Below are 57191 nucleotides of genomic sequence, written 5' to 3'. Positions count from 1 at the left end.
CCCAAGCGGGTATAGAACATCATTAACGAAAGCTTTTAAATCATCTGCTGAAACTTTGCCAGTGTGTAGAAATAAAATATCTAGATCTGATCCAGGAGATAACTCGCCGCGGCCGTAACCTCCGACCGCGGCAAGTGCTATCTCCTTACCCAAGTTTTTCCGTCCTTCTGCGTGTGCAGCAGCGGCGAATAGTGCAGACAGAAATCGATCGCTCTCGTTGGATCGATCTCGTCTTTCCCGGGTACTCATAGAGGTGAGTCTAGATTGCGTCTACGCCGCGCTCTCCTGTTCGAACGCGAATAACTTGATCAACTGGTGTGGTCCATACCTTTCCATCACCAATTGATCCGGTAGACGCCGCCTTTACGATGACATCAACAACAGAGTCTGCATCCTTGTCATCGACAAGAACTTCTAGACGCACCTTGGGTACCAAGTCAACGGTGTATTCAGCACCGCGATATACCTCAGTGTGTCCACCCTGTCGACCGAAACCACTGGCTTCAGAAACAGTCATTCCTGTAATGCCCGCGCCTTGAAGTGCGTTCTTTACATCCTCTAACTTGAATGGCTTCAAGATTGCTGTAATGAGTTTCATTGTTAAGCCCCCTTCGAGATGCCAAAGACGCTGCCCTGGCTATTGTCTGATAGTTCGTACGCACGTTCTGCATGTACCGCAAGGTCAATTCCCGCGATCTCTTCATCATGCGTGATTCTGAAACCAATCGTCAGGTCGATGATCTTTCCGATTATCAATGTTGCAATGAATGAGTATGCAAGTACAGCTCCTGCGCCAATTACCTGCTTTATAAGCTGCTCAGTTCCGCCACCATTGAATAAGCCAACCTCTACTCCTACAAATCCGATCATCACAGTTCCAACGATTCCACCTACAAGGTGAACCGCTACAACGTCAAGAGAATCGTCATAACCGAGCTTGAACTTCAGACCTACAGAAAGTGCACACAACGCGCCTGCAACTGCTCCGATAATCAATGCACCACTTGCGTTAACAGCAGCACAGGCAGGGGTGATTGCAACAAGACCAGCAACTACACCGGAAGCTGCGCCAAGACTGGTTGCGTGACCATCACGAACTTTTTCTACTAACAACCAAGCCAGAACTGCTGCAGTAGTTGCACCGATTGTGTTTAGTAATGCAAGACCTGCGGTTCCATTTGATGCAACCGCTGAACCTGCGTTGAAACCAAACCAACCAAACCATAGAAGTGCTGCGCCAAGCATTACTAATGGCAAGCTGTGTGGGCGCATTGGAACTTTTCCAAAACCGACGCGCTTGCCCAAGATTATTGCCAGAGCTAAACCTGCTGCACCTGCATTGATGTGAACTGCGGTTCCACCAGCAAAGTCCAGTGCACCAAGATCATTTGCGATCCAACCACCAGTTTTGGCAACAAAGTCATCAAAAGCAAATACCCAGTGTGCGACTGGGAAGTAAACAAGTGTCGCCCAAATTCCGGCAAAGACCATCCATGCACCAAACTTCGCACGATCTGCAATCGAACCTGAAATCAGTGCAACGGTAATTGCAGCGAAGATTCCTTGGAAGGCAATGAACACTGCCGCAGGAATAGTTCCGATCAGAGCAGTTGAATTATCTAGACCATTCAAAAATGTGAACTGGCCGATGTCTCCTATGAGACCTCTGCCTCCAACTGAATCTCCAAAAACCATTGAAAAACCAAATGCAATCCATAGTACAAAAGCAATAGCCAATGCACCGAAAGACATCATCATCATGTTAAGAACACTCTTAACGCGAACCATGCCACCATAAAAAAGCGCAAGACCCGGAATCATAAGAACAACAAGACCTGTGCTTATCAACATCCACGCCGTATCGCCTGAATTAATTACAACTTCCTCCATGAGAGACCACCTAAGTAATTTCGAGAAAATTCTCGTCGTTGAGATGGCTGAACCCTCTCTCCGGGCAGTTACGAAGAAGGGATTGCTTGGTTTCAACTTGGTGACAAAACCAAGGGTTGTGTTAAATCTGGGTTACGCCAACAGCCCTGCGATATAGCTTTGAGCGTCGAACGGGGCAAAATCCGTCTCGGACTCCCCTGTCCCAATCCACTTAATAGGAATACCTAGTTCGGCCTCTATCGCAAGGGCTACCCCGCCCTTGGCGCTTCCATCAAGTTTGGTTAGAACGATACCTGTTACTTCAACGCTTTCCGTAAAAATTTTTGCCTGTTGCAAACCGTTTTGACCAGTGGTTGCATCAATTACAAGTAGAACTTCATTTATCGGTGAAACTTTTTCAACTACTCGCTTTACCTTTGCTAGCTCTGCCATCAGATCGCTTTTGTTGTGTAAACGCCCCGCAGTATCAATTATGAAAACATCACTTACTGCGTCCTTGGCTTTTTGTGCTCCATCAAAGGCGACCGATGCTGGGTCTCCATTTTCTTTTCCAGAAACAACTACAACACCAATGCGATCTCCCCAAGTTTTCAGTTGATCAACCGCTGCAGCTCTAAAGGTATCCCCTGCTGCCAAGACAACACTTTTTCCACTGCGCTTGTAATGCGAAGCTAGCTTTGCAACCGAAGTTGTTTTGCCTGTGCCATTAACTCCCACAACCATAATTGTTGTAGTTCCAGCAACGATAATTGGTTCGTGTGAGCTCTTGGATAAGTTTTGAGTCATTATCTCGATCAAGGCTTCTTCAGCATTATCGCTTTTAACTTTCTTGGCTGCCTCTAAAAACTCTGTAGTCAATCTAGGTCCAATATCTGAGGACAAAAGTTCTTGTTCAAGATCTGCCCAGTCAGCTGGTGAAAAGTCATTAGTGCCTTTTATCTTGGCGATGAATTTACTAAAAAGACCCATCGTAAAGCGCCTTAGCTTGCGTCAGATTCGCGCAAGCGTTGTGAAATAACTTCTGTCACACCGTCACCACGCATCGTTACGCCATACAAAGCATCTGCAATTTCCATTGTGCGCTTTTGGTGAGTAATGATGATCAACTGAGAACTCTCACGCAGCTCTTCGAGCACACCCAACAAGCGTCCAAGGTTTACATCATCCAGTGCGGCTTCAACTTCATCCAACACGTAGAACGGGCTTGGACGGGCTTTAAAGATTGCAACCAACATAGCCACCGCGGTCAATGACTTTTCTCCACCTGAAAGAAGAGAAAGGCGCTTTACGCGCTTTCCTGGCGGACGTGCTTCCACATCAACACCGGTTGTCAAAGGATTATCTGGATCAGTCAGAATCAAGCGGCCATCTCCACCTGGAAACAGGCGAGCGAAGATCTCTTCAAAGTGTTTTGCCGTTTCTTCGTAGGCTTCCATGAAAATTGACTGCACGCGATCATCAACCTCTTTGACGATATCCAAGAGATCCTTTTTAGTGTTCTTCAAATCTTCTAGCTGCTCAGCTAAGAACTTTAACCGCTCTTCAAGTGATGTGTACTCTTCCAGAGCTAGCGGATTAATCTTTCCTAGCAAATTCAGTGATCGTTCTGCTGATGCCAATCGCTTCTCTTGTTGATCACGACGATAAGGAACCATTTCAGTCGAAATGATTTCACCTTCATCGGTCTCATGGAATGTTGGAACATCTTTATCCGGACCATATTCATTAACCAAAGTTGCAGTATCAATACCAAACTCTTCAACTGTTTTAGCTTCTAGAGTTTCGATACGTAGACGCTGTTCTGCGCGCGCAATCTCATCCTTGTGAACGCTAGAAGTAAGTTGCTCTAATTGTGACGCCAACTCTCGGCCACGAGTTCGAACAGTGAGCGTTTCACCATCTCGAGACGCGCGAGACTCTTCAAGGCGTCCACGTTCCGTTGCAGCTTTGGCAATGGATCTTTCAATATGGATCAGAACTTCGTAAGCAGCTTCTGCAACCGCTTGTGAGATCACCGCTGCACGAGCGCGTGCACTGCGTCGAACGATTGCTCGTTCAGATGCATCACGTTCGGCTTGTGCAGATTGTTCTAGAGCTAAAGCACGTGCTGCGACCGAATCCACACGCTCTTCAATAGTACGAACTGCAAGACGGGCTTCAACTTCGGATGTGCGAACAACCGAAACTCGGTTACGAAGCTCTTCAGTGCGCGAATGATCAGGTTCTGCAACATCACCGCGTTGTTGAAGTTGGGACTGTGCAATTGTAATTTCACCTTCATCGCGAGATTTAGCGTTGGTGGCTTCATTGATTGAAGCATTGAGACGCTCGACTTCTGCCATTGCAGATTTCATGTTTTGACCAGATACGGCCAATTGTTCAGTGAGGGCTGCAATTCGTGCATCTGATTCGTTCAACTTCGACAGAGCTGCATCGAAATCTGCTTGACGTGAACCAACTTCAGTTGTCGCTGCAGAGATTTCAAACTTTAAGCGATCACAATTGTGAGTGATCTCTGAAAGTTTGGTTTCTAGGGCTTCAATCAAGGCCTTGATTTCAATCAGCGAAGAAGATGATTTAGAACCACCACGTGCGCGTCCACGAGAGACAATATCTCCATCACGAGTCACAACAGTCACAGATGGGTGAGATCTCAAAATTGCTTCAGCCGCATTTGCATTCTCGGCTACAACTGTGGATGCAAGAAGTGAGGCTAGTAAATCGGCAATTGAAGTTGAGCGAATATGCGCTGATAAAGGATTTAGTCCAGCAGGAATTGTTGAATTCGCACTTTGACCAGGTTCGTACACAAGAACATCGGCTTGCCCCAGATTTTCATTGCGAAGCGTTGTCAGAGCAGTAACGGCAGATGAAAGATCCTTAACAACTACGGCATCGGCAAGTGTTCCAAGGGCTGCAGCTGCAGCAGCTTCCCAACCATTATCAATCTCAATTAATCCAGCAATGCTTCCAAGAATTGCTACGCCACGAGAGTCACGCAAAAGCGCAGATGCGCCATCTCGACTCTGTGAAGTCAACTGCATCGCCTCTAGCTTGGATTCAACGGCATTTCTTTCACGATCTGCTGCGCGTTCTGCATCCACCAATTCGGTGTGCTTACCCTTAGCCGCATCCAACAGTGATTTAGCGTTTTCGTATTGAGAATCTAAACCAAGTTCACCTGAATCAGCGCTAGCGATTTCAAGCTCGTACGCCGAATACTGTTGCTTAGCTTGATCGACTCGATTTTGGGCATCATTGCGTGACTTAGTTAAACGCTCGATTTCTTCGGTGATCGCTTCAAGTCGTGCATTCAAAGACTTAATGTGGCCTTCTTGGCGTGCAGTACCTTCGCGCGCATCGGCAATTGCACGCATCGCCGCAGCAATCGTGTCTTCATCACTTTTCAGTGCAGATTCTGCCTGGGCAAGTGCGGTCGTTGCCTGCGCCAATTGTTGCTGAGCAGAAACAACATCTGCACGAAGCTGGGTTTCTTCTAAGCGAAGTGTTCGCGCTTCGGCATCCAAACTTTCCGGATCCCGACCCGAAGTACGTGCTTCTTCAGCTTCTTCATTGAGGAATCGTGAACGCTCTTGTGCCAAACTCTGAGTTCCGCGGAACTTCTCGCGCAAAGAGTTTAAGTTGTAAAAAGTTTCTTGTGCAGCAACTAGTAGCGGGCTTTCAACAGCTGCTTGCGCATCTAAAGCTTCTTCGCGACGTCTGACGGTGTCAAGATCGTTTTCAACGGCGGATCTACGTTCACGAAGTGCGTTCTCATCTGCGACTTCGAGTTCTAATGTTTTTGACATTGAAATAAAATCATCGGCTAACAAGCGAAGCTTTGCATCACGCAGATCGGCTTGAATCGTTGCAGCTTTCTTTGCAACCTCTGCCTGCTTACCCAATGGACGAAGTTGACGTCGAAGTTCCACCGTTAGATCTTGAACACGCGCAAGGTTGGCCTGCATCGAATCTAATTTACGAAGCGCTTTTTCTTTTCGCTTACGGTGCTTAAGCACACCAGCTGCTTCTTCAATAAAGCCTCTGCGATCTTCAGGTGTTGCCATCAAAATCGCATCTAGCTGACCCTGACCAACAATCACGTGCATTTCGCGACCAATTCCTGAATCGCTGAGCAGCTCTTGGATATCTAACAGACGTGAAGCTTCGCCATTAATTTGGTATTCACTTTGTCCATTGCGAAACAAAATTCTAGAAATAGTTACTTCTGTGTAATCAATTGGAAGTGCGCCATCGCTGTTATCAATTGTGAGCGAAACTTCGGCTCGACCAAGTGGAGCTCGACCGCTAGTACCGGCGAAGATGACATCTTCCATTTTCCCGCCGCGGAGTGACTTTGCGCCTTGCTCACCCATAACCCAGGTAAGGGCGTCTACAACATTTGATTTACCTGAACCATTAGGCCCCACCACGCAGGTGATGCCAGGCTCTAGTCGAAGAGTGGTTGCAGAAGCGAAGGACTTAAAGCCCTTGAGCGTCATACTCTTCAAATACACGCGGTAAACCTATCGCCTATTGAGCGTGATTTTGACGAATTCAGCCTTGCGGATTGGCGGTTTTTAAAGCCTCATAGGCGGCGCGGGCTGCAACTTGTTCAGCCTCTCGCTTACTCTTTCCGGTTCCCTCACTTAACGCTTCCCCGGCTAACATCGCAACGGCGGTGAAATTTTTATCGTGATCAGGACCATCTTCGCTGACAATGTATTCGGGGGTGCCCTTTCCTAACGCGGCTGCAAGCTCTTGTAACGCTGTCTTGCCATCAAGACCTGCTCCACGAGCCACGGCAGAATCCATCGTGGGAGTAATCAAGTCACGCACAATTTCTGTGCAACGCGCAAAACCAAACTGTAAATAAATTGCACCGATGAGCGCCTCTAGCGCATCTGCAAGCAATGAGTTTTTATCGCGACCATTTGTGACTTCTTCACCTTTTCCAAGGCGGATGTATTGACCGAGCTGTAAGCCTCGCGCGATGTCTGCTAAGGCGCGCATGTTTACAACACCAGAACGCAATGGCGATAAACGACTTTCATCAAAATCTGGATATCGTTTGTACAACTCTTCCGTGACAATTAAGCCAAGAACTGAATCGCCAAGAAATTCAAGGCGCTCATTAGTTTCTTTACTTCCCGATTCATATGCAAATGAACGGTGAGTAAAAGCCAAATCAAGCAAAGCTGGATCGAGTGTTACTCCCAGCTGCTCACTGAGCATGGAGCTCAGATCAGACCTCTAATACCTGACGACGGTTGTATGTACCGCAAGTTGGGCAAGCAGTGTGCTGCAACTTTGGTTGCTGGCACTGACCACATGTTGAAAGAGCTGCTGCAGTAGTTTTCCACTGGCTACGACGTGAACGCGTCTTTGAACGCGACATTTTTCGCTTTGGTACTGGCACTGTTCTAACCTCTTCTCAATCATTACAGCGGCAACGTGGCCGCAGAGGAGAAGTATCCCTCAAAAGGGCTAAATCTTGAAATCGGGGTCCTGAAGGTTGAGCCCGCCTAAGCCTGCCCATCGTGCATCAATGCTCTCGTGCGCGTGATCTTCTGGCAGTTCAGCCCACTTTCCACCGCACTCAGGGCATAAACCCGGGCAATCCTGGTCGCATAACGGGTTGATAGGCAGGGAGAGAACTACAGCATCGCGGATCGGAGTTTCAAGATTCATGATGTCCCCGTCCATCATGAGTTCATCCTCAATCTCTAAATCCTCAAGAGTTTCTTCTTGCTTCTTCTTTCTTTTCCCGCGCTCATTTGTTGGCTCATAGTTATAGAGCTCTTGAATTTTGCGATCGATCACAATTTCAACTGGATCTAGGCATCGAATGCATTCACCTTTTGCGACCGCATAGACATCTGCGCTGAGCAAAATGCCCTCAGTCACTGATTCCAGGCGTGCATCGACTTCAATCAATTCTCCAGCTGGGACCGCAATCAAATCAACGCCGAACTTTTCTTTTACTGGGATGTCGAGAACATACTCTTTCATCTCGCCGGCACGTCTAGGCAACTCGTATGTATTGAGCTGAAATGAATCTGGTTGTTTACTCATGAAAATCTTCTCAAATCAACTGTGTTCTGATTAATTTTCATCTGCAAGTTGAGACAAAACATCCTTATCGTTTGCACCAGCAAGTCGATCGCGTCCGCGCGAAACAGCATCCATGGTCTTGTTGAGAATTACTTCAAGGGTTGCAAGACGACCATCGATGTATTCTTCGACTTCGGCCTTTTCGATTTCAGCAGTCTCGCGCGCATCGTCAAGAATTTTGCGTGCTTCATCACGTGCAATCTGCACAATGGAAGTCTGTTCCACCATCTGGGCAACATCTTCACGAGCAATTGCGATCATTTGCTCAGCGCTAACACGTGCCTCTTCAATAATGGCATCTCTAGTTTCAATAATCTTTCTTGCTGATTCAAAATCGGTCGGCAATGATTCACGAGCATCATCTAGAACTTCAAGCATCTCGGCGCGATGTACAACACAACTTGCTGAAAGTGGGACACCACGGGCCTCTTCGACCATAGTGATCGCTGCAGTTAACTTTTCAACTGAATTCATAATTACTTCCCCGCTATTCGTTGCTTGAGCGCCTCGTTAATTGATGGCGGCACCATCGTTGAGACATCTCCGTTGTAATGAGCCAACTCTTTCACAAGAGAAGATGATAGAAATGAATGAGATGGAGCAGTTGCCATAAACATGGTCTCTACTCCAGATCCTTGTAAATTAACTTGCGCCATTTGAAGCTCATAATCAAAATCTGTAACCGCCCTAAGCCCCTTTACGATCGCTTGGATCGAGTTGCTCTTGCAGTAATCAACTAGTAGCCCACTCCATGAATCCACTGAGACATTTGCAAACTTGCTCGTGACTTCGGAGATCATTGAAATTCGCTCTTGCACGGTGAAAAGGCTGGATTTAGTTCTGTTCTCAAGTACTGCCACCACTACATGATCAAATTGCTGAGCTGCACGCTCGATGATGTCTAGATGTCCATATGTGATGGGATCAAAGGATCCTGGGCATACCGCGCGCTTCATGGCGTAAACGCTAGCAAGATGGCGCCCAGTTATCCATTCTTACGGCTGATAATTAGCGTAATAAATGGTCGCTTGCCCATAGTTTCGCTCGCGAGCGGGCGCATAAGCAGCAGGCCAAATGAATTGAGCCCCTCGTGCAGTTCGTTCAACAGCAATAAAGGCATCACTGCTTAAGAATTCTCCGTCATATAGTGCACTCAACACATCTTCGACTGCTTGATTGGTGAAATCATACGGAGGATCGATATATACCAAGTGATACTTTGTTTTTGGTAACTCTTTCAAAAAACGTTCAGCACTCATTCCAAACAGTTGGAGCTTTCCACTTGGATTAGATTTCTTAACTAGTTCATAGTTATTTTCAATTGTCTTTTGAGCTTCATCATCCTTTTCAACAACATGAACCAACGTTGCCCCACGAGATAGTGATTCCAGAGCAATAGCACCAGATCCACCGAAAAGATCAAGGATATGTAAACCTTCAAAACTTCCAAACTCTGAAGTTAACGAAGAAAAAAGTCCCTCTCGTGCTCGATCTGAAGTAGGTCTAGTTGCACCTGCTACAGAACCAAGAGTTCGACCGCGCGCAACGCCTGCAATGATTCTCAATGTACTAACCCTTATCCAAGTAATCGACGGCTTGATCTCGCTGTAATTGGGCAAGCTCTTTTCTAAGCAAAGGATAGTTGGTTAAATCATTATCTTTTGCAATCAGTTGCTCAGCATCCTCGCGTGCAAGCTCAATCAAGGATTCATCACGCAGAACACGTAGTAAGCGCAAATGTGACTGTGTTCCAGATTGGCTGGCACCTAGAACATCGCCCTCTCGTCTTTGCTCAAGATCGATTCTGGACAATTCAAAGCCATCAACTGTTGCAGCAACTGCGTTCAGTCGCTCTCGAGCAGGAGTTAAATCCTCACAGTGTGAGACTAAAAGACAAAGGCCTGCTGATGTACCACGTCCCACGCGACCTCTTAATTGGTGCAATTGAGATACGCCAAACCTATCGGCATCCATGATCACCATAATTGTTGCATTGGGAACATCCACACCAACTTCGATGACTGTGGTTGAAACCAAAACATCAATTTCACCCTTGGAAAAAGCTTGCATGGTGGCATCTTTTTCATCAGCAGATAAACGGCCGTGCAAAATGGCAATTTTGAGCCCCTGCAATGGGCCTGCGTGCAACATTGGGGCTAACTCTTCAACCGATGAAATTTCATCAGATTCTTCGCCAAAGAGAAAATCTAAATCCGCATCCGCCCCTGCATCTGGATCAGCTGAAATTCGAGGCGCAACTACGTATGCCTGATGTCCTTGTGTCACCTCTTCCCGAATTCGCTGCCACGCACGCTCCATGTAATTAGGTTTTTCTTTCACAGGCACCACATGAGTTGTGATTGGTTGGCGGCCTAAAGGAAGTTCGCGCAAGGTTGAGACATCTAAATCACCAAAAACGGTCATAGCTACAGTTCTAGGAATTGGCGTTGCTGTCATTACTAACAAGTGCGGCGGCAAAACTGCTTTTTCTTTCAGGGCATCTCGTTGCTCAACTCCAAATCTATGTTGTTCATCAACAACGATTAAACCAAGATCTTTGAAAACGACTGATTCACCCAATAACGCATGAGTACCAATCACAATTCCTGCAGTTCCATCAGCTGCCTTTGCAAGTGCTTCTCGCCTTGCTTGCACCGATTGTGAACCTGTAATCAGCGTTACTTGTGTTCCTGAATCTGAGCCGCCCAGCATTCCGCCTTGCGCCAGAGTTCCTAATTGCTTCTGAATAGTTCGAAGATGTTGAGCTGCCAAGACTTCGGTAGGTGCTAACAATGCAGCCTGTCCTCCGCTATCAACAACTGCCAACATGGCGCGCAAAGCCACAATAGTTTTACCTGAGCCAACTTCACCCTGAAGTAATCGATGCATGGGATGTGGCTGGGCTAAATCACTTTCAATCTCTTTACACACAGCAATTTGTCCTGCAGTTAATTCAAAAGGCAAAGCTCTATCAAAGGCATCAAGTAGCCCGCCAGATATTCGCTTTCTAGATGTTGAATTTAGCTTCTTCAATTGATTGCGTCGTAAAACTAAAAGTGCTTGCAGCAGAAAAGCCTCATCAAATGTAAGTCGTTCGCGTGCTTTCTCGGCATGATCAAGATCTGCAGGCTGATGCAGTTGAACCAAGGCTTGCTGCAGCGTTGGATAACTGTGCCTTTCACGAATACTTTCTGGCAAAAAGTCTTCAACTTCATCCAGTGCTCCGATAGCAAGTTGGGCACATTGAGAAATCTTCCACGATGGAAGCTTGGATGATGCTGGATAAACAGGCAGAAACTTTCCTGCAAAACCTTCCACTGCTGTGTCTACATCTGAACCATCAGGAATCAACTCGTAATCAGGGTGTGCTAATTGCTTCTTGTTATTAAAGACTCCAACTTTTCCGGCAAACAAACCTTGACGACCAACCTTTAAATCTTTTTCACGCCAAGCCTGATTGAAAAATGTCAGCGATAACTTGTCAGTTCCGTCGGTAACAACGACTTCAAGGATGCTCCCTTTGCGTCCACGTAAGGGGCGATTAGTTGTCGAATAAATCTGCGCCAAAATTGTGGTCTCATCCCCTTCGCGAAGTTGCGAGATATCGGATAATTCGCCGCGGACCATGTACCGGCGTGGGTAATGGCGCACCAGATCGCCAACCGTGGACATCCCGAAAACGGTATTGAGAACCTTGGCGGTACGGTCGCCAACAACGGCCGATACCTTGCTCTCTAATGTCGCCACGCGAGCATTCTCCCCCGCAATCAGGATTATCTGCCTTACCTGAGCATGAGAGTTGCTGCTATCCCGCTGAAATTGGCTTCCTCCCCCGCCTACGGGGTACCCTTACGCCCTGTTCCCATTGGAACGAGTTCAACAGAATAAATAAAAGGAGTACCGCTGTGGCATCAACATGCGATATCTGTGGCAAAGGCCCAAGCTTTGGAAACAATGTTTCTCACTCACAGGTCAAGACCCGTCGTCGTTGGAATCCAAACATCCAGCGCGTTCGCACCCTTGTTGGTGGAACTGCAAAGCGTCAAAACGTCTGTACTTCATGCCTAAAGGCTGGAAAAGTTACACGTTAATTTAAAGTTTAGTTATTGAAAGTGGCGCCAGGTATCTGGCGCTTTTTTCATTTCTACGCCACTTACACCGGTGCCTTGTTGTACTTCGCCAATACAAAACCCCCCTAAATCTCTTCCAGTTGCTAGAAACACATGATCTTCGCCGCCAGCAAGAATCCATTGCCACACATCTTCCCCAACCGATTCGGCTAACTCGCTTAAGGTCATGAATTCGGCATTGCTGCGGATTAATTCTTGATCAATTGCAAAGTGAACTCCGGATGCTTGAGCAACTTGATTTGCCTGAATAATCAGAGCATCGCTGATGTCACACATCGAAGTAACTTTTCCATTTGAAAATTGAACCGCTGCCGCATAATCAACTGTTGGCGCAGAAAATTCTGATACCGCGTGCAGAGCAATATCTCCATCTAAATCTTTGTCAATGATCGCAAGTCCTGCAGCAGACCACCCCGGCAAAGACGATATATAAATCGAATCACCAATTTGTGCACCGGTTCTAGTGATAGCGGTATCAACCTGTCCAATAGCTGTTATCGCAATAGATATACAAGGCCCTTTTGCTAGATCGCCCCCCACAACATATGCACCACAACCACTTGCCTCGTGCGCAATTCCTTCGGCAAGTTCCTCAATCCATTCCATAGACTCTTGACCGGTAAGAGTTACGGCAGCAACCAAATATCTAGGTGAACCACCCATTGCATACACATCTGCCAGATTTGCCGCGGTGATCTTTCGACCAATATCAAAGGCGCTGCTCCATGCAGTGTTGAAATGAGTTCCTTCAACGGCAACATCGGTTGTGATTGCAGTTCGCTCAGAAGTTTTTACTACCGCAGCATCATCGCCGATTCCGATCTCGACTCCTCGCCCCGATGTGCCAAAGATGCGTGCCAGTGCGGCAATTACCTCTGCCTCATCGAAGTTCATACCGCTTAGCCTATTGGACTACCTGGTCGGGCTCATCTGCGGTAACGTTGGGTCATCGACCAGAAGGGACTTCACATGTCAGTACAGGCTTTCATCTTGATTCAAACTGAAGTAGGCAAGGCAACTGGAGTTGCAGATGCTGTAGCAAAGATCCCTGGCGTAACTTTGTCTGAAGGTGTCACTGGTCCTTACGATGTAATCATGCGTGCAGAAGCTTCAAGCATGGAAGAGTTCGGTCGTTTAGTGCTCTCTAAAGTTCAAGGCGTTCCTGGAATTACTCGCACTTTGACTTGCCCAGTTACACACCTGAGCTAATTTTCTTGCCTACTTACTAAGGGCAGAGTCGATCAATCCAGTAATTAAGGCGCTATAGCTAACCCCGGTTGCATCCCATAATTTCGGGTAAACACTTGTGCCAGTAAATCCTGGCATCGTGTTGATTTCATTAACAATGATTTGGTTGTCGTGGGTATAAAAGAAATCACAACGAGCTAATCCAGCACACCCCAAGGCATCGAAAGCTTGCATGGCAGCGATCTGTATCAATTGCGCATCTTCTTCGGGAATTGCAGCCGGAATTTTTACTGTCGTTGCATCATCTAAATACTTTGCTTCAAAATCATAGAATTCAAATTGCGGATTTACCACTATTTCGCCCACAACAGATGCGTAGCTGGTTCCATCACGCTCAAGGACGGCGCACTCTATTTCACGACCTGCAATCGCATTTTCAATCAAAACTTTGTCATCGTATGAAAATGCATCATCAATCGCCGCGCCGAGTTGATCTGCTGATTTAACTTTATGAGTGCCACGGCTTGATCCGCCACTAGAAGGCTTTACAAAGACTGGATAGGAAATTGTCGTGGGGTCTGGGCGTGCATCACCCTTTTTTAGAACAATTCCTGGTGCAACCTTCATGCCTGCTGCAGTAAATAGCTCTTTGGCCCGCGCTTTATCCATCGCATCTGCAGATGCTTTGACGCCACTGCCTACATAAGCAATACCAACATTTTCTAGCAACTGCTGAATCTTTCCATCTTCGCCAAATTCGCCATGCAGTACCGGAAACACACAATCCACGTGGACAAATTTTCCATCGATTACTAGACCGCCCTGTGCCAGCTCAACCGAAGTTCCATTGTCCTGGATCGTAGGCATCACCTTGTTAACTATCGCTAACGGGTAATTGTTTTCAAGTGCAACCCATTTACCTGCTTTTGTAATGCCAATCAAAAGCGGTGTGAAAAGTTTGGTATCTAAGCCCTTTAAAACACCTCCTCCAGAAACACATGAGACTTCGTGCTCGCTGCTGGGTCCCCCACAAATAATCGCGACAGTTAATTGGCTCATCGGATGAAAATCTCCGCCTTGGTTGTAATTTCCATAAGTCGATCTATCGCTTGCTCAGGAGTCAAGGTTCCTGCAACCACATCTGCTACCGCTTCAATAACTGGAACTTCTATGCCCACGCGGTGTGCGATTTCAAGAACCGCGCTCGATGAAGCTACACCTTCAACGGTCTTGGCCACTTTAGTTCGCGCCACATCCATTGATCCGCTCTTTCCCAAGACTTCACCAAAGGTGCGGTTGCGAGAAAGCGCTGATCCACAACTGGCAACTAGATCTCCCATTCCAGCCAGCCCAGCTGCACTGAGAGGGTCAGCATTATGTGCTGCACATAAGCGTGCTACTTCATTGAGTCCACGAGTAATCAACATCGCTTGAGTGTTCTCGCCGTACCCCATACCAATGGACATTCCAACTGCCAGCGCAATAACGCTTTTGATGGCGCCAGCTAATTCACACCCCAAGACATCTACCGATGTGTACACCCGGTAATACGGTGTCGTAAAGAGTTGTTGAACTTTTTCAGCGATGGCAATTGTGGGGGCTGCAGCAACGGCGCCCGCAGGTTGGCGCAAAACCAGCTCATTAGCAAGATTTGGGCCGGTAATAATGGCAACGTTGTGAGTTTGAAGAACTTCAGAGACAATTTCAGTCATGCGAGACATTGTGCTGACTTCAATACCTTTTAATGAACTGATAATTAAGGCATTGGGCTGAAACAAAGGTTTCCAAGTATTTAGGTTTTCACGCAAAGTTTGTGCAGGAATTGCTAAGACATAAATATTGGAATACTCAAAGGCTTCAGTAAGTGAAGAGGTTGCTTTCAAGCCAACTGGCAAAATGCTCTCATCTAAATACTTGGAGTTAGTGTGCCTTTGATTTACTTCATCTACTAGTTCTTGGCTGCGTCCCCACATCAAAACATGGTTACCAGCATCGCAAAGAACTTGCGCCATCGTGGTCCCCCACTGACCTGCGCCAAGAACTACAACCTTGCTCACTTCTTTTTTGCCTTCTTAAAGTTTCCGGTTCTAGGCAGTGTTGAATTATGGGGGTCAAAAATCTCAACTGGGCGTTTTTCGCCACGCAGCTCTTCCAATAAATCAGTGAGTTCACGCATCACAAATGCAGTCGCTTCACGCAATGCATCTTGATCATTTTCTTTTCCGTACCAGGGAGAAAGATCAAGCGGTTTTCCAACTAAAATCTTGATGGGTGTTCGCGGAAAAAATTTAATTTTCTTTTCATACGTTGGCATCACGATCTGAGATCCCCATTGTGCAATTGGAACAATTGGTGTTTGCGTAGCAATTGCTAATCTGGCCAACCCTGTTTTTGCAACCATGGGCCAACCACCAGGATCACGAGTTAAGGTGCCTTCGGGGTAAACACCAACGCAATGACCACGTTCTAACAATTTAACGGCATGATCTAATGCTTTTGATGCATCCTTACTTTCTCTGGCAACTGGAACCATGCCTGCGGCCAGAATAATCTTTCCAATTACAGGGACTTTAAAAACACCCTCTTTGCCGATGTACCTGGGAGCTCGTCCATTTCTAAACAGGAAGTGAGTTAGGAATAAAACATCTAGGTATGAAACATGGTTACTGGCCACAATAATTTTGCCAGTCTTGGGAAGTTTCTCTCCGCCGCGCCAAACTTTCTTGCCGACTAGGTTCAGAAGTGGAATTACAACCTTGGTGCCAATTTTGAAAGCGAAATTTGTCCCAAGCGGTTTTCCCGTTGGAGGAGCGTATGAAACTTTGTACTCCGTCATGTGATTAATAGTAGTGCTGTACATGCAAAAACGGGGCCAGCGTTAGCCGACCCCGTCTTTAAAGTAAAAAGAATTACTTCTTCTTACCCTTCTTTACAACCTTCTTCGCTGCTGGCTTCTTCTTTGCAGGTGACTTCTTAGCCGCCTTCTTTGGAGCTGCCTTCTTAGCAGTCTTCTTTGCAGCCTTCTTTGGAGCTGCCTTCTTAGCTGCTGGCTTAGCAACAGCCTTTGGCTCTGGCTTTGGTGCTGGAGCTAGCTTGCGGTCTCCTGAGATAACTTCCTTAAGTGCCTTTGCAGGTAGGAAGCGAGCCTTCTTTGAAGCCTTGATCTTGATTGTCTCGCCAGTAAATGGGTTACGTCCCATACGTGCCTTGCGATCAACCTTCTTGAACTTACCGAAATCGTTGATCATTACATCTTCGCCCTTTGAAAGGTTACGAACGATTGTGTCAAAAACGATATCTACAGCGTGAGCTGCTTCCTTCTTGCTGTCGTTGAAGTGTGGTGCTAACGCAGCAATGAATTGGGCCTTATTCATTGAAATCCCCTTATTTACGCGTAAATGTTAAGCCACTGCCTAACGTGTTCATAAACTTACGCGCATACAAGGGGTGATGAGGTTATTGAAATGCGCGTGTCGCATTTTTTTATTTATTGAAAAAGCGCAAAAAATGCTTTTTTTATGCGTAGAAAACCCTAAATCAATGATTGAGAGTTTTACACAAGTGATCTCACCCTTAGAAAAAAACCTTAATTTACGCTTGTTTTGGCTAACTAAGAACGAATCGGCAAGGTTGCAGGTTTGTACGCTGGGCGATTTTTCTCAAAAGAGTCAATGAAATCAGTTTGTTTTAAGGTCAAACCGATGTCATCTAAACCTTCCATTAAACGCCAGCGCGTGTAGTCATCGATGGCAAATGGCAAGCTCTTGCCCGCGTAAGAAACTGCACGATTTTCAAGGTCTACAGTGATCTGGGTTGCTGGATCGGATTCAATCGCATCCCACATCGCTTCTACATCAGATTGATCAAGGATGATTGTTAGCAACCCACCCTTAAGCGAATTACCGCGGAAGATATCTGCAAAGCGGCTAGAAATAACAACTTTAAAGCCATAATTCTGAAGCGCCCACACTGCGTGTTCACGTGATGAACCTGTACCAAAATCGGCACCTGCTACCAGAACTGTTCCGCTCTTGTAAGCAGGTTGATTGAGCACGAACTCGGGATCATTGCGCCAGGCTGCAAATAAGCCGTCCTCGAAACCGCTTCTCGTTACGCGCTTCAGGTAAACAGCAGGAATGATCTGATCAGTATCTACATTGCTACGACGTAGTGGAACTCCAGTTCCAACATGAGTGATGAATTTTTCCATAATCAGATGCTCCTTACAGATCCGCAGGTGAAGAAAGAGTTCCGCGCAGCGCTGTTGCTGCTGCTACAAGTGGACTAACCAGGTGAGTTCTTCCGCCCTTACCTTGACGGCCTTCAAAGTTTCGGTTTGAAGTTGATGCAGAACGCTCGCCAACTGCAAGCTGATCTGGATTCATGCCGAGGCACATTGAACAACCAGCATTTCGCCATTCAGCTCCTGCCTCAAGAAAGACCTTATCCAGACCTTCAGCTTCTGCTTCTAGTCGAACTCGCGCAGAACCAGGAACGACCAACATGCGAAGAGTTGACGCAATCTTTTTGCCCTTCAAAACATCGGCAGCTGCGCGCAAATCTTCGATACGACCGTTGGTACAAGAGCCCAAGAAAACAGTGTCAATCGCTATCTTCTTGAGAGGAGTTCCAGCTTCTAGACCCATGTAAACAAGTGCACGCTCTGCAGCGGTTCGCGCTTCAGTATCGGCAAAATCTGCTGGGTTAGGCACAACACCATTGAGCGGTAAACCTTGGCCTGGGTTAGTTCCCCACGTTACAAATGGTTCAAGTTCATCGGCGTTCAGATTAACTTCGACATCAAATTGTGCATCTGAATCGGTAAACAAGGTCTTCCAATAAGACAACGCAGCATCAAAATCTTCAGGTGCGTGTGGCTTACCCTTGATGTAATCAAATGTTGTTTGATCTGGTGCGATTAAACCTGCACGTGCACCAGCTTCGATTGACATATTGCAAACCGTCATACGGGATTCCATCGATAAAGCACGAATTGCACTTCCGCGATATTCGATGACATAGCCTTGGCCGCCACCGGTTCCGATTTTCGCAATGATTGCCAAAATAATGTCCTTCGATGTAACCCCTGGCTTTAATGTGCCTTCGACATTTATTGCCATCGTCTTAGGGCGTAGCAATGGCAGAGTTTGTGTAGCCAAAACATGTTCTACCTCTGATGTTCCAATTCCAAAAGCGAGCGCACCAAAAGCACCATGAGTTGAAGTATGGGAATCTCCACACACAATAGTCATGCCTGGCTGAGTGATTCCAAGTTGCGGTCCAACGACGTGAACAACTCCTTGATCCTTATCTCCCAGCGAGTGAATTCGAACGCCAAATTCTTTACAGTTTGCGCGCAAGGTATCGACCTGCAGCTTTGACACTGGGTCGGCAATCGGCTTATCAATATCTATTGTCGGAACATTGTGGTCTTCGGTAGCAATTGTTAAGTCAGGGCGACGTACAGGGCGACCGGTAAGGCGCAAGCCATCAAATGCCTGTGGGCTTGTTACTTCATGGATTAGATGCAGATCAATGTAAACAAGATCTGGTTCACCTTGTGCTGAGCGAACAACATGCTCTGCCCAAATCTTCTCTGCTAACGTTTTACCCACGGCCCTGGTGCTCCTTTGTTTAGTGCTCAATTGCTTCTAGATTGATATTTCACATACTGAGATGCTAATATCACTCTGTGAACACAAAGAATAGCGGAGTTGGCGTATTAGACAAAGCGGTGTCAATTCTAAGCACATTAGAGGCTGGCCCGCATTCACTTGCAGAGCTGGTGGCCGCAACTGGCATAGCTCGCCCAACCGCCCACCGATTGGCTGTGGCCCTTGAGTTTCATCGCTTAGTCGCCCGAGATCTAACCGGACGTTTTATTTTAGGACCACGTTCCGGCGAACTAGGCGCAGCTGCAGGCGAAGATCGTTTGCTAGCTGCCGCAGCCCCTGCATTATCTGCCCTACGTGATGCAACAGGTGAAAGTGCTCAGTTGTATCGCCGCCAAGGTGATCTTCGCATTTGTGTTGCAGTGGCAGAGCGCCTTTCAGGACTTAGAGACTCTGTGCCTGTTGGTGCGGCCTTAACCATGCAGGCAGGTTCTGCGGCTCAAATTTTGTTGGCGTGGGAAGATTCAGAAAAGATTCACCGCGGTTTAACTAATGCGCGTTTTACCGCGGCGCAACTATCGGCAGATCGTCGTCGCGGTTGGGCGCAATCTGTTGGTGAACGTGAAGCTGGAGTTGCCTCAGTGTCTGCACCGGTGCGTGCGCCTAATGGCAAAGTTATCGCCGCCGTAAGCATTAGCGGCCCAATTGAACGTCTAGGACGTCAACCAGGCCGCATTCATGCTGCTGCAGTAGTTGCTACCACTGCTCGTCTGACTGAATACCTAACTCGCGAATAACTCTCGAAATAGTTGAAAAGGAAAAACCTTTTCGCTGCAAGAGAGATTGAATTCTGCGAATCTGAACCTCAGCTTCAAAACGACTCATGGTGCTGTACTTACGCATCGCCAAAGAAAAGGCGGTGCGATATTCAGACTCATCATCAATCTCATCCAAAGCCTCATCGATGCTTTGCTGATCTACTCCCCTAGTACGAAGTTCACCAGCAATGATTCTTTTAGATAATTTCTTAGAGGTATGGCGAGATTGAGTCCACGCCTTTGCAAATTCGGAATCGTTAATCAAGCCTTTTTCTTGAAGCCGAAAGATTGTTGCATGTGCAACATCATCTTCGACTCCACGCTTTTTTAGGTGAGCCAGAAGCTCACCCTTACTCTTGGCCCGCGCAACCAAAGCATTTAATGCGATGGTATTTGCAATTGAGTAAGGGTCAGCCTCGTGGTCAACTTTGGAGTACTCCAGCATTGGAGCTTAGAAATCCACCTCTGCGGCGGCCTCATCGATAGCAGCAACTAGTGCTGGATCGACCTCGACCGGAACAAAGTGTGCGCGGATCTTTGTCTCAATATCATTTGCTAGATCTGGGTTATCCAAGAGGAATGCACGAGCATTCTCCTTACCCTGTCCCAATTGATCAGCTTCGTAGGTGTACCAAGCTCCTGATTTCTTGACGATGCCAATATCTACACCCATGTCGATCAATGAACCTTCACGTGAAATTCCAGTTCCATAAATGATGTCGAATTCAGCTTGTTTAAATGGTGGAGCCATCTTGTTCTTAACAACCTTTACGCGGGTACGGTTACCGACAGATTCTTGGCCATCCTTAAGGGTTTCAATACGACGGATATCTAAACGAACAGAGGCGTAGAACTTCAGCGCCTTTCCACCTGTTGTAGTTTCAGGGGAACCAAAGAACACACCGATCTTGTCACGCAGCTGGTTGATAAAGATCGCTGTTGTCTTTGATTGGTGAAGTGCGCCAGTAATTTTACGAAGCGCCTGAGACATCAAACGAGCTTGTAGACCCATATGTGAGTCGCCCATCTCGCCTTCAATTTCAGCGCGAGGAACAAGTGCTGCAACTGAGTCAACTACAACTAGATCAAGTGCACCTGAGCGAATAAGCATGTCCATGATTTCTAGAGCTTGCTCACCAGTATCTGGCTGTGAAACAAGCAGCGCATCAATGTCAACGCCAAGCTTTTTTGCATACTCTGAATCAAATGCATGCTCTGCATCGATGAATGCACAGATACCGCCGGCCTTTTGCGCGTTAGCAATTGCATGCAAAGTAAGAGTTGTCTTACCTGAAGATTCTGGTCCGTAAATTTCAACAACACGACCGCGTGGAAGTCCACCAATACCAAGTGCGATATCGAGTGCGATTGAACCAGTTGGAATTACTTCGATCACTGTGTTCTGTCGCTCTGACATCTTCATTACTGAGCCTTTACCAAATTGACGTTCGATCTGGGCTAGGGCTGTGTCGAGCGCTTTTTGGCGTTCGCTGTTGGCTTTATCTTGTGCTGCATCGTTAGCTTTATTACTTTTTTCAGTAGCCACTTACATTCCTTTCGATAGAACGTCTTGCGTTATGCAAAAACGTTTTGGTCTGGCCCAGAAGGTACGGAGACCCAACGACGGACCGCTTGACCCCCACACAAGGTGTGGATCGCATGCGGGCGGAGGTTGGAACCGCTCTGGCTGGCATCACAATTTCTCATGATGTGACAAGTTTATCCGAACATCTGTTCGAAAGGTATCAGGGGCCACTGACAAGGCCACAGCGTGTCGCCACGGGCATACTGGGCCAGTGTTGATCCTGTTGCCACCTTCGGAGAAGAAATCCCCCACCCCAGGCCCGGCAATCCAGGTCTATACGGGGGTTCTCTACGCCGCTTTGGGGTGGGCTCACCTGAACAAGGCGCAGCAGAAGCTCGGTCAAGCTTCGATCGCCATTATTTCGGCCAAGTACGGGGTCGTGCGGCCCATGGATCCAATCCAGTCGTACAAAGAAAAAATCAATAACAAAAAGATGGCTGCTCAAGTTGCACAGGCATTAGATGGGGCTGAATCCGAATTAATCATCGACTGTCGTTCATCTACTTATCAAATTGTCTGGCAATCCCCCGTTGCCATTACCGTTGAGATCAAAGTTTTTACACATGTTGCTGGCGTTAAGAAGGTAATCACACACATGTCAAAAAAGACCCGTGGTGAAGTTACTCATGAAATTTTAAAGGCTTCGCAGATACCAATGAATCCCGAAGAATTACAAAAAATTGTTGCTCAGACATTTGAATGCCAGTTAATTAGTGGGGACAAAAAGAATCCACACGTGCTAGAGGTGTATTGCTAAGGCGTCCTTATGACGCCATCACTGCAGTCTTTTTGATCAGTTCAACGGTTAAAGTTGGATAGTTCCACATAATTACATGCGCGCAGTTGTCGACCACAATCCATCGCGAATGCTTAGGTGCAACACTTTTTTCCTGTGCGATCTCTTCTGGCAACATCAAATCGGCATCACCAAAAACCACTGAGAGCTTAACTTTTTCAGGCACCTGCGATTCAAACCTGCGTCCATTTGCACCATGCCACATCGGCGTGTATCCCTTTGATTTAGCCATTGCAATTACTGAATCGCGACAAGATTCAAAACTTAACTCTCGCCACAAATGTGTAATCTTTTTATATCCAATAGCTTTTAGTAATGGGATTCGATACGCAGTCTTCATGAAGTACTGCGAAATTTTCGCAAGGATTCGCGCATCAAGACTTGGTGGCAACTTTCGTGGTGGCTGTTCATACCACAAGCCTGCTGGCGCTAAAGCTGTAACACTTAAAACATTATCGGGAGCGACGGCGGCCATTTCTAAGGCAATCCACCCACCTAATGAATTTCCGGCAACGTGCATTTTTTCTATGCCTACCTGAGAAACCATGTAATCAACGATCGCCTGGGCAAGAGAGCGTGGATCCATTGCTTCATTCTCGGTCAGCGGTGCTTCGCCATGTCCGGGAAGGTCAATGGCATAGACCGTAAAACTTTCTATCAATTCTGGAACAAGGCTCTTCCAAATTGTTCCAGCAGAACCCAAACCATGCACTAGGACAAGTGCCGGGTTGTTTAGATCTTGCGTATATCGATGGGAGTTAATCGGCATTTTAGTATCTGTACTTTTCGGTCTCGTTTGGATGGGCCTTGCACACCGCTTTCCAAATAATATCTGGCTCAAACCCGGCAGCTAAAGCTTCATTGACACTCTTGCTACCTAATTCAGACAATGCGATATCTGAAGAAAAAGATGGCGCCCATGAATCACCAAAGGACAAAGTGATTCGCTCGCGTAGGTCAGAGATTCGCAATGCCAGCAATACCTTGTGCTTGAGAGCGCGATTGATCTGGGGATAGTGGAGACAGCGCTTGTCCCAGTAGCCAACGTACTACTAGTTCGCTCTTGTTCTGATCCCCCACGATGTGACTTATTGCTACCGAAAATGCTTTCCACAACAGATGATCTTGTGCAGCAAAAGCAAGCGTCAAAATTTCCGGATCATTGCGACGGATCGCAGCAAGTGCCACATCGTGCGAAATTTCTCGAGATATCAGCTCTAATGCTGTTGCTGCATCCCCTGATGATTGGGCAAGCGTAACTATGCGCGCCATTTCAGATTCACACAACGCCGACAAAACACTTTCTTTGTCACGGTAGTGGTTGTACAAAGTTGCGCGTGAAACTTGTGAAGCATCTGCGATTTCAATCATGGACATTTTTTTAAGGCCCGTAGTTGCAATTAAATCTTTAGTTGCTTGAAGAATTGCTGATTGTGTACGGCGATGAGTTGCTACTTGTGGCGCGTACTTGTTAAGCGGCATCGACAACAGTGAGAGTGACGCCCTCACGGCTCTTGAGCTCTGAAGCAACTTGTGAAAATACTCCGGAAAGTGTCAGACCTAGCGCTGTACAAATTGCGTTAAGCAGTTCAGAGGAGGCCTCTTTTTGACCACGTTCAACTTCAGATAAATATCCCAAAGAAACACGAGCATCGCGGGCAACATCTCGAAGTGTGCGGCCTTGCGAAGTGCGGGCAGCGCGAAGGGTCTGACCAACTGCTTCACGTACTAGAACCATTGTCATTCCCCTCTCTTGTGTCAAAGTTTCGACGAGTTCTTTATGCTCGATGTCTAAGGATACGGGCAAAGGTGGCTATCGCGCTTGATGTAGCTGCGTTTCGCACAGATTCACGTTCACCTGACAAAGATAGTTCGATGGTTTGGCTGATGGGTCCTTCGATCGCAACCCAGACCGCGCCAACTGGATGGCCATCTAGTGGGTTAGGTCCTGCCACACCGGTGGTGCCAATCGCCCACGTGGTGCCAAAGGATTTAATCGCTCCCTTGGCCATAGCAATGGCAACTTCTTCGCTGATCACTGAATATTTTTCAATTACTGCAGCATCGACTCCAAGATGTGAAACTTTGATTTCATCGCGATAAGCAGTCATGCCACCAACGAAAACATCCGATGCACCCGAGATTGTGACAAGTGCAGAACTTACAGCTCCTGCGGTTAAAGATTCTGCAGTGCTTATTGTTTCTCCGCGCTGGCGCAAGTGCTCAACGATCTCGGCGGCAAAGCCAAGAATCTCGTTTGGAAGCGCCATGGGTAATCTCTCTTCGTTTCTATTTCTTTGTTGTGAAGGCAGACTTTACATAGTAAGCGCCGGTAAAGATAGTGAGCGCGATGGCAATGTACATAAAACCATCACGGAACCAATAAAGACTCTCATCCAGAGGTAAAACGTAGAAGCCGACGCCAAAGCCTTGCATCATGGCTTTGATCTTTCCACCCCTGTTAGCTGGAATCACTCCGCGCTTGATAACAGCTAATCGAAAAATTGTAATTCCAATTTCGCGGGTCAAGATAACAATTGTGATCCACCAAGGCATTCGACCAAGAATTGATAGTGAAACCATGGCAGTACCGATCATGAACTTATCTGCGACTGGATCTAAAAACTTTCCAAACTCTGTAATCGTTCCACGGCTGCGAGCAAGCTTTCCATCTAGGACATCTGACATTCCCAAAGCAAAAAATACACACCATGAGATGTACTGCCACGTGGTGTCATCTCCCCCATTTTTGAACAAGGTGTAGGCGCCAACTGGAACAAATACCAGTCGCATGACAGTGATGAAATTAGGCGTTATAAACCCTGGCAACTTCATAGAGGTTTAGCCACCAAATCTGCACCCATTGAATCGATAACTACTGCATCGACATACTGGCCCACCGCAAAATCAGTTCCAATAAAAGTCGTTGTTCCATCTACTTCTGGACCTTGATGGGCAGCGCGGCCTTCTTGTAGCTCGGCATCCTCAATTAAAACTCTTACAGTTTCGCCAATTCGCGCTTGAGCACGTAAAGAAACCATCTCATCAGCCAAGGCGGACAAGGTTTCGACGCGTTGTGCGATTACATCGGCATCAACCTTGTCTGCTAAATCTAACGCTTCAGTTTTATCTTCATCTGAATAACCAAAGACACCCACTGCATCTAGTTTGGCTAGAGTAATAAAGTTTGCTAGATCATCGAAATCCTCTTGCGTTTCACCGGGAAACCCAACAATAAAGTTAGAGCGGATGCCAGCCTCTGGTGATAGAGCGCGAATTTGGCTGATTAAATGTAAAAACTTTTCAGTGTCACCAAAGCGGCGCATGCGGCGCAGAACTGTTGGGCTCGTGTGTTGGAAGGAAAGATCAAAGTACGGAGCGGTTTTATCAGTTGCAATCATCGCCTGCAGCAAGGTTGGGCGCATTTCTGCCGGTTGCAGATATGAAAGTCGAACGCGCTCCACACCTGGCAGCGCCGCGATTTCAGGAAGAATCTTCTCCATTAACTGAAGATCCCCTAGATCTTTACCGTAAGAGGTTGTGTTCTCGCTGACCAAAAACATTTCAGAGACGCCGTTTTCAGCAAGCCATCTGGCCTCAGAAATGATTTCAGTCGGACGGCGCGACACAAATGAACCGCGGAAATATGGAATTGCGCAGAAAGAGCAGCGACGGTCACAACCAGATGCAATCTTTAATGGCGCCCAAGGAGCGTTGCCTAGACGCTTTCGAGAAAACTCTTCTACTTCTCTGGCATCGGCCCGCTCAGCGGGTGCTATCGGAAGTAATGCACGACGATCACGAGGAACATGTGGCTTGTGTTTTTCGCCAGCAATAATTGATTGCAGTCGTGCAGAAATATCCTTGTAGTCATCAAAACCTAAAATTGCATCAGCTTCGGGAAGGGCTTCTGCTAGTTCATTTCCGTACCGCTCTGCCATACAACCAACGGCAACTACCGCACGAGTTGTTCCATGACCTTTAAGTGAATTAGCTTCTAGCAGCGCGTCAACTGAGTCTTTTTTGGCTGATTCGATAAAACCACATGTGTTTACCAAGGCAACTTCAGCTGATTCAACATCATCAACAAGGGTCCAGCCATCGGCTGCTAAACGACCAGCCAATTCTTCAGAATCAACTTCATTTCGTGCGCACCCTAAAGTGACAACTGCAACTGTGCGCTTCATTTGCACAATCTTACAGTGCAATAGGGAATTAGGAATCTACCCCGTACGACACGCTAACGACTTGGCCATCGGCTCCCACAGAATCGATCTTTTTGCCATTAACTGACAAATCCACTCCCCCTGCATTGCCAATTTTCAGATTTAATGTCAGATCTGAGGAAAAAGTTTTCGTGACACCTGTAGCGATCTGTCCGCTAAAAAGCACTCGGCCAGATGAATCTGACACAAAGAGCCAGCTCTTTGCACGAGTTGCAGCGACAATCACTTCGACACCTTGGCCAGTAGAAATTGTGGCTTCATCAGTTGGAAGTGTTTCTTCTGCAACTGTTGCATCTGGTGATGCAGAAGCGGTTGGTGACTCTTCAATTGCCACAGGAATATCTGGCGTTGAGTTGTTAGAAACAATAATTTGAGCAAGGCCGGCCACAAACAATGAAGCCACTGAAATTGTGACTAACACTTTCCAAGAAACTTTTCGGGCTTCTTTAGGTTCACGCATGACATTGTTTTCAACAAGTAAATCTTGCATGGTTCGATCTACATGCATCTGCTCATCTTCAAATGCGGTCAGAAAAATTTGCTGATCAACATTTAGCTTGATTGCTATATTTCTTAAATGGCCACGCGCGTAAGTTTCGCCACCACATTGAGAAAAATTGTTTGCTTCCATTTCGCGAAGTAAAGTTCCGCGGATATTTGTGGCTGCCGAAAGATCATCGATGCTAAGGCCAGCATCTTTACGCGCCTTAGAAATCATTGATCCAAGTGACATTAGACATCCTTAATACAGGACAGGGTGAGGTCTAAGTGTAAGTCGCTCGGGGTTAGGGTGACTAGGTGCAGGTGTGAACAGAAGGGGTGAAACTTTCTCAGTAACCCTCCATTAACTCAGAATTAATACTCCCGAAGCGTTGCTAGCACTGAATCAAGTTCATCTGGCTTCACCAAGACGGTGCGGGCCTTGGAACCTTCGGAAGGGCCGACAATTCCGCGAGACTCCATCAGGTCCATTAAGCGACCAGCTTTAGCAAAACCAACACGCAACTTTCGCTGAAGCATTGAAGTAGATCCAAATTGTGTTCCAACAACAAGTTCAACGGCTTGGCACAAGATATCTAAATCATCGCCGATTTCTTTATCAACCATCTTCATTTGATTGACTGGCGCTGTCACATCTTCGCGATAGCGCGGCTTAAGTTGCTTCTTCACATGACTTGTAACTGCTTCAATTTCACGTTCAGATACATAGGCGCCTTGAATTCGGATTGCTCTGCTTGCACCCATAGGAATAAAGAGACCGTCGCCTTGGCCCACGAGTTTTTCAGCACCAGGGCTATCTAAAATAACTCGACTATCTGCAAGCGAGCTTGTAGCAAAGGACAAACGTGAAGGAACATTTGCTTTGATCAAGCCCGTTACAACATCTACTGAAGGGCGCTGTGTTGCAAGAACCAAGTGAATTCCAGCTGATCTTGCAAGCTGAGTTATGCGCACAACTGATTCTTCAACCTCTTTGGCGGCAACCATCATCAAGTCTGCAAGTTCATCAATAATTACCAATAAATATGGATAAGGCTCAACAACTCGATCGCTGCCTTCGGGAACGATTACCTTGCCCGCGCGAACCGCCTTATTGAAATCATCGATGTGTCTAAAGCCAAAGGTTGAAAGATCTTCATAACGAAGATCCATCTCTCGAACCACCCAAGTCAAAGCATCGGCAGCCTTCTTGGGATTAGTAATGATTGGAGTTATTAAATGTGGAATACCTTCGTAGGCATTGAGCTCTACTCTCTTAGGGTCAATCAAAACTAAGCGAACATCATCTGGTGTAGAGCGCATCAAGATCGAGGTAATCATCGCATTAATCATGGATGACTTACCGGCACCCGTTGCACCTGCCACCAAAAGGTGCGGCATCTTGGCAAGGTTTGCGCAGACAAAATTGCCTTCAACATCTTTACCTAAGGCCACAAGCATTGGGTGTAAATCTTGACCCGCAACTGTTGAGCGTAAAACATCACCTAAAGCAACAATCTCTCGATCAGCATTTGGAATTTCAATTCCGACCGCAGATTTTCCAGGGATCGGGGAAAGAATTCGAACATCACTGCTGGCAACAGCATAGGAAATATTCTTAGACAGCGCTGTAATTCTTTCTACCTTTACCGCGTTTCCAAGTTCGACTTCATAGCGGGTCACAGTCGGGCCACGCATAAAACCAGTTACCTTGGCATCAATTTCGAACTGTAGGAACACTTCAGTCAGCGCAGCTACTACAACTTCATTTGCTTTGCTCTTAGCCTTAGCGGCAGGACCTGCTCGCAATAGATCTGGAGCAGGAAGTTCATACTTCACATCGGCGGTCAGCAACAATTGTTCAGGACGCTTCACCGCCACAGTGTTTTCATTTACTGGAGGAACCGTTGCAAATGGTTCCTCTACCGGAAACTCTTCATCAAAGCTCTCTTCATCCAGTTCTTCATCATCAGCAGGTGTGTTCCATTGCGCAACCACTGGTGATTCAAAGGGAGGCGTGTCGGTAATCTCAAAATCTACTTCAACCTTTTCAGAACGCTCTGGTCGTTTAGACCAAATCCAGCTGCTTGCGGAAGCAATTCTTGCAAAGACCTGACTTACTGGAGTTGCTGTAATCACCAAAATTCCGAAAATAAAAACAATGAATAACACTGGATATGCCAACACCGAAGTCATCAGAGTTACAAGTGGGGTTGAAACTGCATAACCAAGCCAGCCGCCACCTTCACGCATCGCAGTTGCCCCGGTGCCAATAGAGCCATTGAGCAAGTGGGCTAATCCAGTTGAGGAAAGCAGTAATGCCAAAGTTCCAATAATGATTCGACCAGTCGCCTTTGAATCCTCTGGAACTCTAAATAATCTAAAGGCAAAATACAGAAGCACAACTGGTGCAAAGAAACCTATTTGACCAAACCCGCCATAAATAACTGAATACAGCGCTCTGCCAACAATATTGTCTGAGTGAAACCAGGTACCTGCTGTCGCGACAAGAGCAGAGATTAAAATTAGAAAGGCAATTCCATCACGCTGATGAGCAGGATCTAAATCACGAGCACCTCGAGCTACAAGGCGAACGGCACTTCCCAAAGATTTAGCAATGAAACGCCAAATGGATGCAAGGCCACGACCAAGAGCTCCGCCTACGGCTCCAGTCTTACTTTTTGCTTTTTTTCTTTTGGCCACACGCCCGATCGTAAAGGGTGAACAATTGTGAACCTACTAGGCGCGCCGTTGCTTAAACTTCAATAACGACAGGCACAATCATCGGCTTTCGGCGATGTTCTCCGCCGACCCAGCCTCCAATAGTTTTTCGCACAATTTGCGACAGTTGATGGGTACCGTTGTTGCCATCTGCAACTGCTATTGCAAGTGCCTTTTCAATTCTCATTTTGACTTCATCAAACATTGCAGCATCTTCATTAAAGCCACGGGCGTGAATATCGGGTCCTGCAACTATTTTTCCGCTTTGCGAATCGATAACTACCACGCATGAAATAAAACCTTCTTCGCCGAGAATTCTTCGATCCTTTAGTGAACTTTCGGTGATGTCACCAATGCTCTGCCCATCAACAAAGACAAAACCGACTGGTACAGCACCGACAACTTCTGCCTCGTGATTGACTAAATCGATGACGACTCCATTATCAACAATGAAAGTGTTGCCGCGAGGAACACCCGATTGGATAGCAAGCTCTGCATTTGCTTTCATGTGTCGCCATTCACCATGGATTGGCATTACATATTTTGGCTTTACGATGTTGTAGCAGTACAGCAATTCACCGGCTGCTGCGTGACCCGAAACATGGACCATTGCATTTGCTTTATGAACAACTCTGGCACCAAAGCGAGTTAACTCATTAATGACTCTAAATACTGAATTCTCGTTTCCAGGAATCAACGAGGATGCCAGAATGACCGTATCGCCTTCACCCACACGAATCTGATGGTCACCATTTGCCATTCGAGAAAGTGCTGCCATTGGTTCGCCTTGAGACCCAGTACAAATCAAAACAACATTGTCATCGTACTGATCCAGATCTTTTGCATCAATAACAAGATCGGCTGGTACATGCAGGTAACCCATGTCTTCAGCAATTTTCATGTTTCGAACCATTGACCGACCGATAAAAACAACCTTGCGCCCATGTTGTGCGGCAATATCAATTACTTGTTGAACTCGGTGAACATGTGAAGAAAAAGATGCCACGATCACTCGGCGTTTAGTCGATGAGATCACCCGATTGAGCGCAGGCATGATTTCGCGTTCAGAAGGAGTAAAGCCTGGAATGTCAGCATTTGTTGAATCGACCATGAACAAATCAACGCCTTCTTCACCAAGTCGCGCAAAAGTCCTTAAATCTGTAATTCGACCATCTAATGGAAGTTGATCCATTTTGAAATCACCGGTTGCAAGTACTCGACCAGCATCGGTGTTAATAACTACCGCCAACGCATCTGGAATCGAGTGGTTGACCGCAACAAATTCGAGCGTAAAGGGACCGATGTCTTCAGTTCCGCCTTCACGCACTTCACGAGTCAATGGGGAAATTCTGTGTTCCTTCAACTTTGCAGTTATTAATGCCAGCGTCAAAGCTGAACCATAAATCGCGATATCACCACGCTCGCGCAATAGATATGGAACTGCGCCGATATGGTCCTCGTGGCCATGAGTTAAGAAGATTGCTACAACATCCTGAAGTCGATCTCTGATGTATGAAAAATCGGGCAAAATCAAATCAATTCCAGGCTGATTATCTTCTGGAAACAAGACACCACAATCAACAATAAGTAGCTTTGATTTGTATTCAAAAACGGTCATGTTGCGACCAATTTCAGTTAATCCACCAAGTGCGACAATTCGCAAACCGCCATCAACAAGTGCGGGCGGAGTACTTAAGTTTGGGTGTGGATGATTCATTAGTTAACTGCGACGCCACCAGCACGCAGATCTTCGCGCAACTGCGCAATCTGTGCATCTGTTGCATCGACGAGTGGAAGACGAGTGTGGCCGCCAGGTAGGCCCATAAGTGTGAGCGCAGCTTTAGTAAGAATTGCACCTTGAGTGCGGAATGTACCCGTGAATACAGGAAGAAGTTTTTGATGAATCTCTAGTGCGCGAGCTGCGTTTCCGGCAAACCATGCATCAAGTAGTTCGCGTAAATCCTTACCCACTGTATGTCCACACACTGAAACAAAACCAACAGCACCGACCGACAGCAATGGAAGGTTAAGAATGTCATCCCCTGAATACACGGGAATTCCACAACGCTTGATTACCCACGATGTAGATGCCACATCACCCTTTGCATCCTTTAGCGCAACAATGCGTGGGTGTTCAGAAAGTCGAACAAGAGTGTCAGGTTCAATTGGAACACCAGTACGACCTGGAATGTCGTACATCATCATTGGAAGATCGGTTGCATCAGCAACTGCACGGAAGTGAGCTTCGATTCCGGCTTGTGGTGGTTTGTTGTAGTACGGGGTTACAACCAGTAATCCATCAGCGCCAGCTTTTTCGGTGCGCTTTGCCTGGTTGATTGAATACTCAGTTTCATTATCACCAGCACCAGATAAAACTTTAATTGTGGGCCCAACCGTATTTCGAACAACGCGGATGATCTCTTCTTTCTCAGAAGATTTTGTGGTTGGAGCTTCACCCGTTGTTCCATTGACAACAATTCCATCATGCCCGTTTGCCACAAGATGAGCAGCAATTTTTTCAATACCGGCCCAATCAATCTCCCCTCCTTTTGTGAAGGGGGTAACCATTGCCGTCAGTAGTCGTCCAAATGGGGCAGCAGTTGTCATGCGCCGAACTCTACCCGTATTAAGGGGCGACTCGTCCAGACTTTTCAAAGGCTCCGTATGTAAGTGGCATTAATTTTGCAAATTCCACCTCCATTTTCTCTGCAACCATCTCAATTTCACGTTGAGGGTAGCTCGGAAAATGGGAGCCTTCGCGGCCAGTACGTAAAGAAAGAAAGTTCATGAGCGCTCGGGCGTTCATAGTTACATACATTGATGAATATGTGGCGACAGGCAACACGGCTCGTGCAACTTCACGTGCCACGCCGGCTTCAAGCATTTTTACGTAGCTCTCATATGCAACTACATATGCCGCTTTCATAGATTCAACAGTTAAATCAAACTGCTCTTTTGTTCCATCGACAAATGTGTACGCACCAGTTTTACCAACCTGAACGAGTTTGCGTTCAGCAGATGGAACATAGAAAACTGGCTTTAACTCGCGATAGCGGCCGCTCTCTTCATTGTATGAAGCGATGCGATGGCGCATAAATTCGCGGAAAACAAAAATTGGCGCAGAAATAAAGAAGGTCATCGATGTGTGTTCAAAAGGTGAACCATGACGTTCGCGTGCCAGGTAATTAATCAAACCCGCAGATCGCGCTGGATCTTCACCGATTTCATCCATTGATTGTTCACCAGCCGTTGACACGCGTGCGGCCCAAATTACATCGGCATCACTTGCACTAGATTTTACTAATTCAACGGTCACATCATCGCGATAAATAATCTCTTCACTCATGGTGGCACCCTATCCAGTAGCGGCTATGAGCTCATGGATTTATACGGCACAATAAGCGCGTGTCCAAAGTTGCCTCCGCCACTCTGCGGGATTCGCTGAGCGTTTCTTTGACTGTTGGAGCCTATGGTGTGGCCTTTGGCGCAGCGGCGGTAGCAAATGGTTTTTCAGTACTTCAAACTTGCCTGCTATCTCTACTGACTTTTTCTGGTGCATCACAATTTGCAGTTGTTGGTGTAATAGGTGCCGGTGGATCAGCTATCAGTGGAATTGCCACCGCATCATTGCTTGGTGTTCGAAACGCTTTATACGGAGTAATCATGGCTCCGCGTTTACAGGTAAAAGGTTGGAAGCGCGTTGTTGCAGCGCAAGTAACAATTGATGAATCAACCGGTGTTGCACTTGGTCAAGAACCACGTGGTGTCGATGCGATGCGTAAAGGCTTTTGGTACACCGGAATTGGTGTCTTTGTCTTTTGGAATTTCTTTACTTTGGCAGGAGCATTGGGTGCTCAAGCGATGGGTGATGTCCGAGCATTTGGTTTAGATTCCGCCGTTCCTGCCGCATTTTTGGGTCTTGTGTGGCCTCGATTGACGGGAAATTTTGAAAGAGCTCTCGCAGTTGGTTGTGCAATCTTTGCAATAGCAATGACCCCGATACTTCCAGCGGGTTTACCAATTATTGCCACCGCTTTTATCGCAATTGCAGTGGGGTTAAAGCGATGACTGCCCAAACTATGACAACACTGTGGATTGCAACTATCGGAACAAGTCTTATCGCTTTTCTTTTGAAATACTCTGGGCATTCGGTACCAGAGCGCTGGCTTTCACACCCAAAGATTCAAAGAATCAACGCGTTAATTCCAATCGCGTTACTAAGTGCTTTGGTTGCTGTGCAGAGTTTTTCTGAAAAATCCCAACTGATGTTCGATCAACGCTTGGTTGGTCTGGTTGTGGCAATTATCGCACTGATGCTCAAAGCACCATTTCCAATTGTTGTACTTTCCGCAGCGATTTCATCGGCTGCGGTATACAACTGGCTTTAGATAATTCCTAGGCTTTGAAGTTTTGCCTTTAGATCATTATCTGAAGGTTCAGTTAAGTATGTTCCATCTGAAAAAACAATTACCGGAATTGACTTAGCTCCACCATTAATTTCGATTACCTTGTCAGCAGCTGTTACATCTGCATCAGTATCAATTTTTGTGTATTCAACGTTGAGCTCTTTTAATAGTCGCTCTGATCTACGGCAATCTCCGCACCAATCGGCACCATACATAGTGATTTGATCTTTAGACATTTGATTGCTCCTTACATGAATTTATCAAGGCCATGGGTTAGGCCTGGTGTGTTAACAATCTTTCGTACGCCAAGAATAACTCCTGGCATAAATCCTGCACGATCAATTGAGTCGTGACGAATAGTTAAGGTCTCCCCTAGTCCACCAAACAAAACCTCTTGGTGGGCAACTAGTCCTCGAGCACGAACTGAGTGCACTGGAATTCCATTGACTGACGCACCGCGAGCACCTGGTAGCGAAGTTGTTGTTGCATCTGGCATTGCATCAAGCCCGGCATCCTTACGCGCAGATGCCATTAATTCAGCGGTGCGAGCTGCTGTGCCTGATGGCGCATCCACTTTGGCTGGGTGATGTAGTTCAATAATTTCTGCAGACTCGAAGTAGCGCGCTGCTTTCTCTGCAAACTCCATCATCAACACTGCGCCAATTGCAAAATTTGGTGCGATTAGAACGCCAACTGAAGGATTTTGGGTTAACCACCCTTTAACTGTTGCAAGCTTTGCGTCATCGAAACCAGTTGTGCCGACCACTACGTTAATTCCATTATTGATAAGAAATTCCAGATTACTCATCACGCTATCTGGTGTAGTGAAATCTACGACAACGTGAGCTGCAGATCCCTTCAGCTGTTCTAGAGAATCGCCTAGATCCAAGGCAGCTACCAAAGCTAAACCATCAGTAGCTTCAACAGCCTTAACAACTTCTGAGCCCATTCGACCACGAGCACCTAAGACGGCAACATTGATCATTTACTTAACACCTTCTCAAACTTTGACTCTGATTTGAATGGACCAACGAGAGCTAGCGTAGGCGTTTTAGTCAGAAACGCGCTAGCAATTTCCTTAATGTCTGTAGCGTTTACGCGTGCAATGGCCTTGAGGATTTCATCAAAGTCCATGACATGGCCATACACAATCTCATTTTTACCAATTCTGCTCATGCGTGAACCAGAGTCCTCTTGGCTCAGTACGAGGGAACCACGGACAGCACCCTTGGCGCGCTCGATTTCTTCATGCGACATTCCATTATCTGCAACATCGGCTAATACTTCACGAATAATTTCGACGACTTCAATTGCCTTTGATGGATTACACCCTGCATAAAAACCAATCTGGCCACTGCCAGCAAACTGTTGTGCGTAGGCATAGACAGAATATGCAAGGCCGCGTTTTTCGCGAATCTCTTGGAACAAGCGAGATGACATTCCCCCACCCAAAGCAGATGCCAAAATTCCCATCGCAAAACGACGATCATCGTGGCGAGCTACGCCTTCCATGCCATAAAACATGTGCGCCTGCTCTGTTGGCCGCGAAATCAGACCAACTGATTGTTGTGGGCTCTTTTTTACCGGAGTATTTGGACGAATAACTGGAGCACCAGTTACATCCAGAAAACCATCCTGTGAAAGTGCTGCTTCAACCATCGCTACAACTTTTTTGTGTTTGATGTTTCCGGCAACTGCAACAACTAAATCCTGTGGCAAGTAGCGCTTCTTGTAATAGTTAAACACAGAAGCACGGGACATATTGTTGATTGAATCAATTGTTCCCAAAATCGGGCGACCCAACGGCGTATCCCCGTAATAAGTTTCAGCGTATAAATCATGAACTAAGTCGCTGGGATCATCATCACGCATCGCGATTTCTTCTAGAACTACTTTGCGCTCTGCATCTACATCAAGGGCTGTGACAATAGAAGATGTAATCAAGTCTGAAACAACATCGATTGCCATGGGTAAATCAGTATCAATTACACGAGCATAGAAGCAGGTGTATTCCTTGCTGGTAAAGGCGTTCATCTCGCCACCGACTGATTCAATCGATGATGAAATTTCTAAAGCATTACGTCGTTTCGTTCCTTTAAAAAGTAAATGCTCTAGAAAGTGAGAAGCCCCAGCAACTGCCGGGGTTTCATCACGCGAACCAATATTTACCCAGATACCGATCGCGGCGCTGCGTACCGAAGGAACTTCTTCAGTAACGATACGCAGACCGCTAGGCAAAACTGAACGACGAACGCTCATTTATTCAGCAGAACCTGTAGTTCCATCTTCAAGCACGGGAACCAAAGACAACTTGCCCTTTGGATCAATCTCGCCGATTTCTACCTGAATCTTGTCGCCAACCTTCATGACCTCTTCTAGGTTTTCAATGCGCTTTCCACCATGCATCTTGCGAATCTGAGATACGTGGAGCAAGCCATCTTTACCTGGCATCAATGAAATGAATGCACCAAATGCGGCAAGCTTCACAACGGTACCTAGGTATCGCTCGCCAACTTCTGGCATCTGTGGGTTTGCAATTGCATTGATTTGTGCGCGAGCAGCTTCAGCTGATGGACCATCGGTTGCGCCGATGTAAATTGTTCCATCATCTTCAATTGAAATATCTGCGCCAGTTTCATCTTGGATTTGGTTGATGATCTTGCCCTTAGGCCCGATTACCGCACCAATCTGATCAACTGGAATCTTTACAGAGATGATTCGAGGAGCGTATTGGCTCATCTCATCTGGTGCATCGATTGCTTCATTCATGACATCTAGAATCGCAAGACGCGCTTCCTTAGCCTGTAAAAGTGCGCCAGCAAGAACTGATGCTGGAATTCCATCAAGCTTTGTATCTAACTGCAAAGCTGTAACGAAATCTTTAGTTCCGGCTACCTTAAAGTCCATGTCTCCGAATGCATCTTCTGCACCCAAGATATCTGTCAAAGCAACGTATTCAACCTTGCCATCAACATCATCTGAAATTAGACCCATTGCAATACCTGCAACTGGTGCGCGTAGTGGAACACCTGCGTTAAATAGTGCAAGCGTTGATGCACATACAGAACCCATAGATGTTGAACCATTTGAACCAAGCGCTTCAGAAACCTGACGGATTGCGTAAGGGAATTCTTCGCGGCTTGGAAGTACAGGAATCAATGCGCGCTCAGCTAATGCACCGTGACCGATCTCGCGGCGCTTTGGTGTACCAACACGACCTGTTTCACCAGTTGAATATGGTGGGAAGTTGTAGTTGTGCATGTAACGCTTGTGATTCTCTGGATTCAAAGTATCGAGCTGTTGCTCCATCTTAAGCATGTTAAGCGTTGTGATTCCAAGAATCTGAGTCTCTCCGCGCTCGAAGATTGCCGAACCGTGTACGCGAGGAATAACTTCTACCTCTGCAGAAAGCGCACGAATATCGCGAAGACCGCGACCATCGATACGAATCTTGTCGCGCAATACGCGCTGACGTACAAGCTTCTTGGTCAATGAACGGAACGCTGCAGGAACTTCCTTTTCACGTCCTTCAAATTGAGCACTTACAGATTCCTTAACTGAAACAGAGATCTCATCGATCTTTGTTTCGCGCTCTTGCTTTCCAACAATTGTTAGCGCCTTGGCAAGGTCATCCTTAGCTGCCTTTTCAACGGCTGCGAAGACATCATCCTGGTAATCCAAGAACACTGGGAACTCTGCAGTTGGCTTTGCGGCAACCTTTGCAAGCTTTGCCTGAGCATCACAAAGAATCTTGATGAATGGCTTTGCTGCATCTAGTCCTTGTGAAACAACTTCTTCAGTTGGAGTTGGTGCGCCACCCTTGATTAATTCAATAGTGCGCTCTGTAGCTTCTGCTTCAACCATCATGATTGCAACATCATCCTTAGTTACGCGACCTGCAACAACCATGTCAAAGACTGCGTTAGCAACCTGTGAGTGGTTAGGGAATGCAACCCACTGACCATCAATCAAAGCAACGCGAACGCCACCGATTGGACCAGAGAAAGGAAGTCCTGCAAGTTGAGTAGACATAGATGCTGCGTTGATTGCAATAACGTCATACATATGATCTGGATCTAGTGCCATTACTGTCACAACGATCTGAACTTCATTACGAAGTCCCTTAACAAATGATGGGCGTAGCGGACGATCGATCAAACGACAGGTAAGAATTGCATCCTCTGATGGACGACCTTCACGACGGAAGAATGATCCTGGGATACGACCAACTGCATACATCTTCTCTTCAACATCTACTGTCAAAGGGAAGAAATCAAATTGATCCTTAGGTGTCTTTGATGCAGTTGTTGCCGAGAAGATCATTGTTTGATCATCTAAGTAAACTGCTGCAGCTCCTGCTGCCTGGCGCGCTAGGCGACCTGTTTCAAAACGAATCTCTCGTTTTCCGAACTTTCCGTTATCAATTACTGCAACGGCTGACTGAACCTCTTGACCCTCCATGGGTCCTCCTCTTTTTAGATTGAAAAGCGCGACACATTTGTTGCACTTTGTAATCTGCCGAGAGAATGAATCTTCGATCGAAGTTCACGCGCACTATTTCTCTTTAGAGAAAGTTTGCGCGGAAACCACTACCGAGGACCATCGCTCTGCGGCAGATTGGTTTTACTTAATTAGCGGCGAATACCGAGCTTCTCGATAATTGCGCGGTAACGGTTGATATCTGTCTTCGCTAGGTATTGAAGGATGCGACGACGACGACCAACTAACAACAAAAGACCACGACGGTTGTGGTGATCATGTGGGTTAGCCTTCAAGTGATCAGTGATCTGATCAATTCTCTTTGAAAGTAGCGCTACCTGAGCTTCAGGTGATCCAGTGTCAGTAGGAGTAGAACCGTACTGAGCAATGATTTCCTTCTTTACTTCTGGTGTTAATGCCATTTCTTGTTCTCCTTATGTACTGAGCACGAGGGCTTCTCGGTTTGATTCACGAGAAACTCGCTAACTCGATTGAAGGGCAAGGGTAACAGTCAGGCTCGTTATCCATGAAATCGAGGTAAATCCCCCGCTTAGAGCTCGGTCAATCGACGGGCTTCGGCGCAATCCTTAGCCATTTGTTCTAGCAATGGTTCAAGGCCTTCAAATTTCAAGGTGTCACGTAATCGCCAGCCAAATTCAATGGTTGCTGATTTTGTATACAGATCTAAATCAACTTGATCCAATGCATAGGCTTCAACTTGTCGTCCACGAACGCCTTCAAAAGTTGGGTTTGTACCTATCGAAATTGCAGCAGGCCAGCGATCGATTCCGACAGTTAGCCAACCGGCATAAACACCATCTGAGGGAATCGTTTGGCCATCGATGTTGCCAAGGTTTGCCGTCGGATATCCGATTTCACGACCACGTTTTTCGCCGTGAACAACAATTCCATCAAGTCGGTGTGGACGAGTCAACATATCGCGCGCAGCTTCTACCTGGCCATCAACAATTGCTTTTCGGATTCGAGTCGATGAAATGTTTTCATCATTTTCTGCCTGCAAATCTAAAACAACCGTTTCAAACTCTGGGTGCTTTTTTAGTGATTCAACGTTGCCAGCAGCTTTAAAGCCATACGTGAAATTTGCTCCGACAATTACAGTCGATGCCTTCAGTTGCTCCACTAAAACCTTATTGACGAAATCTTCTGGAGCCATTGCTGCAAACTCTTTAGTGAACTTGATAACCGCAACCTGATCCGCGTTATGGATTTTGAGCAGTTCGATTTTGTCACTCAAAATAGTTAAAAGTGTGGGAGCTCTTTCAGGTGCAAAAATAGACACCGGATGTGGATCAAAAGTAAGTGCAATGATTTTCTCATCACCGGCAAGTACCTTTGCACGGTTGAGGATCTGCTGGTGTCCTTTATGGACTCCATCAAAATTTCCTATTACAACGATGCTCATCTGCTCATTATCTCAGAATCAATGCGCTGCCGCGAATACAGCAATCGGCTTTGCTTTGCCAGCTACATTATTGAGCAATGCAATTAACTCATTGGCCGTAGATATACCTGCATGAATGCCTTCTGTCGGGTTTGGCGAAAGATTTCTGCCAAATGAAAGCTCTAGCTTTTCATCTAGTGAGATATCTCGGACAGGAAAAGTAGCTCGCGCAACATCAGATAAATCCAAAGTAGAAAATTCACCAGCCTTTAATTCAGCAAGAGAAACTGCGCCATCTAGACCAAATCCAGCAACCCGCGTACGTCGCAAGGCAGACAGGTGTCCACCAACCTTTAGCGCATCACCACAATCTCTGGCGATAGAGCGGATGTATGTTCCAGCAGAGCAAGTAACTTCTATATCAACCTCAACCTGTGTGCCAATGTGTCTAATAGCCAAAACATCTAATTGTGAAATTGTCACTTCACGGGAAGCAAGGACTACAACTTCGCCAGCACGAACTCGATCGTAAGCACGTTCGCCCGCTACTTTCACGGCAGATACTGAACTAGGTCGCTGCATAAATGTTCCACGCATTATGTTCAACTCTGCATGAATCTGTTCGTCGGTAATATTAGACGCATCAAAGGTTGCAATCACTTCACCTTCAAAATCATCTGTGATTGTGGATATACCTAAAACTATTGTTGCTTGGTAACTCTTGTCACCATCGGTGATGTATTGCAAAAGTCGGGTTCCATTATTAAAGCCAAGAACCAAAATTCCCGTAGCCATAGGGTCAAGAGTTCCGGCATGACCAACTTTTCGAGTGTTTAAAGCTCTTCGCCCAATTGCCACAACATCGTGACTTGTCATGCCTGGTTCTTTATCTACAACCAAAAACCCGTGCTCGTAGATTATGTGGGTCACAATTAATCTTCAATAACACGTGGAGCTTTGTAAGGATCTTCTCCCCCTGCATACTGAGCATTCTTGCGAAGCGCAGCAACTTGAGCGTCTTGCTCATGGACTTTTTCAAGCAATGAATCAAGGGCTTTTGCGCTCTCTGGTAATCCATCTTCAAAGAATTCAATGCTCGGTGTAATGCGAAGGCCAAGCTCGCGACCAAGTGCCGATCTAATTGCGCCCTTAGCGCTCTCGAGAGCCGCTGCAGTTGCAGCGCGCTCATCGAGATCACCAAGAACGGTATAAAAGATTGACGCTTGTTGTAGATCGCCGGTAACACGCGCATCCGTGACAGTCACAAAACCCAGACGTGGATCTTTGATCTTCGTCTCAAGCAAGTTTGCTACTACCACTTTGATGCGGTCGGCAACCTTAAGTGTGCGGTGTGATTGACCCATTTCTTATGCTCGCTTTTTCTCGCGCATCTCGAAACACTGAACGATATCGCCAGGTGCGATCTCCTTCATGTTTCCAAGGCCAATACCGCACTCAAATCCTTCACGGACTTCGGTGGCATCATCCTTAAAGCGCTTGAGTGAATCAATCGTTAAGTTATCAACCAAAACTGCTCCATCACGCAAAATTCGGGCCTTAGCGTTACGACGGATGATTCCATCCTTAACGACAGATCCAGCAATGTTTCCAGCCTTTGAAGATTTGAAGATTTCGCGAACTTCGGCGGAACCGATAATTGCTTCTTCGTACTCTGGCTTTAGCAAGCCCTTCAGAGATAGTTCAATCTCTTCAATTGCATTGTAGATAACAGAGTAGAAGCGAACTTCAACGCCTTCTTGATCAGCAAAGATTGCAGTTTGTGGCTCAGGCTTAACGTTAAAGCCGATCACAACAGCAGTTGATGCAGATGCCAAAGTGATGTCGCTCTTGGTAATCGCACCTACGCCGCGGTGAATAACGCGAAGATCTACTTCTGCGCCAACATCCAACTGCATCAATGCATCTTCTAGAGCTTCTACAGATCCACTTACGTCACCCTTAAGAATAAGGTTGAGCGTAGAGATCTTGGATTGCTCCATGAAGTCTTCCAGCGATACCTTCTTGCGAGCTTTTGCCAATTGAGCATTTCGTTCTGCGGCTTGACGCTTTTCAGCAATCTGACGCGCGGTACGGTCTTCATCTGCAACAAGGAAGGTGTCACCCGCACTTGGAACAGATGTGAAACCTAGAACCTGAACCGGACGAGATGGTCCAGCAGTTTCTACATTGTCACCATTTTCATCCAACATCGCACGAACACGACCAAATGCGCTACCAGCAACAATCGCATCACCGATCTTTAGAGTTCCACGCTGCACAAGAACGGTTGCAACTGGTCCACGACCACGATCGAGGTGGGCTTCAATAGCAACACCGCGAGCGTCATCTTCAGCGATTGCGCGAAGATCAATTGCTGCATCTGCTGTTAGAAGAATTGAATCAATCAGTTGATCGATACCGATTCCTGACTTGGCGGAAACATTTACGAAAATTGTCTCGCCACCGTACTCTTCAGCGATCAAGTTGTATTCGGTCAATTGCTGACGAACCTTGTCTGGGTTTGCGCCTTCTTTATCAACCTTATTAACTGCTACAACAATTGGAACTTCAGCGGCTTGAGCGTGGTTAAGCGCTTCAATCGTCTGAGGCATGATTCCGTCATCTGCTGCCACTACAAGAACGGCAATGTCAGTTACCTTGGCACCGCGGGCACGCATCGCTGTAAACGCTTCGTGACCTGGTGTATCGATAAATGTAATTGCACGATTAACGCCATCATGATCATGGTGAATTTGGTATGCACCAATGTGCTGCGTGATTCCGCCAGCTTCACCCTTCATAACCTCTGACTTACGAATCGCATCAAGCAACGATGTCTTACCGTGATCGACGTGACCCATAACAGTTACAACAGGTGGACGCGCCACCAATGATTCTGGATCAAGATCAGAAATCTCACCTGCAAGATCGATATCAAAGTCTTGAAGTAGTTCGCGGTCTTCATCTTCAGGGCTAACAATTTCAATGCTATAACCCAGTTGAACACCAAGAATTTCAAAGGTATCTGCATCAACTGATTGTGTAGCTGTCACCATTTCACCTAAGTGGAATAGCGCGGCAACTAATGCTGCTGGATCTGCACCAATCTTGTCTGCAAAGTCTGCAAGTGATGCTCCACGACGCATGCGAATTGGAGTCTTGCCATCACCGTGAGGAACAACTGCGCCACCAAGTTGTGGTGCCTGCATATTGTCGAATTCATCGCGCAAAGCCTTACGTGATTTTTGTTTACGTCCTGACTTCTTGCTTGCATTCTTACCAAATGCACCACCTGCGCCACCGCGTTGTGGTGGACGACCGCCACCAGGACGTTGAGGACCACCACTTGGTGCTCCAGCTCCTGGCGTATTTGATTTATACGGAGAAGTTGAGGCGGGCGAACTTCCTGGACGTGGTGCAAAACCTGGACCACCTGATGCAGGACGTGGTGCACCTGGACGTGCAGCAAAACCTGGGCGCACAGAACCTGGACGCGATCCCGCCATTCCTGGACGTGGTGCACCAGTTCCTTGTGAACCAGCTGGTCGTTGCGGTGGACGTGGAACTGCGCCACCTGTTGAAAATGGATTATTTCCTGGACGTGGTGGACGCGGAACAGCGCCACCAGTTGAAAATGGATTGTTTCCAGGTCGCGGTGCTGGTGCAGCCGGCTTTGTTGCTGAAGCAGCAGGTGGAGTTACACCATTTTCTGCCGCACGCTGAGTTGCTTCAGTTTTGGCAGCTTCATGCTTGGCCGCTTCTTCCTTATTTGCAATCGCCTTAGCTTGCTCAAGTTTAAGCGCTTCAATATCTACGCCGAGCTCTGCTGCAAGTTCTGCAGCTTGTTCAGCGCTAACTTCACCCTTTGGCTTTGCTGCAGCTTTCTTAGCCGCCGCCTTTTTGACAGGCTTTTTTTCCTCGACCGGTTTTGCATCGGGATACATTTCGATCAGCTTGCGCACTACTGGCGCTTCTACTGTTGATGATGCGGAGCGAACAAACTCGCCCATTTCTTGGAGTTTTGCAAGAACAACCTTGCTCTCCATACCGAGTTGTTTTGCCAACTCATGTACGCGGACCTTTGACACATTTCTCCTGTCTTGGCCCGCATTTCTCAAATGCAAGCCTTAGTTGAACGACCTCATAGTTCTAACGAGCTCATTTGAGTTTCATAACTTTCATATCCATTCGTTTGTTAGTTAGTACTGCTGAAGAAATTTCAGAAGTTCTGATACATCGACCGCTTTCTCTTGCTTGAAGGCAAAACGAAAAGCGTTCCGAGCTATCGCAACTTCTGCACAATTCTTGTGGAGCCAAGCGCCTCGACCTGCTGAGCCACCCTTGAGATCTGGAATCACTTTTCCATCAACCAAGACCACACGAATTAGTACTGAAGGATTTGCCCGCTTGCGGCAGCTAATGCAGCTACGAACAGGAAGGGAGGAATCCAACTGGCTCATGGTATCCAATGACTCCCCTCGTCTCCTAATTACGCTCATGATTAGCGCGCTGAGTCTATGGGCGCGCTTTCAACGGTATCTGGGTGAATATCAATTCGCCATCCCGTTAGTCGTGCAGCCAGCCGGGCGTTTTGGCCATCCTTTCCAATCGCCAAGGAAAGTTGGTAATCGGGAACTGTGACCTTTGCACTTCTTGATGCAAGATCTGTTATTTCAACTTTGCTTACCTTTGCAGGTGCAAGTGCTGCTGCAACAAACTCTGCAGGATCTTCAGACCAATCCACAATATCTATCTTCTCTCCGTGAAGTTCATCCATAACTGCGCGTGCACGAGATCCCATTGGACCGATGAGAGAACCTTTAGGACTTACTCCTGCGCGATGACTTTTCACTGCAAGTTTTGTGCGGTGCCCTGCTTCTCTGGCAACGGCCATTATTTCAACAATTCGATCATTGATTTCTGGAACTTCAAATGCAAAGAGTTGTATTACAAGAGCTGGATGAGAACGGGACAACATAATCTCTGGACCCTTTAAACCTTGCTTTACTTCAACTACAAAGCACTTAATGCGATCACCGTGATTGTAAATTTCACCTGGAACTTGCTCTTGCGGTGGAATTCGACCTTCGACGCGGCCAAGATTAACGTTAATCATTTTTGGATCGCGACCTTGCTGGACTACACCAGAAATCACATCGCCGACTGTAGTTGTGAACTCTCCAACGATTTCAGCATCATTGGTTTCGCGCATTTTCAACTTAATGATTTGGCGAGCTGTTGATGTAGCCATTCTGGAAAAACCATCCGGTGAATCAACTTCTTCACCTGTACGAGTTCCGTCCTCGCCAAAAATAGGAACAAGGATTGAAATTTCACCAGTCTCGCGATCTAGGTGGGCTCTAGCATGTCGTTTAGCAGTGTCTGTTTGGTTGTAGGCACCCAATACTGCAACTTCGATGGCATAGATAAGTTCGTCTAAGGCAATATCTTTTTCAGTTGTAAGGGCAGCCAATGCTGACATCTCTACATGCATTAGATCTCATCCTTACGATTGAATTCGATCTCAACTGTGGCTTTCTTAACATCTGCAAAGTTAACTTCGTGGGTCTTCATGCGGCCCTTAATATTTTCTATCAGAATTGCCCGAACTTCATCGAACTCAGTTAGGCGGCCTGAAACTTCGGAATCGTCATTTAAGGTAACTTTAATAATTCGAGTGATGTTTTTCGTCCAGTGCCGAGGCAAAGTTAGTGGGCGTTCAATTCCTGGTGAGGTAACTTCTAAAGTAAAAGCTTCCGTAAGAAGTGGTGAATCATCCAGAATCGCAGAAATTTCGCGGCTTACAAGGGTTACTTCATCAAGGCTTAAAGGCTTTAAACCATCAACCATGCAGGTGACGATTCGGTGATTTCCGGGATTGCTTGTGAAGACATCTTCAAGAAAGAAGCCCGCGTTTTCTACAGCAGGGCGAATCAAATCGGCTATTGAATCTTTAAGGGCCACAGTTCTCTTCTTTCTATTAAGTTGTGGCGCAAGTGTAACGCAAGTGATTAGAAGGTTTCAATTCCTACCTTGATGATCAGTGCAAGGGTTACAACCAAGAAAACTTTACGGACCAAGGTTGAACCACCCTTAATAGCAAGGCGAGAGCCCACAATTGCTCCTGAAATATTGGCAACGCCCAGAATGATTCCAATTTGCCATATAACTGCGCCATTTAATCCGAAGACCAAAATTGCACCAACGTTAGTGGCTACATTGACCACCTTTGCAATTGCACTTGCAGTGATGAAGGCGTATCCAAGTGATGCCACCAGTATGAGCATCAGGAAAGAGCCAGTCCCCGGTCCAAAAATTCCATCATAGAAACCAATAACCGCGCCAGCGAAAGCAGCAATCTGAATTCTTTGTTTTGGTAAGTGGCGAAGGTTTTCAAACTTTCCTAGGTCAGGTTTAAACCAGGTATAGATCGTTACAACAATAAGAAGAACCAACACCATGGGTCTCATGCTGCTCGTTGGGATTCTTGAAGCTAGTACCGCTCCCCCTGCAGAACCTATAAAGGCAGGAACCCCCATGCCAAGCAAGATTTTTGGATCTGGTTTGATTTGTTTGCGATATAACGCGGCTGCAGTTGTTGTACCAAAAACCGCAGACAACTTATTTGTACCTAAAACTTCAGCAGTTCCCGAATTAGGTAAACCAATCAACAATGCAGGTAACTGGATCAAACCACCACCGCCAGCAATTGAATCTACAAAGCCCGCAAAAAATGAGGCAGCTAGAAGAAATAAGCCGGTGGCAAGGGTGAGTTCGTACACTGCAATTACTTCAGCAGATCTGCAATGGCAGAAACTGCAGAGGTAAGTGCAACTTCCTTTTTATCTCCAGTTTTGCGAAGACGAACTTCGACATTGCCTTCAGCCAAAGCCTTTCCGACAACAACGATGACTGGATTACCAATTAATTCGGCATCCTTAAACTTAACGCCAGGACTTGCATCGCGACGATCATCTAGCATCACCGAAATTCCTTGAGCTTCAAGATCAGTGCCAAGCTTGAGCGCAGTTTCAAAGAGAAGATCATCCTTACCAGCGGCCACAATATGTACCTTTGCTGGAGCTAATTCAGCAGGCCAATTAAGACCGATTTCGTCATGTGTTTGTTCTGCAATTGCAGCAACTGCGCGCGTAACACCAATTCCGTAAGAGCCCATTGTTACTACTTGAGACTTTCCGTTTTGATCCAAAACAGTCAGGTTAAGCGCTTCTGCATACTTTCGACCAAGTTGGAAGATATGGCCAATTTCAATTGCCCGATCAATAACAACAGATGTTGCACACTCTGGACATGCATCTCCGGCACGGACTTCGGCAGCTTCTACATATGAATCCGGTGTGAAGTCACGACCATTAACAACATTTCGCGCATGGCGATCCTTGGCATTAGCACCCGTCACCCATGATGTCCCTGGTGCAATACGTGGATCTGCATACACAGTAATTCCAGATTTCTTTGCATCTTGGGGCCCGATGTAGCCCTTAACAAGTGATGGGAATTTTTCAAAATCTGCATCTTCAAAAACTCGAAGTTCGTGAATTCCACCAAGATTTTCCTGGAAGCGCTTTAGATCTACTTCACGATCTCCTGGTACTAGTACACACACAGCTTTTCCATCGGCCATTAACATCACATTTTTAAGGGTGTGAGCACCTGTGTATCCGCCACCGAACTTGGTGTTAAGCAGCTCCACAAGTGTGTCGATTGTTGGCGTATTAGGTGAGTCAAAAGCTTCAATTGCGGGAACCTTGGAAGAATCTTCTGCATCTACTTTGGTAACCATCGCTTCGACATTTGCAGCAAAGCCACATTTTGGACACAACACATAGGTGTCTTCACCTGTTGGGCAAGGCGCAAGGAACTCTTCAGATTTAGATCCACCCATGGCACCTGATACCGCTTTAACAATGTTGTACTTCATACCTAGTCGATCAAAAGTCTTCACATAAGCATTACGGTGGTTTTGATAGGAAACTTCTAGGCCTGCTTCATCGACATCAAAGGAGTAAGAGTCCTTCATAACAAATTCGCGACCACGGATGATTCCACTACGTGGACGCGCTTCATCGCGAAACTTTGTTTGGATTTGATAAATGCTTAAAGGAAGATCTTTGTACGAGGAGTATTCGCCCTTAACCATCAGCGTAAACATTTCCTCATGAGTTGGACCTAAGAGGTAATCCCCACCTTTGCGATCCTGTAAGCGAAATAGTGAAGGACCGTACTCTTCCCAGCGATTTGTGGTTTCGTACGCTTCGCGCGGAAGCAGCGCAGGAAAATTAACCTCTTGAAAACCTGCGTTATCCATTTCTTCGCGAATCACTCGCTCAACATTTCGAAGCGTGATGACACCTAAAGGAAGCCATGAATAAATTCCTGCGGCTATTCGGCGTACATAACCAGCTCGAACTAATAACTTATGGCTTGCGACCTCGGCATCTGCTGGGTCATCGCGAAGAGTACGCAAAAATAGCGTAGACATTTTCAACATGCGACAAGCCTATCGAACATCAACTGACGGTTGCCCTGAAGCAACTCCGGCGGCTTCCATTTCTTCAGCTAAACGCATCGCTTCTTCAATAAGTGTTTCCACAATTTGTGCTTCTGGCACGGTCTTGATGACCTGACCCTTCACAAATATCTGCCCCTTGCCATTTCCGGATGCAACACCTAGATCTGCTTCACGTGCTTCACCCGGACCATTTACAACACATCCCATTACAGCTACACGTAAGGGAACAGTCATTCCTTCTAATCCGGCTTGTACCTTTTCAGCCAAGGTATAGACATCGACTTGTGCGCGTCCACATGATGGGCAAGAAACGATTTCAAGTTTACGTTGACGAAGGTTGAGAGATTCCAAGATGGAGATTCCCACCTTTACCTCTTCAACAGGGGGCGCAGATAAAGAAACACGAATCGTGTCGCCAATACCTTCGGCCAATAAAATACCAAAGGCTGTTGCAGATTTAATTGTTCCTTGGAAAAGTGGACCAGCTTCAGTTACTCCTAAGTGCAATGGATAATCACATTTAGCCGCCAAAATTCGATATGCGTTTACCATCGTTACTGGGTCATGATGCTTCACTGAAATTTTGATATCTGAAAAACCATGCTCTTCAAACAAAGATGCTTCCCAAAGCGCAGATTCAGCCAAAGCTTCTGGTGTTGCTTTTCCATACTTTGCAAGCAAGCGCGGATCAAGCGAACCAGCATTGACGCCGATGCGAATTGGAATACCAGCATCGCCTGCAGCTTTTGCTACCTCTTTAACTTTGTCATCAAATTGTTTAATGTTGCCAGGATTTACGCGAACCGCAGCACAGCCTGCATCAATTGCAGCAAAAATGTATTTGGGTTGAAAGTGGATATCTGCAATAACAGGGATCTGAGATTTCTTGGCGATCTGCGCTAAGGCATCAGCATCATCCTGGCTAGGAACTGCAACACGAACGATCTGGCAACCCGATGCTGTTAGCTCTGCGATTTGCTGCAAAGTTGCGTTGACATCAGCGGTCAGCGTTGTACACATTGATTGAACTGATACCGGTGAATCACTTCCAACACCGACTGATCCAACTTTTAACTGACGGGTCTTGCGACGAGGGTGCAGCGTTGGAGGTGGTGCGCTTGGAATTCCGAGATCAACCATGGCTTTATTCTGCACTACAAGAGCAAATTCTGCCGAATTAGAGGTTGAGCGTCACCGGATTAATCACATCGGCCACCAAAAGTAAGAGAGTCAATGTCGCCAAAACAACAAAAACCACCATTGTTATTGGAGTTAGTACTGTCACATCAATCGGTGCCGGACGTGGTCGACCACGCAAGCGAGCAAAGAATGCTCGGATTGAATCAGCAATTGCAACTGCCATGTGCCCACCATCAAGCGGCAAAATTGGTAACAGGTTAAAGACTCCGACAAAGATATTCAGGCTTGCAACGATTAAAACAAATGTTGCCAATCGCTCCATTGGCGTCAGCTTGTCGCTACCAACAGCTTCACCTGACACACGAGCAACACCGACAACCCCAACAAGTCCATTGGCATCGCGCTCTTCTCCGCGAACCGTTGCACCCCACAGCGCAGGAATTTTTTCCGGCAATTTACCCAGCGACTTGACGCTTTCTACTAGAAAATCCTTGGTGACGGTTGCTGAATTCTTAATAGAAACAAGTAATCCGGAACGCTTTAATCCAACATCGTTAACAATACCTAAGACATATCTCTTGGTGCCATCCAAATCTGTCAGTCTGGCAGATGTATTTACGGTGATTTCTTCACCATTTCGGCTTAGGACAAGGGTGAGTTCTGAACCCTTTGATTGGCGAATAACTTCGACATCTTTGTACCACTCTGTAACTTTCTTACCGTTAATTGAAACAATTTCATCACCCGGCAAAATTCCTGCAGCTTGAGCCGCTGAATTGGGAACAACTTCATTAATGACAGGAAGAACTTGATTAGTGCCAATTCCTGCAAAGAGTGTTAGCAGTAGAACAAAACCTAAAACAAAGTGAAGGAATGAACCCGCCCCTAAAACCACTAGCTTCTTGACAGATGAAGCTTTGTAAAAAGCACGGTCCTCTTGACCTTCAGGCATTTCATCATTTGGTGACATGCCTTCGATTTTGCAGTAACCGCCAGCTGGAATCGCCTTAACCCCAAACTCGGTTTCTCCGCGCTGAACAGACCAGATTCGCTTTCCAAAACCTACAAAAAACTCTGAAACCCACATGCCATATTTGCGTGCAGTTATGTAATGTCCAAATTCGTGAACCATTACGGAAAGTAGGAGCGCAAATACAAAGGCCAGAATTCCTAGAAGTTCCATTGCACACCTAACATGAGAAGTTGTCTCGAAGTATGCACGATACCGCTGACATCTTGGAAAAGCTCAATTATCGATCGAGAAGGTTCTGTGTGGGCGAGTATGTACTTCCGCTACGACGCTTAGCTATTGCGCTCAGGGCTTCCAGAACAACTCGATTAGCCAAAATTGCGGTGATGTCGGCAGAATCAAATGGTGGCGCAACTTCAACTACATCGATACCAACAATTGGCAATTCAAGACAAATTCTACGAACCGCTTCTAGTAATTCACGGCTGGTCATTCCACCCGGTTCAGGAGTACCAGTTCCGGGAGCCATCCCAGGATCTACAACATCGATATCTACTGATAAGAAAACTCCATCGCACCCATCTACCAATGTTGCAAATGATTCATCTAGCACTTCCTTTAATCCACGATGTTGAATCTCTGTCATCTCGTAAGAACGCATTCCTTGATCGCGCATCCAATTAAGGGTTGCATCTTCTGGCCAGTAACCACGAAGTCCTAACTGTAAGAAACGATCTCCGCGAACATAACCATTGTTAATTAAATTTCGCATGGGAGTTCCATGGCCCACTAATGCTCCGAATTGATCTTCGCCAGTATCAGCATGGGCATCAAAGTGAATAATCGAAATCTTGCCCATGCCGCGATGGGTTGCAATTCCTGCGACATCAGCAGATGCGATTGAGTGATCTCCGCCAAGTACAACTGGGATTATGCCGGCTCGAGAAATCTTTTCAGTTGCCGCTTTTAGAACAGCCAAAGAAGCCACAAGATCTCCGCCAGGCATCAGCAAATCACCAGCATCAAAAACCTTTAGATCCTTCAAGCCATCTGTTCGCAGTGCAAGGTGAGGCCTAGAACCATCATGCGGCAAGTAATCTCCCCCACGAATTGCTTGTGGCCCAAACTTGGCACCAGAACGATGTGAAGTGCCGCTATCAATTGGTGCGCCCAGAATGATTACATCGGCACCTTGGTAACTGCTTGGTACATCTAGATCACATGCGGGAATTCCTAGAAATGTAAAGTTTGGCCCGTACATGTTGCCATGATTTGTCACTTAGAAACCTTCACTCTCTTGCCGACAAACTGACCGGCAATAACAATCAGTAATGCCAAAATGAACATGGCTGAGCCAATCACATTGGCTTGTGCAGGGATTCCACGAGCGGCAGATGTGTAAACGAACTCAGGGAAAGTTTTGAGAGTTCCTGAATTGAAATTAGTAATAATGAAGTCATCAAAAGACAAGCTAAATGCCAAAAGCGCAGCACCTGCAATACCTGGAGCAACCAACGGAAGAGTCACTTTTCTAAATGTTTCTAACTCGTTTGCGTATAAATCCATAGCTGCTTGTTCCAGGCGCGGATCAAGAGATGCAATACGTGCCTTAACCGTAACTACGACAAATGAGATACAGAAAACTACGTGAGCAATAACTGTTGGCCAAAATCCTGGGTTAATCTGGAAAACAAGTAAAAGTGAAAGCAATGATGCACCCAAGACAATTTCAGGTGTCGCCATAGGCAAGAAAATCAGCAAGTTTGATGATGAACGACCTTTAAAGGCGTAACGTCCAATAGCAAAAGCGATCATAGTTCCTAGAATTGTAGAAAAGATGGTTGCCAGCAAACCTATCTTTATTGAGTTTCCTAAAGCGGTACAGACTTCTGGGGCACCACATGGATTTTTCCAATTATCTAAAGTGAAGCCCTTCCAGACCAGATTGGATTTACCCGAGTCATTAAATGAAAAGACGAAGGTGTAAGCAACTGGAATAAAGAGATAGGTGAAACCAAAAACTGCATAAATGCGGATTAGGTTTCGGCCAAACCAACGAGACAGCCGCGCATTGATGGGGATCGTTGGGATTGATGCATCCTTTTGCTTAGCGTGGACGGTCATACCAACTCTTCCGTTCCAGCTTTACGAATGTAGAGCGTCACCAGAATCAAAATCGCAGCCATTAAGGTAAAGGAGAGCGCGGCCGCAGTTGGATAATCAACAATCCTGAAATACCGCGATTCGATGACGTTTCCGATCATCTTTGTATTTGGGGAGCCCAAAATTGCAGCATTGACGTAATCACCAGCCGCAGGAATAAAGGTTAAAAGTGTTCCGGCAACAACACCTGGCATTGAAAGTGGAAGTGTCACCTTACGGAAAGTAGTAATTCCATTTGCGTAGAGATCACCCGATGCTTCCATGGTGCGTGGATCTATTCGCTCCAGTGAGGCGTATAAAGGTAATGTCATAAATGGCAGGAAGTTATAGGTCATACCCATAACAACTGCAAATGATGTAGAGGTCAGAGTTGTGCTTTCACTGATGAGCCCAACGGTGCGAAGGGTTGGAACGATAAAACCTTCTTCGCCAAGAATCTGCTTCCAGGCTACGGTTCTGAGCAAAAAGGAAACAAAAAATGGTGCAACAACCAGGACTAATAAGAAGTTCTTTAATCTGCCCGCCTTAAAGGCAATTGCATACGCCAGTGGGTAAGCAATTGCTAACGCCAAGACTGTTGCACACAAAGCAAAGATAAAAGAGCGCGCAAATTGTTCTTGGTTTTCAGTAAATGCATCAACATAGTTTGAAAAACGTAAAGTCTGCTCGTTCTGACCTGTGTCTCCCCCAGCTATTGGTGTCTGGGTAGATGTTTGTGCCAGGTTAACAATCGGCAAAATAAAGAAGGTAAAGAGAAAAAGAAAACCTGGTAGTAATAATAAATAAGGCAACTTCACCTTAGAAAAGGCGTTGCTCATTCTTCTTCAAGTTCCTCAGGATTTACTTCAAGTCCGGCTTCGACATCTTCATCTCCACGAAGTGCAAAAGTGAAACTAGGCTCCCAAGAAATAACTACTTCATCGCCTTTATCAAATGGTGCGACTCCGTCATCATTTTGCTCAAAGACCATGACCTCTTGTCCCCACGGCATCATTACCTGATACTGAGTTGAAACGCCGATGTAAGAGACATCTTCGATGCGACCGCCAGTTAACGTATTTCCACGAGTTGGTGTTCCGACAAGTGAGATGCGGAATTTTTCTGGGCGAATACCTGCATAGATTGAGTTATCAACGGCATGAGAACGCTTCTTTGGCATCGATATCTTTTGGCCGAATAGATCAACAACTAAGTTGTCACCGTCTGTGCCTTCGATACGACCCTTAATTAAGTTGGATTGGCCTAAGAAGTTCGCCACAAATGCAGTCTCTGGATTGTCATAGAGATCTGCTGGAGATCCCATCTGCTCGATTTCGCCCTCGTTCATAACTGCGATGGTGTCAGCCATGGTCATGGCTTCTTCCTGATCGTGAGTTACGTGAACGAAAGTAAGTCCAACCTCGCGCTGGATCCACTTGAGCTCAATCTGCATCTGACGACGAAGTTTGAGATCAAGTGCACCCAATGGCTCATCCAACAAAAGAAGTGCAGGACGGTTAACGATCGCGCGCGCTAGAGCGATGCGCTGCTGTTGACCACCTGATAATTGTGTTGGTTTGCGCTGCGCAAGATGTGGAAGTTCAACGAGTTCTAATACCTTGTTTACATCTGCATCGACACTTTTGATTCCGCGACGGCGAAGACCAAATGCAATGTTCTCAAAAATAGTTAAGTGAGGAAACAATGCATAGTTCTGAAAAACAGTATTAATTGGGCGCTGATATGGACGCTTAGTCGTGATATCAGTTGACCCTAAATGAATACTGCCAACAGTTGGCTCTTCCAACCCAGCGATCATTCGCAGAGTTGTTGTCTTGCCGCATCCTGAAGGCCCAAGTAATGCAAAGAATGAGCCTTCAGGAATTGTTAATGACAAATCATTAACTGCGGTGAAATCTCCGTACGACTTTGTGATCCGAGTAAGACGTAAATCTCCTCGAGTCGCAGATGAAACGTCAACCACTAGTTGCCGGCGGCCTTCTGGAATGCTTCGCTCCAAGTTGTTTCTTCAGCTGGAGTTAGTGAACGGAAGACGTTGAGCTTTGCTGACATAGCTGCATCAGGGAAGATGAATGGGCTTGCAGCGAGAGCTGGATCAATCTTTTCCATCTCAGCTTGCGCACCCTTAACTGGGCATACGTAGTTAACATATGCCGCAACTTCTGCCGCAATTGCTGGGTCATAGTAGAAGTTAATGAGCTTCTCAGCACTTGCCTTACCTTCTGCAGATGCAGTTGAAGGAATGATGAAGTTATCACCTGAGATTGTTCCACCTGAATCAGGAAGAGCGAAGTCAAACTTTCCTTCATTTTCAGCCTTCAAGATAAACATGTCGCCAGACCAGCCAATAACAGCTGTTGCATCACCTGATGTGAGGTCTTCTGCGTACTCATTACCCTTAACGCCACGGATCCAGCCATCAGCAATCTTCTTAGCCATGAAATCGACTGCGTTCATGAACTGATCTTCGGTGACTGTCTGAAGATTTACGCCCTGAGAAAGCAAGATGATTCCGATAGTGTCGCGCATTTCAGAAAGAACAACAATCTTGCCCTTGTTCTGTGGCGCAAATAGCTCATCAATTGTGCGAATTCCCTTTGGATTCTTTTCAACATTCCAACCAAATCCGCCCATGATTCCTTGCCAAGTCAAGGTCTGCTCACGGTTTGCATCAAATGAAGGTGATGCTAGTGAATCCAGAATGTTTGACTTGTTTGGAATGTTTGCAGTATCAAACTTTTGTGTGTAACCAAGACGGATCCAGCGAGCTGCCATCCAGTCAGTAGGAGTTACAACGTCATAACCAATGTCTTCGCCAAGCTTGAGTTGCGCTTGAACTTTTCCGTAGAACTCATCATTGTCGTTGTAATCTTCAAAGTAGGTAGCTGCGATTCCAGTTTGCTCAATAAATTTTTCAAGAGTTGGGTATTTCTTTGTGTCCTCATCGTAATCAAGGTACAAAGGCCAGTTGCCCCATCGAACACTGTTTGCACTATCGGCAGAATCTGATCCGCCACATGCAGCAAGTAATCCTGCTGCACCTAAACCGCCAGCGCCTGCAAGGACTGCACGACGCGAAACCATGGCACCGATTATTGATCGAGCTTCCGGTGAGAGTGAACTTTCTTTTGACATACTGATTTACTCCTTAAGGATTAAGCACAAGCTAGTTGTCGGATTACCGAGCCTCAAGCTTTCTGTGGGTTGTGGGTTGATGGATGGAGAAGCTGCTAGAGGTTCTAGCAGTGGGAAATACTACGCCCCCAGATTGGTCATCACATGCTTAATCCGCGTGTAATCCTCAAATCCATATGCTGAGAGATCTTTGCCATATCCGGAGCGCTTGAAGCCACCATGTGGCATCTCAGCAACCAATGGAATATGGGTGTTGATCCAGACACAACCAAAATCAAAGGCCTTTGCCATCCGCATCGCGGTTCCGTGATTGGCGGTCCAGACACTAGAAGCCAATCCATATTCGACCCCATTGGCCATAGAAACAGCCTGGGCCTCATCACTGAACTTCTGAACGGTAATAACAGGCCCAAAGATCTCCTTCTGAATCAGCTCATCATCTTGAGCAAGACCTGCGACCACAGTTGCCGGGAAGAAGAAGCCTGGGCGATCAAGTGCTGCCCCGCCGGTCATAACCTGAGCATGGGCGGGGACTCGTGATAACAGATCACTTACTCGCGCCAATTGGTTGCTGTTGTTAACTGGACCCAAGAAAACATCATCATCGTGTGGTGCTCCGATGGCAATGCCCTTGGCCTGCTCAGTTAATAGAGCGACAAATTCTTGATAAACAGATTCTTGAACAATCACTCGAGTAGCTGCGGTGCAATCTTGACCTGCATTGAAATAACCTGCGATTGCAATTGCTTCTGCCGCTGCAGCTAAATCAGCATCGGCAAATACGACTACAGGTGCCTTTCCGCCCAGTTCAAGATGAACGCGTTTTACTTGCTTAGCAGCGGATTCGGCAACTTGAATACCGGCACCGACTGATCCTGTAATTGAAACCATGTCAGGGCGTTTGTGATTAACAAGTGATGCACCTGTTTCGCGCTCGCCGCATACAACATTTAAAACTCCTGCAGGTAAAAACTCTGCCATCAAATTTGCCATCCAGACAGTTGATGCCGGAGTCGTATCACTTGGCTTTAGTACAACAGTGTTTCCTGCAGCAATTGCTGGTGCCCACTTCCATACCGCCATCATCATTGGGTAATTCCAGGGAGTTACTTGGCCGATAACACCAACTGGTTCGCGGCGAATCATTGATGTCATGCCTGGCATGTATTCACCAGCAGATTTACCTTCAAGATTTCGCGCAGCACCCGCAAAGAATCTAATTTGATCCACCATTGGTGGAACTTCTTCAGATGTCGTTAGTGACACTGGCTTACCGGTGTTTTCACATTCAATAGCAATAACTTCATCTGCGCGAGATTCAATGGCATCTGCAATTTTCAACAATGCGCGCTGGCGCTGCGAAGGTGTTGAATCACGCCAATCTACAAATGCATCACTTGCTG

Annotated in this window: 61 protein-coding genes (1 of these 61 cut by a window edge); 6 read left to right on the top strand and 55 right to left on the bottom strand. The window is 46.5% G+C overall.

The features are described from left to right. The 12 genes from AC9UC2_RS02965 to recG form a co-directional block, all read right to left on the bottom strand. Positions 1-249, bottom strand: a 249-nt coding sequence (locus AC9UC2_RS02965; RefSeq protein WP_509525132.1) for a nucleotidyltransferase domain-containing protein, incomplete at its 3' end; no start/stop codon positions are given. A 10-nt stretch (positions 250-259) separates the two neighbouring features. Beyond that, positions 260-598: a P-II family nitrogen regulator gene (locus AC9UC2_RS02960; protein ID WP_509525131.1), complete on the bottom strand. Its 339-nt coding sequence runs from the start codon at positions 596-598 to the stop codon at positions 260-262. Positions 599-600: 2 nt separating this feature from the next. Then, on the bottom strand, positions 601-1890 hold the full coding sequence (locus AC9UC2_RS02955; RefSeq protein ID WP_509525129.1) for an ammonium transporter: 1290 nt from the start codon (positions 1888-1890) through the stop codon (positions 601-603). 132 nt (positions 1891-2022) lie between these two features. Continuing rightward, complete coding sequence (ftsY, locus tag AC9UC2_RS02950; protein WP_509525128.1) at positions 2023-2859, bottom strand: signal recognition particle-docking protein FtsY; 837 nt, start codon at positions 2857-2859, stop codon at positions 2023-2025. A gap of 11 nt (positions 2860-2870) precedes the next feature. Next, a complete protein-coding gene (gene smc / locus AC9UC2_RS02945) occupies positions 2871-6407 on the bottom strand; it encodes a chromosome segregation protein SMC (protein WP_509525127.1) in 3537 nt (1178 codons plus the stop codon). A gap of 40 nt (positions 6408-6447) precedes the next feature. Continuing rightward, positions 6448-7125, bottom strand: a complete 678-nt coding sequence (gene rnc, locus AC9UC2_RS02940; RefSeq protein ID WP_509525125.1) for a ribonuclease III — start codon at positions 7123-7125, stop codon at positions 6448-6450. A gap of 10 nt (positions 7126-7135) precedes the next feature. Beyond that, positions 7136-7309: a 50S ribosomal protein L32 gene (gene rpmF, locus AC9UC2_RS02935; RefSeq protein WP_445821641.1), complete on the bottom strand. Its 174-nt coding sequence runs from the start codon at positions 7307-7309 to the stop codon at positions 7136-7138. 68 nt (positions 7310-7377) lie between these two features. Next, positions 7378-7965 carry a YceD family protein gene (locus tag AC9UC2_RS02930; protein ID WP_509525124.1) on the bottom strand — a complete coding sequence of 196 codons (588 nt, stop codon included), beginning with the start codon at positions 7963-7965 and terminating at the stop codon, positions 7378-7380. 30 nt (positions 7966-7995) lie between these two features. Then, positions 7996-8478 (bottom strand): ATP synthase subunit B family protein, encoded by a 483-nt coding sequence (locus tag AC9UC2_RS02925; protein ID WP_509525122.1) that lies wholly within the window; start codon positions 8476-8478, stop codon positions 7996-7998. Positions 8479-8480: 2 nt separating this feature from the next. Then, positions 8481-8960: a pantetheine-phosphate adenylyltransferase gene (coaD, locus tag AC9UC2_RS02920; protein ID WP_509525121.1), complete on the bottom strand. Its 480-nt coding sequence runs from the start codon at positions 8958-8960 to the stop codon at positions 8481-8483. A 39-nt stretch (positions 8961-8999) separates the two neighbouring features. Continuing rightward, positions 9000-9569, bottom strand: coding sequence for a 16S rRNA (guanine(966)-N(2))-methyltransferase RsmD (gene rsmD, locus AC9UC2_RS02915; protein ID WP_509525119.1), 570 nt, complete (start codon positions 9567-9569; stop codon positions 9000-9002). A 4-nt stretch (positions 9570-9573) separates the two neighbouring features. Next, positions 9574-11751: an ATP-dependent DNA helicase RecG gene (gene recG, locus AC9UC2_RS02910; RefSeq protein ID WP_509525117.1), complete on the bottom strand. Its 2178-nt coding sequence runs from the start codon at positions 11749-11751 to the stop codon at positions 9574-9576. A 158-nt stretch (positions 11752-11909) separates the two neighbouring features. On the opposite strand from recG, the gene rpmB reads away from it, so the two are divergent. Further along, positions 11910-12095 (top strand): 50S ribosomal protein L28, encoded by a 186-nt coding sequence (gene rpmB, locus AC9UC2_RS02905; protein ID WP_509525116.1) that lies wholly within the window; start codon positions 11910-11912, stop codon positions 12093-12095. A 12-nt stretch (positions 12096-12107) separates the two neighbouring features. On the opposite strand, the gene thiL is transcribed toward rpmB, so the two are convergent. After that, entirely contained in the window at positions 12108-13028 is a 921-nt protein-coding gene (gene thiL, locus AC9UC2_RS02900; protein WP_509525114.1) for a thiamine-phosphate kinase, read from the bottom strand. A gap of 75 nt (positions 13029-13103) precedes the next feature. Here thiL and AC9UC2_RS02895 point away from each other — a divergent pair, with 75 nt between their 5' ends. Then, positions 13104-13343 (top strand): Lrp/AsnC family transcriptional regulator, encoded by a 240-nt coding sequence (locus tag AC9UC2_RS02895; RefSeq protein ID WP_509525112.1) that lies wholly within the window; start codon positions 13104-13106, stop codon positions 13341-13343. 9 nt (positions 13344-13352) lie between these two features. On the opposite strand, the gene AC9UC2_RS02890 is transcribed toward AC9UC2_RS02895, so the two are convergent. The 6 genes from AC9UC2_RS02890 to leuC all read right to left on the bottom strand — a co-directional run bounded on the left by AC9UC2_RS02890 (position 13353) and on the right by leuC (position 18937). Further along, on the bottom strand, positions 13353-14381 hold the full coding sequence (locus AC9UC2_RS02890) for a D-alanine--D-alanine ligase family protein (RefSeq protein ID WP_509525110.1): 1029 nt from the start codon (positions 14379-14381) through the stop codon (positions 13353-13355). Further along, positions 14378-15379: an NAD(P)H-dependent glycerol-3-phosphate dehydrogenase gene (locus AC9UC2_RS02885; RefSeq protein WP_509525109.1), complete on the bottom strand. Its 1002-nt coding sequence runs from the start codon at positions 15377-15379 to the stop codon at positions 14378-14380. The genes AC9UC2_RS02890 and AC9UC2_RS02885 overlap by 4 nt, the downstream gene beginning before the upstream one ends. Beyond that, positions 15376-16158 carry a lysophospholipid acyltransferase family protein gene (locus AC9UC2_RS02880; protein ID WP_509525108.1) on the bottom strand — a complete coding sequence of 261 codons (783 nt, stop codon included), beginning with the start codon at positions 16156-16158 and terminating at the stop codon, positions 15376-15378. Before AC9UC2_RS02880 ends, AC9UC2_RS02885 begins: the two co-directional genes overlap by 4 nt. 73 nt (positions 16159-16231) lie before the next feature. Next, positions 16232-16696 (bottom strand): HU family DNA-binding protein, encoded by a 465-nt coding sequence (locus AC9UC2_RS02875; RefSeq protein ID WP_509525106.1) that lies wholly within the window; start codon positions 16694-16696, stop codon positions 16232-16234. 236 nt (positions 16697-16932) lie between these two features. Continuing rightward, positions 16933-17532 carry a 3-isopropylmalate dehydratase small subunit gene (leuD, locus tag AC9UC2_RS02870; RefSeq protein ID WP_509525105.1) on the bottom strand — a complete coding sequence of 200 codons (600 nt, stop codon included), beginning with the start codon at positions 17530-17532 and terminating at the stop codon, positions 16933-16935. 13 nt (positions 17533-17545) lie between these two features. Continuing rightward, positions 17546-18937 (bottom strand): 3-isopropylmalate dehydratase large subunit, encoded by a 1392-nt coding sequence (gene leuC, locus AC9UC2_RS02865; protein WP_509525103.1) that lies wholly within the window; start codon positions 18935-18937, stop codon positions 17546-17548. Between the two features lie 77 nt (positions 18938-19014). On the opposite strand from leuC, the gene AC9UC2_RS02860 reads away from it, so the two are divergent. Beyond that, positions 19015-19731 (top strand): IclR family transcriptional regulator, encoded by a 717-nt coding sequence (locus tag AC9UC2_RS02860; RefSeq protein ID WP_509525100.1) that lies wholly within the window; start codon positions 19015-19017, stop codon positions 19729-19731. On the opposite strand, the gene AC9UC2_RS02855 is transcribed toward AC9UC2_RS02860, so the two are convergent. Further along, a complete protein-coding gene (locus tag AC9UC2_RS02855; RefSeq protein WP_509525098.1) occupies positions 19691-20197 on the bottom strand; it encodes a regulatory protein RecX in 507 nt (168 codons plus the stop codon). The genes AC9UC2_RS02860 and AC9UC2_RS02855 overlap by 41 nt on opposite strands. Before the next feature lie 6 nt (positions 20198-20203). Next, the gene (recA, locus tag AC9UC2_RS02850) at positions 20204-21298 is read right to left on the bottom strand and encodes a recombinase RecA (RefSeq protein ID WP_509525096.1); all 1095 of its coding nucleotides are present in this window, start codon (positions 21296-21298) and stop codon (positions 20204-20206) included. Positions 21299-21548: 250 nt separating this feature from the next. Here recA and yaaA point away from each other — a divergent pair, with 250 nt between their 5' ends. After that, a complete protein-coding gene (yaaA, locus tag AC9UC2_RS02845) occupies positions 21549-22094 on the top strand; it encodes a peroxide stress protein YaaA (protein ID WP_509525093.1) in 546 nt (181 codons plus the stop codon). 7 nt (positions 22095-22101) lie between these two features. Here the strand turns inward: yaaA and AC9UC2_RS02840 are convergent, their stop codons facing one another. The 12 genes from AC9UC2_RS02840 to thyX form a co-directional block, all read right to left on the bottom strand. Beyond that, positions 22102-22902: an alpha/beta fold hydrolase gene (locus AC9UC2_RS02840; protein ID WP_509525090.1), complete on the bottom strand. Its 801-nt coding sequence runs from the start codon at positions 22900-22902 to the stop codon at positions 22102-22104. A 1-nt stretch (position 22903) separates the two neighbouring features. Then, positions 22904-23104 (bottom strand): DUF3046 domain-containing protein, encoded by a 201-nt coding sequence (locus tag AC9UC2_RS02835; protein WP_509525087.1) that lies wholly within the window; start codon positions 23102-23104, stop codon positions 22904-22906. Next, positions 23091-23615 carry a TetR/AcrR family transcriptional regulator gene (locus AC9UC2_RS02830; protein ID WP_509525084.1) on the bottom strand — a complete coding sequence of 175 codons (525 nt, stop codon included), beginning with the start codon at positions 23613-23615 and terminating at the stop codon, positions 23091-23093. Before AC9UC2_RS02830 ends, AC9UC2_RS02835 begins: the two co-directional genes overlap by 14 nt. After that, complete coding sequence (locus AC9UC2_RS02825) at positions 23605-23871, bottom strand: helix-turn-helix domain-containing protein (protein WP_509525081.1); 267 nt, start codon at positions 23869-23871, stop codon at positions 23605-23607. Before AC9UC2_RS02825 ends, AC9UC2_RS02830 begins: the two co-directional genes overlap by 11 nt. 40 nt (positions 23872-23911) lie before the next feature. Then, positions 23912-24403 (bottom strand): CinA family protein, encoded by a 492-nt coding sequence (locus tag AC9UC2_RS02820; protein ID WP_509525079.1) that lies wholly within the window; start codon positions 24401-24403, stop codon positions 23912-23914. A 19-nt stretch (positions 24404-24422) separates the two neighbouring features. Continuing rightward, the gene (gene pgsA, locus AC9UC2_RS02815; protein WP_509525077.1) at positions 24423-24968 is read right to left on the bottom strand and encodes a CDP-diacylglycerol--glycerol-3-phosphate 3-phosphatidyltransferase; all 546 of its coding nucleotides are present in this window, start codon (positions 24966-24968) and stop codon (positions 24423-24425) included. Further along, positions 24965-26326, bottom strand: coding sequence for a 30S ribosomal protein S12 methylthiotransferase RimO (gene rimO / locus AC9UC2_RS02810; RefSeq protein ID WP_509525074.1), 1362 nt, complete (start codon positions 26324-26326; stop codon positions 24965-24967). Before rimO ends, pgsA begins: the two co-directional genes overlap by 4 nt. Before the next feature lie 22 nt (positions 26327-26348). Continuing rightward, positions 26349-27092, bottom strand: coding sequence for a helix-turn-helix domain-containing protein (locus tag AC9UC2_RS02805; RefSeq protein WP_509525071.1), 744 nt, complete (start codon positions 27090-27092; stop codon positions 26349-26351). Positions 27093-27214: 122 nt separating this feature from the next. Continuing rightward, the gene (locus AC9UC2_RS02800) at positions 27215-29542 is read right to left on the bottom strand and encodes an FtsK/SpoIIIE family DNA translocase (RefSeq protein WP_509525068.1); all 2328 of its coding nucleotides are present in this window, start codon (positions 29540-29542) and stop codon (positions 27215-27217) included. A gap of 52 nt (positions 29543-29594) precedes the next feature. After that, entirely contained in the window at positions 29595-31277 is a 1683-nt protein-coding gene (locus AC9UC2_RS02795) for a ribonuclease J (RefSeq protein WP_509525066.1), read from the bottom strand. Then, positions 31277-32167, bottom strand: a complete 891-nt coding sequence (gene dapA / locus AC9UC2_RS02790; RefSeq protein ID WP_509525063.1) for a 4-hydroxy-tetrahydrodipicolinate synthase — start codon at positions 32165-32167, stop codon at positions 31277-31279. Before dapA ends, AC9UC2_RS02795 begins: the two co-directional genes overlap by 1 nt. A 19-nt stretch (positions 32168-32186) precedes the next feature. Further along, the gene (gene thyX, locus AC9UC2_RS02785; protein ID WP_509525061.1) at positions 32187-32906 is read right to left on the bottom strand and encodes an FAD-dependent thymidylate synthase; all 720 of its coding nucleotides are present in this window, start codon (positions 32904-32906) and stop codon (positions 32187-32189) included. Between the two features lie 59 nt (positions 32907-32965). Between thyX and AC9UC2_RS02780 the strand changes: the two genes are divergently transcribed. Both AC9UC2_RS02780 and AC9UC2_RS02775 read left to right on the top strand, forming a co-directional pair. Further along, positions 32966-33628: an AzlC family ABC transporter permease gene (locus tag AC9UC2_RS02780; protein WP_509525059.1), complete on the top strand. Its 663-nt coding sequence runs from the start codon at positions 32966-32968 to the stop codon at positions 33626-33628. After that, a complete protein-coding gene (locus AC9UC2_RS02775) occupies positions 33625-33948 on the top strand; it encodes an AzlD domain-containing protein (RefSeq protein WP_509525057.1) in 324 nt (107 codons plus the stop codon). Before AC9UC2_RS02780 ends, AC9UC2_RS02775 begins: the two co-directional genes overlap by 4 nt. Here the strand turns inward: AC9UC2_RS02775 and AC9UC2_RS02770 are convergent. The 22 genes from AC9UC2_RS02770 to AC9UC2_RS02665 all read right to left on the bottom strand — a co-directional run. After that, on the bottom strand, positions 33945-34202 hold the full coding sequence (locus tag AC9UC2_RS02770; protein WP_509525055.1) for a glutaredoxin domain-containing protein: 258 nt from the start codon (positions 34200-34202) through the stop codon (positions 33945-33947). The genes AC9UC2_RS02775 and AC9UC2_RS02770 overlap by 4 nt on opposite strands. An 11-nt stretch (positions 34203-34213) precedes the next feature. Next, complete coding sequence (gene dapB, locus AC9UC2_RS02765) at positions 34214-34951, bottom strand: 4-hydroxy-tetrahydrodipicolinate reductase (RefSeq protein WP_509525052.1); 738 nt, start codon at positions 34949-34951, stop codon at positions 34214-34216. After that, positions 34948-36225 carry a M16 family metallopeptidase gene (locus AC9UC2_RS02760; protein WP_509525050.1) on the bottom strand — a complete coding sequence of 426 codons (1278 nt, stop codon included), beginning with the start codon at positions 36223-36225 and terminating at the stop codon, positions 34948-34950. Before AC9UC2_RS02760 ends, dapB begins: the two co-directional genes overlap by 4 nt. Then, the gene (locus tag AC9UC2_RS02755; protein WP_509525047.1) at positions 36226-38427 is read right to left on the bottom strand and encodes a polyribonucleotide nucleotidyltransferase; all 2202 of its coding nucleotides are present in this window, start codon (positions 38425-38427) and stop codon (positions 36226-36228) included. Between the two features lie 170 nt (positions 38428-38597). Beyond that, complete coding sequence (rpsO, locus tag AC9UC2_RS02750; RefSeq protein ID WP_506625980.1) at positions 38598-38867, bottom strand: 30S ribosomal protein S15; 270 nt, start codon at positions 38865-38867, stop codon at positions 38598-38600. Positions 38868-38995: 128 nt separating this feature from the next. Continuing rightward, entirely contained in the window at positions 38996-39868 is an 873-nt protein-coding gene (locus tag AC9UC2_RS02745; RefSeq protein WP_509525044.1) for a bifunctional riboflavin kinase/FAD synthetase, read from the bottom strand. Positions 39869-39886: 18 nt separating this feature from the next. Further along, positions 39887-40777 (bottom strand): tRNA pseudouridine(55) synthase TruB, encoded by an 891-nt coding sequence (gene truB, locus AC9UC2_RS02740; protein WP_509525042.1) that lies wholly within the window; start codon positions 40775-40777, stop codon positions 39887-39889. A gap of 2 nt (positions 40778-40779) precedes the next feature. Continuing rightward, positions 40780-41211, bottom strand: coding sequence for a 30S ribosome-binding factor RbfA (rbfA, locus tag AC9UC2_RS02735; protein ID WP_509525040.1), 432 nt, complete (start codon positions 41209-41211; stop codon positions 40780-40782). 3 nt (positions 41212-41214) lie between these two features. Then, a complete protein-coding gene (gene infB, locus AC9UC2_RS02730) occupies positions 41215-43935 on the bottom strand; it encodes a translation initiation factor IF-2 (RefSeq protein ID WP_509525037.1) in 2721 nt (906 codons plus the stop codon). Between the two features lie 111 nt (positions 43936-44046). Continuing rightward, complete coding sequence (locus AC9UC2_RS02725; protein WP_509525035.1) at positions 44047-44307, bottom strand: YlxR family protein; 261 nt, start codon at positions 44305-44307, stop codon at positions 44047-44049. Between the two features lie 41 nt (positions 44308-44348). Next, complete coding sequence (gene nusA / locus AC9UC2_RS02720; protein ID WP_509525032.1) at positions 44349-45341, bottom strand: transcription termination factor NusA; 993 nt, start codon at positions 45339-45341, stop codon at positions 44349-44351. Beyond that, on the bottom strand, positions 45341-45811 hold the full coding sequence (gene rimP, locus AC9UC2_RS02715) for a ribosome maturation factor RimP (protein WP_509525029.1): 471 nt from the start codon (positions 45809-45811) through the stop codon (positions 45341-45343). The genes nusA and rimP overlap by 1 nt, the downstream gene beginning before the upstream one ends. 47 nt (positions 45812-45858) lie before the next feature. After that, positions 45859-46629: a sulfite exporter TauE/SafE family protein gene (locus AC9UC2_RS02710; RefSeq protein WP_509525027.1), complete on the bottom strand. Its 771-nt coding sequence runs from the start codon at positions 46627-46629 to the stop codon at positions 45859-45861. 5 nt (positions 46630-46634) lie between these two features. Next, entirely contained in the window at positions 46635-48359 is a 1725-nt protein-coding gene (locus tag AC9UC2_RS02705) for a proline--tRNA ligase (RefSeq protein ID WP_509525024.1), read from the bottom strand. A gap of 9 nt (positions 48360-48368) precedes the next feature. Beyond that, entirely contained in the window at positions 48369-49520 is a 1152-nt protein-coding gene (ispG, locus tag AC9UC2_RS02700; protein ID WP_509525021.1) for a flavodoxin-dependent (E)-4-hydroxy-3-methylbut-2-enyl-diphosphate synthase, read from the bottom strand. Between the two features lie 37 nt (positions 49521-49557). Further along, positions 49558-50703 (bottom strand): M50 family metallopeptidase, encoded by a 1146-nt coding sequence (locus AC9UC2_RS02695; protein ID WP_509525019.1) that lies wholly within the window; start codon positions 50701-50703, stop codon positions 49558-49560. A 67-nt stretch (positions 50704-50770) separates the two neighbouring features. After that, positions 50771-51769 (bottom strand): agmatinase, encoded by a 999-nt coding sequence (speB, locus tag AC9UC2_RS02690; RefSeq protein ID WP_509525017.1) that lies wholly within the window; start codon positions 51767-51769, stop codon positions 50771-50773. Further along, a complete protein-coding gene (locus AC9UC2_RS02685) occupies positions 51766-52614 on the bottom strand; it encodes an ABC transporter permease (protein ID WP_509525016.1) in 849 nt (282 codons plus the stop codon). The genes speB and AC9UC2_RS02685 overlap by 4 nt, the downstream gene beginning before the upstream one ends. Further along, positions 52611-53471: an ABC transporter permease gene (locus AC9UC2_RS02680; protein ID WP_509525015.1), complete on the bottom strand. Its 861-nt coding sequence runs from the start codon at positions 53469-53471 to the stop codon at positions 52611-52613. Before AC9UC2_RS02680 ends, AC9UC2_RS02685 begins: the two co-directional genes overlap by 4 nt. Next, entirely contained in the window at positions 53468-54616 is a 1149-nt protein-coding gene (locus tag AC9UC2_RS02675; protein WP_509525013.1) for an ABC transporter ATP-binding protein, read from the bottom strand. The genes AC9UC2_RS02680 and AC9UC2_RS02675 overlap by 4 nt, the downstream gene beginning before the upstream one ends. Beyond that, positions 54616-55788, bottom strand: coding sequence for an ABC transporter substrate-binding protein (locus AC9UC2_RS02670; protein ID WP_509525011.1), 1173 nt, complete (start codon positions 55786-55788; stop codon positions 54616-54618). Before AC9UC2_RS02670 ends, AC9UC2_RS02675 begins: the two co-directional genes overlap by 1 nt. 120 nt (positions 55789-55908) lie before the next feature. Further along, on the bottom strand, positions 55909-57191 hold the 3' portion of the coding sequence (locus AC9UC2_RS02665) for a gamma-aminobutyraldehyde dehydrogenase (protein ID WP_509525008.1). The gene runs 145 nt beyond the window's last position; only the last 1283 of its 1428 coding nucleotides appear in the window; the start codon falls outside the window, past its right edge — the gene reads right to left on this strand; the stop codon is at positions 55909-55911.

Source organism: Candidatus Planktophila sp. (genome assembly GCF_036734405.1).
In the GTDB taxonomy this organism is placed as follows: Bacteria; Actinomycetota; Actinomycetes; order Nanopelagicales; family Nanopelagicaceae; genus Planktophila.
Note: the sequence above shows the minus strand (reverse complement) of the source record. Positions and strands in the feature narration are given on the sequence as shown.

What these genes read in the sequence shown, in the direction of transcription:
- leuD (WP_509525105.1), bottom strand. Translation starts at nt 17,532, where the DNA reads ATGGAAAAATTCATCACTCATGTTGGAACTGGAGTTCCACTACGTCGT.
- AC9UC2_RS02670 (WP_509525011.1), bottom strand. Translation starts at nt 55,788, where the DNA reads ATGTCAAAAGAAAGTTCACTCTCACCGGAAGCTCGATCAATAATCGGT.
- AC9UC2_RS02875 (WP_509525106.1), bottom strand. Translation starts at nt 16,696, where the DNA reads ATGAATAAGGCCCAATTCATTGCTGCGTTAGCACCACACTTCAACGAC.
- AC9UC2_RS02795 (WP_509525066.1), bottom strand. Translation starts at nt 31,277, where the DNA reads ATGAATCATCCACACCCAAACTTAAGTACTCCGCCCGCACTTGTTGAT.
- AC9UC2_RS02855 (WP_509525098.1), bottom strand. Translation starts at nt 20,197, where the DNA reads ATGCTGGAGTACTCCAAAGTTGACCACGAGGCTGACCCTTACTCAATT.
- AC9UC2_RS02825 (WP_509525081.1), bottom strand. Translation starts at nt 23,871, where the DNA reads ATGGTTCTAGTACGTGAAGCAGTTGGTCAGACCCTTCGCGCTGCCCGC.
- AC9UC2_RS02960 (WP_509525131.1), bottom strand. Translation starts at nt 598, where the DNA reads ATGAAACTCATTACAGCAATCTTGAAGCCATTCAAGTTAGAGGATGTA.
- AC9UC2_RS02705 (WP_509525024.1), bottom strand. Translation starts at nt 48,359, where the DNA reads ATGTTGAAAATGTCTACGCTATTTTTGCGTACTCTTCGCGATGACCCA.
- AC9UC2_RS02775 (WP_509525057.1), top strand. Translation starts at nt 33,625, where the DNA reads ATGACTGCCCAAACTATGACAACACTGTGGATTGCAACTATCGGAACA.
- thiL (WP_509525114.1), bottom strand. Translation starts at nt 13,028, where the DNA reads ATGAACTTCGATGAGGCAGAGGTAATTGCCGCACTGGCACGCATCTTT.
- AC9UC2_RS02925 (WP_509525122.1), bottom strand. Translation starts at nt 8,478, where the DNA reads ATGAATTCAGTTGAAAAGTTAACTGCAGCGATCACTATGGTCGAAGAG.
- AC9UC2_RS02895 (WP_509525112.1), top strand. Translation starts at nt 13,104, where the DNA reads ATGTCAGTACAGGCTTTCATCTTGATTCAAACTGAAGTAGGCAAGGCA.
- AC9UC2_RS02755 (WP_509525047.1), bottom strand. Translation starts at nt 38,427, where the DNA reads ATGGAGGGTCAAGAGGTTCAGTCAGCCGTTGCAGTAATTGATAACGGA.
- AC9UC2_RS02930 (WP_509525124.1), bottom strand. Translation starts at nt 7,965, where the DNA reads ATGAGTAAACAACCAGATTCATTTCAGCTCAATACATACGAGTTGCCT.
- pgsA (WP_509525077.1), bottom strand. Translation starts at nt 24,968, where the DNA reads ATGAAGTTGCCAGGGTTTATAACGCCTAATTTCATCACTGTCATGCGA.
- ftsY (WP_509525128.1), bottom strand. Translation starts at nt 2,859, where the DNA reads ATGGGTCTTTTTAGTAAATTCATCGCCAAGATAAAAGGCACTAATGAC.
- AC9UC2_RS02680 (WP_509525015.1), bottom strand. Translation starts at nt 53,471, where the DNA reads ATGAGCAACGCCTTTTCTAAGGTGAAGTTGCCTTATTTATTATTACTA.
- AC9UC2_RS02725 (WP_509525035.1), bottom strand. Translation starts at nt 44,307, where the DNA reads ATGAGCCAGTTGGATTCCTCCCTTCCTGTTCGTAGCTGCATTAGCTGC.
- AC9UC2_RS02820 (WP_509525079.1), bottom strand. Translation starts at nt 24,403, where the DNA reads ATGGCGCTTCCAAACGAGATTCTTGGCTTTGCCGCCGAGATCGTTGAG.
- AC9UC2_RS02955 (WP_509525129.1), bottom strand. Translation starts at nt 1,890, where the DNA reads ATGGAGGAAGTTGTAATTAATTCAGGCGATACGGCGTGGATGTTGATA.
- coaD (WP_509525121.1), bottom strand. Translation starts at nt 8,960, where the DNA reads ATGAAGCGCGCGGTATGCCCAGGATCCTTTGATCCCATCACATATGGA.
- dapB (WP_509525052.1), bottom strand. Translation starts at nt 34,951, where the DNA reads ATGATCAATGTTGCCGTCTTAGGTGCTCGTGGTCGAATGGGCTCAGAA.
- AC9UC2_RS02830 (WP_509525084.1), bottom strand. Translation starts at nt 23,615, where the DNA reads ATGCCGCTTAACAAGTACGCGCCACAAGTAGCAACTCATCGCCGTACA.
- AC9UC2_RS02880 (WP_509525108.1), bottom strand. Translation starts at nt 16,158, where the DNA reads ATGACGGAGTACAAAGTTTCATACGCTCCTCCAACGGGAAAACCGCTT.
- AC9UC2_RS02745 (WP_509525044.1), bottom strand. Translation starts at nt 39,868, where the DNA reads ATGAGCATCGTTGTAATAGGAAATTTTGATGGAGTCCATAAAGGACAC.
- nusA (WP_509525032.1), bottom strand. Translation starts at nt 45,341, where the DNA reads ATGCATGTAGAGATGTCAGCATTGGCTGCCCTTACAACTGAAAAAGAT.
- AC9UC2_RS02805 (WP_509525071.1), bottom strand. Translation starts at nt 27,092, where the DNA reads ATGTCACTTGGATCAATGATTTCTAAGGCGCGTAAAGATGCTGGCCTT.
- thyX (WP_509525061.1), bottom strand. Translation starts at nt 32,906, where the DNA reads ATGAGTGAAGAGATTATTTATCGCGATGATGTGACCGTTGAATTAGTA.
- dapA (WP_509525063.1), bottom strand. Translation starts at nt 32,167, where the DNA reads ATGACAACTGCTGCCCCATTTGGACGACTACTGACGGCAATGGTTACC.
- AC9UC2_RS02685 (WP_509525016.1), bottom strand. Translation starts at nt 52,614, where the DNA reads ATGACCGTCCACGCTAAGCAAAAGGATGCATCAATCCCAACGATCCCC.
- rbfA (WP_509525040.1), bottom strand. Translation starts at nt 41,211, where the DNA reads ATGGGTCAATCACACCGCACACTTAAGGTTGCCGACCGCATCAAAGTG.
- AC9UC2_RS02840 (WP_509525090.1), bottom strand. Translation starts at nt 22,902, where the DNA reads ATGCCGATTAACTCCCATCGATATACGCAAGATCTAAACAACCCGGCA.
- AC9UC2_RS02695 (WP_509525019.1), bottom strand. Translation starts at nt 50,703, where the DNA reads ATGGAACTTCTAGGAATTCTGGCCTTTGTATTTGCGCTCCTACTTTCC.
- ispG (WP_509525021.1), bottom strand. Translation starts at nt 49,520, where the DNA reads ATGGTTGATCTCGGAATTCCAAGCGCACCACCTCCAACGCTGCACCCT.
- AC9UC2_RS02760 (WP_509525050.1), bottom strand. Translation starts at nt 36,225, where the DNA reads ATGAGCGTTCGTCGTTCAGTTTTGCCTAGCGGTCTGCGTATCGTTACT.
- rpsO (WP_506625980.1), bottom strand. Translation starts at nt 38,867, where the DNA reads ATGGCATTAACACCAGAAGTAAAGAAGGAAATCATTGCTCAGTACGGT.
- AC9UC2_RS02890 (WP_509525110.1), bottom strand. Translation starts at nt 14,381, where the DNA reads ATGAGCCAATTAACTGTCGCGATTATTTGTGGGGGACCCAGCAGCGAG.
- AC9UC2_RS02770 (WP_509525055.1), bottom strand. Translation starts at nt 34,202, where the DNA reads ATGTCTAAAGATCAAATCACTATGTATGGTGCCGATTGGTGCGGAGAT.
- rnc (WP_509525125.1), bottom strand. Translation starts at nt 7,125, where the DNA reads ATGCTCAGTGAGCAGCTGGGAGTAACACTCGATCCAGCTTTGCTTGAT.